At 59.5% G+C, this 56,093-nt stretch carries 55 protein-coding genes and 2 tRNA genes (2 of these 57 only partly in view); 25 read left to right on the forward strand and 32 right to left on the reverse strand.

The annotated features are described in order from the left end of the window. The 3 genes from lysA to argH all read right to left on the reverse strand — a co-directional run. A protein-coding gene (lysA, locus tag IEX53_RS09355) for a diaminopimelate decarboxylase (protein WP_188823733.1) crosses the window boundary here: on the reverse strand, positions 1-852 show its 5' portion. Its footprint begins 414 nt before the window's first position; 852 of the gene's 1,266 nt are visible here — the first part of the coding sequence; its start codon is at positions 850-852; its stop codon lies off the left edge, out of view. Positions 853-915: 63 nt separating this feature from the next. Then, complete coding sequence (lptM, locus tag IEX53_RS09360; RefSeq protein ID WP_188823735.1) at positions 916-1,101, reverse strand: LPS translocon maturation chaperone LptM; 186 nt, start codon at positions 1,099-1,101, stop codon at positions 916-918. Positions 1,102-1,178: 77 nt separating this feature from the next. Next, positions 1,179-2,579, reverse strand: coding sequence for an argininosuccinate lyase (gene argH, locus IEX53_RS09365; RefSeq protein WP_188823737.1), 1,401 nt, complete (start codon positions 2,577-2,579; stop codon positions 1,179-1,181). Between the two features lie 6 nt (positions 2,580-2,585). Here argH and tlpA point away from each other — a divergent pair, with 6 nt between their 5' ends. Further along, positions 2,586-3,299: a thiol:disulfide interchange protein TlpA gene (gene tlpA / locus IEX53_RS09370; RefSeq protein WP_373288615.1), complete on the forward strand. Its 714-nt coding sequence runs from the start codon at positions 2,586-2,588 to the stop codon at positions 3,297-3,299. 2 nt (positions 3,300-3,301) lie between these two features. Here the strand turns inward: tlpA and IEX53_RS09375 are convergent, their stop codons facing one another. Further along, on the reverse strand, positions 3,302-3,775 hold the full coding sequence (locus IEX53_RS09375; protein WP_188823741.1) for a YaiI/YqxD family protein: 474 nt from the start codon (positions 3,773-3,775) through the stop codon (positions 3,302-3,304). 682 nt (positions 3,776-4,457) lie between these two features. Between IEX53_RS09375 and IEX53_RS09380 the strand changes: the two genes are divergently transcribed. Further along, on the forward strand, positions 4,458-5,351 hold the full coding sequence (locus IEX53_RS09380; protein ID WP_188823742.1) for a DMT family transporter: 894 nt from the start codon (positions 4,458-4,460) through the stop codon (positions 5,349-5,351). Here the strand turns inward: IEX53_RS09380 and IEX53_RS09385 are convergent. Continuing rightward, complete coding sequence (locus tag IEX53_RS09385) at positions 5,324-6,172, reverse strand: YihY/virulence factor BrkB family protein (protein WP_188823744.1); 849 nt, start codon at positions 6,170-6,172, stop codon at positions 5,324-5,326. The genes IEX53_RS09380 and IEX53_RS09385 overlap by 28 nt on opposite strands. Positions 6,173-6,479: 307 nt before the next feature. Here IEX53_RS09385 and IEX53_RS09390 point away from each other — a divergent pair, with 307 nt between their 5' ends. The 5 genes from IEX53_RS09390 to IEX53_RS09410 all read left to right on the forward strand — a co-directional run bounded on the left by IEX53_RS09390 (position 6,480) and on the right by IEX53_RS09410 (position 10,172). Next, positions 6,480-6,677 (forward strand): twin transmembrane helix small protein, encoded by a 198-nt coding sequence (locus IEX53_RS09390; RefSeq protein ID WP_188823746.1) that lies wholly within the window; start codon positions 6,480-6,482, stop codon positions 6,675-6,677. A 12-nt stretch (positions 6,678-6,689) separates the two neighbouring features. Further along, positions 6,690-7,271: a cob(I)yrinic acid a,c-diamide adenosyltransferase gene (locus IEX53_RS09395; RefSeq protein ID WP_188823748.1), complete on the forward strand. Its 582-nt coding sequence runs from the start codon at positions 6,690-6,692 to the stop codon at positions 7,269-7,271. Positions 7,272-7,463: 192 nt separating this feature from the next. Continuing rightward, positions 7,464-8,213 (forward strand): electron transfer flavoprotein subunit beta/FixA family protein, encoded by a 750-nt coding sequence (locus tag IEX53_RS09400; RefSeq protein WP_188824005.1) that lies wholly within the window; start codon positions 7,464-7,466, stop codon positions 8,211-8,213. A 21-nt stretch (positions 8,214-8,234) separates the two neighbouring features. After that, entirely contained in the window at positions 8,235-9,164 is a 930-nt protein-coding gene (locus IEX53_RS09405; protein ID WP_188823750.1) for an electron transfer flavoprotein subunit alpha/FixB family protein, read from the forward strand. 126 nt (positions 9,165-9,290) lie between these two features. Further along, positions 9,291-10,172: a 3-hydroxybutyryl-CoA dehydrogenase gene (locus tag IEX53_RS09410; RefSeq protein ID WP_188823752.1), complete on the forward strand. Its 882-nt coding sequence runs from the start codon at positions 9,291-9,293 to the stop codon at positions 10,170-10,172. Positions 10,173-10,522: 350 nt separating this feature from the next. Here the strand turns inward: IEX53_RS09410 and cysK are convergent, their stop codons facing one another. Next, positions 10,523-11,506, reverse strand: a complete 984-nt coding sequence (cysK, locus tag IEX53_RS09415) for a cysteine synthase A (protein WP_188823754.1) — start codon at positions 11,504-11,506, stop codon at positions 10,523-10,525. A gap of 660 nt (positions 11,507-12,166) precedes the next feature. Here cysK and IEX53_RS09420 point away from each other — a divergent pair. Continuing rightward, positions 12,167-16,000 carry an autotransporter outer membrane beta-barrel domain-containing protein gene (locus IEX53_RS09420; protein ID WP_188823756.1) on the forward strand — a complete coding sequence of 1,278 codons (3,834 nt, stop codon included), beginning with the start codon at positions 12,167-12,169 and terminating at the stop codon, positions 15,998-16,000. Between the two features lie 418 nt (positions 16,001-16,418). After that, entirely contained in the window at positions 16,419-19,448 is a 3,030-nt protein-coding gene (locus IEX53_RS09425) for an autotransporter family protein (protein WP_188823758.1), read from the forward strand. A 17-nt stretch (positions 19,449-19,465) separates the two neighbouring features. Here IEX53_RS09425 and IEX53_RS09430 read toward each other — a convergent pair. Then, positions 19,466-19,541 (reverse strand) — tRNA-Ala (locus tag IEX53_RS09430). A gap of 184 nt (positions 19,542-19,725) precedes the next feature. On the opposite strand from IEX53_RS09430, the gene IEX53_RS09435 reads away from it, so the two are divergent. Further along, a complete protein-coding gene (locus IEX53_RS09435) occupies positions 19,726-20,016 on the forward strand; it encodes a YggT family protein (RefSeq protein ID WP_188823760.1) in 291 nt (96 codons plus the stop codon). Continuing rightward, entirely contained in the window at positions 19,986-20,336 is a 351-nt protein-coding gene (locus tag IEX53_RS09440; protein ID WP_188823762.1) for a DUF167 family protein, read from the forward strand. Before IEX53_RS09435 ends, IEX53_RS09440 begins: the two co-directional genes overlap by 31 nt. Positions 20,337-20,391: 55 nt before the next feature. Here IEX53_RS09440 and ppa read toward each other — a convergent pair whose 3' ends face one another. From ppa to mgtE, 4 genes are all read right to left on the reverse strand, one after another. Beyond that, positions 20,392-20,931, reverse strand: coding sequence for an inorganic diphosphatase (gene ppa, locus IEX53_RS09445; RefSeq protein ID WP_188823764.1), 540 nt, complete (start codon positions 20,929-20,931; stop codon positions 20,392-20,394). Between the two features lie 103 nt (positions 20,932-21,034). After that, positions 21,035-21,541 (reverse strand): GNAT family N-acetyltransferase, encoded by a 507-nt coding sequence (locus IEX53_RS09450; protein ID WP_188823766.1) that lies wholly within the window; start codon positions 21,539-21,541, stop codon positions 21,035-21,037. 147 nt (positions 21,542-21,688) lie between these two features. Then, on the reverse strand, positions 21,689-23,521 hold the full coding sequence (gene typA / locus IEX53_RS09455) for a translational GTPase TypA (protein WP_188823768.1): 1,833 nt from the start codon (positions 23,519-23,521) through the stop codon (positions 21,689-21,691). A 256-nt stretch (positions 23,522-23,777) separates the two neighbouring features. Continuing rightward, complete coding sequence (gene mgtE / locus IEX53_RS09460; RefSeq protein WP_188823770.1) at positions 23,778-25,178, reverse strand: magnesium transporter; 1,401 nt, start codon at positions 25,176-25,178, stop codon at positions 23,778-23,780. A 288-nt stretch (positions 25,179-25,466) separates the two neighbouring features. Between mgtE and IEX53_RS09465 the strand changes: the two genes are divergently transcribed. Beyond that, positions 25,467-27,533 (forward strand): M3 family metallopeptidase, encoded by a 2,067-nt coding sequence (locus IEX53_RS09465; protein WP_188823772.1) that lies wholly within the window; start codon positions 25,467-25,469, stop codon positions 27,531-27,533. A gap of 58 nt (positions 27,534-27,591) precedes the next feature. Beyond that, complete coding sequence (locus tag IEX53_RS09470) at positions 27,592-28,641, forward strand: bifunctional transcriptional activator/DNA repair enzyme AdaA (RefSeq protein ID WP_188823774.1); 1,050 nt, start codon at positions 27,592-27,594, stop codon at positions 28,639-28,641. 64 nt (positions 28,642-28,705) lie between these two features. Here IEX53_RS09470 and IEX53_RS09475 read toward each other — a convergent pair whose 3' ends face one another. Continuing rightward, complete coding sequence (locus IEX53_RS09475) at positions 28,706-30,595, reverse strand: MFS transporter (RefSeq protein WP_188823775.1); 1,890 nt, start codon at positions 30,593-30,595, stop codon at positions 28,706-28,708. Positions 30,596-31,035: 440 nt separating this feature from the next. Between IEX53_RS09475 and IEX53_RS09480 the strand changes: the two genes are divergently transcribed. Continuing rightward, positions 31,036-32,070 carry an aspartate-semialdehyde dehydrogenase gene (locus IEX53_RS09480; protein WP_188823782.1) on the forward strand — a complete coding sequence of 345 codons (1,035 nt, stop codon included), beginning with the start codon at positions 31,036-31,038 and terminating at the stop codon, positions 32,068-32,070. 81 nt (positions 32,071-32,151) lie between these two features. On the opposite strand, the gene IEX53_RS09485 is transcribed toward IEX53_RS09480, so the two are convergent. Both IEX53_RS09485 and leuD read right to left on the reverse strand, forming a co-directional pair. Next, positions 32,152-32,574 (reverse strand): metallopeptidase family protein, encoded by a 423-nt coding sequence (locus IEX53_RS09485; protein WP_188823784.1) that lies wholly within the window; start codon positions 32,572-32,574, stop codon positions 32,152-32,154. Between the two features lie 41 nt (positions 32,575-32,615). After that, positions 32,616-33,221, reverse strand: coding sequence for a 3-isopropylmalate dehydratase small subunit (gene leuD / locus IEX53_RS09490; RefSeq protein WP_188823786.1), 606 nt, complete (start codon positions 33,219-33,221; stop codon positions 32,616-32,618). A 101-nt stretch (positions 33,222-33,322) separates the two neighbouring features. On the opposite strand from leuD, the gene IEX53_RS09495 reads away from it, so the two are divergent. Beyond that, positions 33,323-33,529, forward strand: coding sequence for a DUF1737 domain-containing protein (locus tag IEX53_RS09495; protein ID WP_188823788.1), 207 nt, complete (start codon positions 33,323-33,325; stop codon positions 33,527-33,529). A 195-nt stretch (positions 33,530-33,724) separates the two neighbouring features. Here the strand turns inward: IEX53_RS09495 and leuB are convergent, their stop codons facing one another. From leuB to IEX53_RS09520, 5 genes are all read right to left on the reverse strand, one after another. After that, positions 33,725-34,837 carry a 3-isopropylmalate dehydrogenase gene (leuB, locus tag IEX53_RS09500; RefSeq protein WP_188823790.1) on the reverse strand — a complete coding sequence of 371 codons (1,113 nt, stop codon included), beginning with the start codon at positions 34,835-34,837 and terminating at the stop codon, positions 33,725-33,727. Between the two features lie 137 nt (positions 34,838-34,974). After that, positions 34,975-35,169: a Trm112 family protein gene (locus IEX53_RS09505; protein WP_188823792.1), complete on the reverse strand. Its 195-nt coding sequence runs from the start codon at positions 35,167-35,169 to the stop codon at positions 34,975-34,977. Between the two features lie 15 nt (positions 35,170-35,184). After that, positions 35,185-35,862 (reverse strand): LON peptidase substrate-binding domain-containing protein, encoded by a 678-nt coding sequence (locus IEX53_RS09510; RefSeq protein WP_188823794.1) that lies wholly within the window; start codon positions 35,860-35,862, stop codon positions 35,185-35,187. A 57-nt stretch (positions 35,863-35,919) separates the two neighbouring features. Beyond that, complete coding sequence (trxA, locus tag IEX53_RS09515; protein ID WP_188823796.1) at positions 35,920-36,867, reverse strand: thioredoxin; 948 nt, start codon at positions 36,865-36,867, stop codon at positions 35,920-35,922. Positions 36,868-36,950: 83 nt separating this feature from the next. Further along, positions 36,951-37,469 carry a prolyl-tRNA synthetase associated domain-containing protein gene (locus tag IEX53_RS09520; protein WP_188823798.1) on the reverse strand — a complete coding sequence of 173 codons (519 nt, stop codon included), beginning with the start codon at positions 37,467-37,469 and terminating at the stop codon, positions 36,951-36,953. Positions 37,470-37,707: 238 nt separating this feature from the next. Here IEX53_RS09520 and IEX53_RS09525 point away from each other — a divergent pair. Then, positions 37,708-37,782: transfer RNA gene (locus IEX53_RS09525), tRNA-Gly, on the forward strand. Positions 37,783-37,961: 179 nt separating this feature from the next. Here IEX53_RS09525 and IEX53_RS09530 read toward each other — a convergent pair. Continuing rightward, positions 37,962-38,198: a helix-turn-helix domain-containing protein gene (locus IEX53_RS09530; RefSeq protein WP_210311637.1), complete on the reverse strand. Its 237-nt coding sequence runs from the start codon at positions 38,196-38,198 to the stop codon at positions 37,962-37,964. 109 nt (positions 38,199-38,307) lie between these two features. Between IEX53_RS09530 and IEX53_RS09535 the strand changes: the two genes are divergently transcribed. The 3 genes from IEX53_RS09535 (at position 38,308) to IEX53_RS09545 (ending at position 40,196) form a co-directional block, all read left to right on the forward strand. Then, positions 38,308-39,036 (forward strand): hypothetical protein, encoded by a 729-nt coding sequence (locus IEX53_RS09535; protein WP_188823800.1) that lies wholly within the window; start codon positions 38,308-38,310, stop codon positions 39,034-39,036. 178 nt (positions 39,037-39,214) lie between these two features. Next, positions 39,215-39,661, forward strand: coding sequence for a hypothetical protein (locus tag IEX53_RS09540; RefSeq protein WP_188823803.1), 447 nt, complete (start codon positions 39,215-39,217; stop codon positions 39,659-39,661). A 373-nt stretch (positions 39,662-40,034) separates the two neighbouring features. Next, a complete protein-coding gene (locus IEX53_RS09545) occupies positions 40,035-40,196 on the forward strand; it encodes a hypothetical protein (protein WP_188823806.1) in 162 nt (53 codons plus the stop codon). Positions 40,197-40,251: 55 nt separating this feature from the next. On the opposite strand, the gene IEX53_RS09550 is transcribed toward IEX53_RS09545, so the two are convergent. From IEX53_RS09550 to IEX53_RS09565, 4 genes are all read right to left on the reverse strand, one after another. Then, entirely contained in the window at positions 40,252-41,490 is a 1,239-nt protein-coding gene (locus IEX53_RS09550; protein ID WP_188823816.1) for a tyrosine-type recombinase/integrase, read from the reverse strand. A 289-nt stretch (positions 41,491-41,779) separates the two neighbouring features. After that, a complete protein-coding gene (locus IEX53_RS09555) occupies positions 41,780-43,993 on the reverse strand; it encodes a bifunctional DNA primase/polymerase (protein ID WP_188823818.1) in 2,214 nt (737 codons plus the stop codon). Then, on the reverse strand, positions 43,990-44,226 hold the full coding sequence (locus IEX53_RS09560) for a helix-turn-helix domain-containing protein (protein WP_188823820.1): 237 nt from the start codon (positions 44,224-44,226) through the stop codon (positions 43,990-43,992). Before IEX53_RS09560 ends, IEX53_RS09555 begins: the two co-directional genes overlap by 4 nt. A gap of 87 nt (positions 44,227-44,313) precedes the next feature. Next, positions 44,314-45,093 carry a hypothetical protein gene (locus tag IEX53_RS09565; protein WP_188823822.1) on the reverse strand — a complete coding sequence of 260 codons (780 nt, stop codon included), beginning with the start codon at positions 45,091-45,093 and terminating at the stop codon, positions 44,314-44,316. A gap of 372 nt (positions 45,094-45,465) precedes the next feature. On the opposite strand from IEX53_RS09565, the gene IEX53_RS09570 reads away from it, so the two are divergent. The 4 genes from IEX53_RS09570 (at position 45,466) to IEX53_RS09585 (ending at position 48,332) form a co-directional block, all read left to right on the forward strand. Further along, the gene (locus IEX53_RS09570) at positions 45,466-46,428 is read left to right on the forward strand and encodes a TIR domain-containing protein (protein ID WP_188823824.1); all 963 of its coding nucleotides are present in this window, start codon (positions 45,466-45,468) and stop codon (positions 46,426-46,428) included. Between the two features lie 8 nt (positions 46,429-46,436). Then, positions 46,437-46,901 (forward strand): hypothetical protein, encoded by a 465-nt coding sequence (locus IEX53_RS09575; RefSeq protein ID WP_188823825.1) that lies wholly within the window; start codon positions 46,437-46,439, stop codon positions 46,899-46,901. A 390-nt stretch (positions 46,902-47,291) separates the two neighbouring features. Further along, entirely contained in the window at positions 47,292-47,882 is a 591-nt protein-coding gene (locus IEX53_RS09580; protein WP_188823828.1) for an NUDIX domain-containing protein, read from the forward strand. Between the two features lie 6 nt (positions 47,883-47,888). After that, entirely contained in the window at positions 47,889-48,332 is a 444-nt protein-coding gene (locus tag IEX53_RS09585; RefSeq protein WP_188823830.1) for an acetyltransferase, read from the forward strand. A 109-nt stretch (positions 48,333-48,441) separates the two neighbouring features. Here the strand turns inward: IEX53_RS09585 and IEX53_RS09590 are convergent, their stop codons facing one another. The 5 genes from IEX53_RS09590 to IEX53_RS09610 form a co-directional block, all read right to left on the reverse strand. Beyond that, positions 48,442-48,840, reverse strand: a complete 399-nt coding sequence (locus tag IEX53_RS09590) for a CopD family protein (RefSeq protein ID WP_188823832.1) — start codon at positions 48,838-48,840, stop codon at positions 48,442-48,444. After that, positions 48,840-49,136, reverse strand: coding sequence for a DUF3817 domain-containing protein (locus IEX53_RS09595; protein ID WP_188823834.1), 297 nt, complete (start codon positions 49,134-49,136; stop codon positions 48,840-48,842). The genes IEX53_RS09590 and IEX53_RS09595 overlap by 1 nt, the downstream gene beginning before the upstream one ends. Then, complete coding sequence (locus tag IEX53_RS09600) at positions 49,136-49,354, reverse strand: hypothetical protein (protein WP_188823835.1); 219 nt, start codon at positions 49,352-49,354, stop codon at positions 49,136-49,138. The genes IEX53_RS09595 and IEX53_RS09600 overlap by 1 nt, the downstream gene beginning before the upstream one ends. After that, positions 49,347-49,682, reverse strand: a complete 336-nt coding sequence (locus IEX53_RS09605) for an ArsR/SmtB family transcription factor (protein ID WP_188823837.1) — start codon at positions 49,680-49,682, stop codon at positions 49,347-49,349. Before IEX53_RS09605 ends, IEX53_RS09600 begins: the two co-directional genes overlap by 8 nt. Positions 49,683-49,802: 120 nt before the next feature. Next, positions 49,803-50,861, reverse strand: coding sequence for an NAD(P)-dependent alcohol dehydrogenase (locus IEX53_RS09610; protein WP_188823840.1), 1,059 nt, complete (start codon positions 50,859-50,861; stop codon positions 49,803-49,805). A 323-nt stretch (positions 50,862-51,184) separates the two neighbouring features. Here IEX53_RS09610 and IEX53_RS09615 point away from each other — a divergent pair, with 323 nt between their 5' ends. Together IEX53_RS09615 and IEX53_RS09620 are read left to right on the forward strand one after the other, a co-directional pair. Continuing rightward, a complete protein-coding gene (locus IEX53_RS09615; protein ID WP_188823842.1) occupies positions 51,185-52,000 on the forward strand; it encodes a CPBP family intramembrane glutamic endopeptidase in 816 nt (271 codons plus the stop codon). Positions 52,001-52,087: 87 nt separating this feature from the next. Beyond that, on the forward strand, positions 52,088-53,212 hold the full coding sequence (locus IEX53_RS09620) for an acyltransferase family protein (RefSeq protein ID WP_188823844.1): 1,125 nt from the start codon (positions 52,088-52,090) through the stop codon (positions 53,210-53,212). Positions 53,213-53,216: 4 nt separating this feature from the next. On the opposite strand, the gene bspF is transcribed toward IEX53_RS09620, so the two are convergent. The 3 genes from bspF to secA form a co-directional block, all read right to left on the reverse strand. After that, positions 53,217-54,503, reverse strand: a complete 1,287-nt coding sequence (bspF, locus tag IEX53_RS09625) for a type IV secretion system effector crotonyl transferase BspF (protein WP_188823846.1) — start codon at positions 54,501-54,503, stop codon at positions 53,217-53,219. Further along, positions 54,503-55,924: a lipopolysaccharide biosynthesis protein gene (locus IEX53_RS09630; RefSeq protein ID WP_188823848.1), complete on the reverse strand. Its 1,422-nt coding sequence runs from the start codon at positions 55,922-55,924 to the stop codon at positions 54,503-54,505. Before IEX53_RS09630 ends, bspF begins: the two co-directional genes overlap by 1 nt. Positions 55,925-56,086: 162 nt before the next feature. Continuing rightward, positions 56,087-56,093 carry the final stretch of a preprotein translocase subunit SecA gene (secA, locus tag IEX53_RS09635; protein ID WP_188823850.1) on the reverse strand. Its footprint extends 2,720 nt past the window's final position, so 7 of the gene's 2,727 nt are visible here — the last part of the coding sequence; its start codon lies off the right edge, out of view; the stop codon is at positions 56,087-56,089.

Raw genomic sequence — 56,093 nt, forward strand, 5'->3', positions numbered from 1 at the left:
GGCATTGCCGACGATCAGGCGTCCCGGCTCGAAGATGGTTTTCAGCCCCAGCGGGCGGATATGCTTGGCGACAATGGCGGCATAGGCGTCCGGCAGGGGAGGTGGATTGTTGTCGATGCGATAGGGAATCCCCAGACCGCCACCCAGATCGACATGCTCGATAGCGTGGCCGTCCGCCTTCAACTGGGCGACCAGATCGGCCAGCAGTGCGAAAGCATCGTCAAAGGGCTGCAATTCGCTGATCTGGCTACCGATATGCATGTCGATGCCGGTGACGCGGATGCCCGGCAGGCTCGCGGCGCGGGCATAAACCTCACGCGCCCGGGCGTAGGGAATGCCGAACTTGTTTTCCGCCTTGCCGGTGGAAATCTTGGCGTGGGTGCGCGCATCCACATCCGGATTGATGCGCAGCGAAACCGGCGCGGTCTTGCCCATAGCCACGGCGCGGGCGGAAAGCATTTCCAGTTCCGGCTCGGACTCGACGTTGAAGCAATGAATGCCGGCGGCGAGGGCAAAATCCATTTCGCTCGCTTTCTTGCCGACGCCGGAGAAGACGATCTTGTCCGCCGGGATGCCCGCGGCGAGCGCGCGGCGCAATTCACCTTCCGAAACCACATCCGCGCCCGAACCGAGCTTTGCCAGCGTTTTCAGCACGGCCTGGTTGGAATTGGCTTTCAGCGCATAACAAACCAGCGCATCCATATCGGCGAAAGCCTGGGTAAAGACGCGGAAATGGCGCGTCAGCGTGGCGGTGGAATAGCAATAGAACGGCGTGCCGACCGCGCGCGCGATTTCGGCAACGCTGACATTCTCGGCGTGGAGAACGCCGTCCTGGTATTCGAAGTGGTTCAAGGGAGAAACGCCTTGTCTAGCCGCATCCAATGCGACGCCGAGAGAGCCATTCGGCTGCAATACCTACTGAATGAGCTTATCGAGGATGAACGGCTTGTCCTCTTTCGGTTTCGGCTTCGTATGGCCGTTCTCATCGGTAACGACGGCTGTGGGCGGCGGCTCGAGAGGGCCGCGCCGGCCGCAGGCGGAAAGCACACTTGCCACGCCAATGGCGATGATGAGGGTCGAAATGGAGAAACGGCTGATCATGCGGTCGGTCCTGAACCCGTTGATTTATCTTTATGTAGCCGAAAAGCGGGCTTATTGCACCCCGCTTTTGGCCGTTCTCACGCCTTGACGATCCGCTTTTTCCAGTAGCGGATCTGGCGGCGGACCTCCTCGGGCGCGGTGCCGCCATAGGATTTGCGGCTGCGCACGGATTTGTCCACGGTGAGGAAGCCGAAAACCGCTTCGGTGATGCCGGGATGGATCGATTGAAGGTCTTCCAGCGAGAGCTTGGCGAGATCGCATTTTTTGCTTTCCGCCAGCGCCACGGCGCGGCCGGTGGCATGGTGCGCCTCGCGGAAGGGAATGCCCAGTTCGCGCACCAGCCAATCGGCAAGGTCGGTGGCGGTGGAATAGCCGGAGCCGGCGGCTTTCTTCATGGCGGCGCTGTTTACCGAGAGGTCGCGGACCATGCCGGTCATGGCGGCAAGCGCCAGTTCCAGCGTCTCGGCGGCGTCGAATACGGCTTCCTTATCTTCCTGCATATCCTTGGAATAGGACAGCGGCAGACCCTTCATAACGGTCAAGAGCCCGACAAGCGAGCCGGTGATGCGGCCCGTCTTGGCGCGGACGAGCTCCGCCGCATCCGGGTTCTTCTTCTGCGGCATGATCGACGAGCCGGTGGAGAAGGCATCGGAAAGGCGGATGAAATTGAATTGCGGCGTCGACCAGATCACGATCTCCTCGGCAAGGCGCGAAAGATGCGTGGCGCAGATGGCGGCGAGGGAGAGGAATTCCAGCGCGTAATCGCGGTCGGAAACGCTGTCGAGAGAGTTGCGCGTCGGCTCCCGGAAGCCGAGTTCCTTAGCCGTCATCTGGCGGTCGATGGGGAAGCCGGTGCCGGCGAGCGCCGCTGCGCCCAGGGGCGATTCGTCCACGCGTTCGATGGCGTCGCGTACGCGGGAGAGGTCGCGCCCGAACATTTCGACATAGGCCATCGCGTGATGGCCGAAGGTGACGGGCTGCGCCGTCTGAAGGTGGGTGAAGCCGGGCATCACGGTTGCGGCGTGTTCCTCGGCGCGCTCGAGGAAGGCTTCGATGAGCTTTTTCAGCGCCGTCGCGGTCTTGTTAAGCTCGTCCTTGACCCAAAGGCGGAAATCCAGCGCCACCTGGTCATTGCGCGAACGGGCGGTGTGGAGCCGCCCGGCGGCGGGGCCAATGAGTTCCGCCAGTCGCGCCTCGACATTCATGTGGATGTCTTCGAGCTTGCGGGAGAAGACGAACTTTCCGCTCTCGATTTCGGCCAGTATGGTCTTGAGGCCCTCGGTGATTTTGTCGCAATCTTCCGCCGTAATAATGCCGGTCTTGGCCAGCATGGCGGCATGGGCGAGCGAGCCGCGAATATCCTGTGCGTAAAGCTTTTGGTCAAAGCCGATGGAGGCGTTGATCTCTTCCATGATCGCGTCGGGACCGGATGCGAAACGCCCGCCCCACATTTCATTGCTGGACTTTTGTTCGGTCATGGTCGAATGCCTCGGAAATGGAAACACGGGAAGATCAGGAACATGGCGGCGCGCAACGGAAATAATGCCGGTAAACGCAAGATTGGAAGGCTTCTTCTGCTCTCAGGCTTAGCGGGGCTTATTGCCGGCGCCGTGGGGGTATACGTGATGGAGCGGCCCTCTGGCAATGTGGCAGCGGCGGTCGATGGCGGGCAATGCGCGCTGAAGGCGGAGGCGGCAAAGGTTCTGGACAGCGCGGCGACGGGCTCGGTGGCGGCGATGCGGGCCGCCGAAACGCCGCAGCCTGTTGGTAATCTGAGCTTCACGGACCCGGACGGGGCGAAGATGACCCTTGCCGATTTCAAGGGCAGGACATTGCTCGTTAATCTCTGGGCCACCTGGTGCGCGCCCTGCCGGGAGGAAATGCCAGCGCTCGACAAATTGCAGGCGGAGAAGGGCGGCGATGATTTTGAGGTCGTCGCCATCAACATCGATACGGGCGACGATGCCAAGCCCAAGAAATTTTTGACGGAAACCGGCGTGCATGCGCTGAAGCTTTACCGCGACCCGACGATGGGCATCTTCAACGAGCTGAAAAGGAAGAACCTCGCCTTCGGCCTGCCCGTGACGATGCTTGTCGATAAGGACGGCTGCCAGATCGCCGCCATGAACGGGCCGGCGGACTGGGCTGGGGAAGACGCATCGAGGCTCATCGATGCGGCGCGGGCGATGAAGCAGTAAGCTCAGGCGGTAAAGCCAGCGCGCTTCAGCCGGACGATGGCGAGATCGAGCGCCGAGAGGAAGGCCGAACGGTCGCGGGCCGCGAAGGGCGGCGGGCCGCCGGTGATCTGTCCGGCGGAGCGCAAACCTTCCATCAGATTGCGGGTGGCCAGCACGTTGCCGATGGAGGCTTCGGTAAAGGCGCGGCCATTGGGCGCGATTGCCGCCGCCCCCGCAATGATCGCCCGGCTTGCGAGCGGAATGTCGGCGGTGATGACGATGGCGCCCGGCCCGGCTCGCTCGGCAATCCAATCGTCGGCGACGTCGAGACCGCTTGGCACGATCACGCGCTCGATCAGCGGGTCGCGCGGAACCGCGATGAAGGAATTGGCGACGACATAAACCTTGACGCCATGGCGCTCCGCGACCCGGTAAATCTCCGCCTTCACGGGACAGGCATCGGCGTCGACATAGATGGTGATGGGTTGAGCGTTCATAGCACGACCAATGGCAGGGCTGAGGGACGCTGGCAACCCACGTCATCTCTGGGACAAGCCCCGCGAGCATTTCACCTTAGATGGAAACAGCCGGCTCGTTCTTTTGTCGTTGCGCCAACGCCACCGTAGAGGAATGGATCCCAGTGACAAGCACTGGGATGACGGGGCGGAGATGTTTCTTCACTACCGGATATGCTTGTGCCGAGCGGAGAGGCTCGAGGTTTGCTTACCAACAGCAAGGCAACCCGTCATCCCAGTGTCACTGGGATCCATTCCTCTACGTCTCCACGACAACAACGGTCCCAAACCGGAATTCAGGTGATTTCATTTGGCACCGTTGCTGTAGCTGCGCGGGAGAGGCCTGGATTTCCTGTGACAAGCACAGGAATGGACGGGGGGAGATTTTCTGCGCTATCGAGGACCGTTTTTGCCCAGGCGGAGGAGTCGAAGAATGGCCGCCAATAGCAAAGCAGCCGTCATTCCTGTGCTTGTCACAGTAATCCATCCCCTCAACAGCTGTGCTGTCTCAACGAGGCAGAATATGCGACCGTTTCCATCAAAAAGTGAAATGCTCCAGGGTGACGTTCGGAGAGTTTAGCTGAATGCTGCGATCAAAATAATGAATTGGCGCATGGCGTGGCGCCGGAATAAAGCCATTTGCGAATCATCGAAAGCCACGCCCATGCCCGTCAAATATTTTCCCGCGCTTTTCGTTGTCCTCTGGGCCACCGGCTTCATCGGTGCGGGCTATGCCATGCCCTATTCCGAACCGTTCGGCTTCATGACGGTGCGGTTCTTTCTGGCGGCGGCGATCCTGGGTGTATGGGCGTTCGCAAGCGGAAGTCCGTGGCCGAACCGGCGCGGCGCACTCCATGCGGCGATTGCGGGATGCCTCATCCATGGCACCTATCTCTCCGGTCTCTTCTGGGCGGTGCATCAGGGCCTGCCCGCCGGCATGTCGGCGCTGGTGGTCGGTCTGCAGCCGCTGATCACCACGCTCATCGCTGGCGTGACGCTAAAGGAGAAGATCGAGGCGCGGCATTGGGCCGGGCTCGCCATCGGCTTCGTCGGCGTCGTCATGGTGCTCAGCCCGAAATTCTCGTTCCATTCCGGCGGGATCAATGCCGTGACCGTCGGGGTAATGTTCCTCGCCGTGCTCGCCATCAGCATCGGCACCGTGTGGCAGAAGCGCTTCGTCGGGCAGGTGGATGTGAAGACCGGGACCACCGTGCAATATCTCGCCGCCGCCATCCTCACCGGCATTTGCTCGCTCGCCTTCGAGAGCCATCAGGTGATCTGGTCGCCCTGGCTCCTCTTCGCCATGGCGTGGCTCGTGATCGTGCTTTCCATCGGCGCGGTGCTGCTGTTGATGGTGCTGATCCGCGAAGGCGCGGTGTCGAAGGTCGCCTCGCTCTTCTACCTTGTGCCCGGAACCACGGCGTTGATGGCCTATTTCCTTTTCGGCGAGACGCTGAATCTCATCCAGCTTGCCGGCATGGCTATCACCACCTTCGGCGTGGCGCTGGCAACGGTCCGGGGCCTTAGCCTTCAGTCACTCCGTCTCGCGCCGCGATAGTGGAGGATGGCGGCGTTGATTTCAGCGCCGAGAATGAAGATCGCCGCGACGATGTAGAGAAAGACGATCGCCACCATGATCGAGGCGAGGCCCGCATAGGTCGAGACGTAATTGGCGAAGGTCTCCAGATATTTGGCGAAGACGATCGAGCCGACCAGCCAGGCGAGCAGGGTCACGCCGATGCCCGGCAGAATATCCAGAAACCCGCGTCTCCCCGCTGGCAGCCAGAGATGGACGACGAGAAGGCCTAGTATCAGAACGGCGATAGCGATGGCGTAGCGCCAGATGGTGAGGCTTCCCGTATAGGGCGCGATTGCCGGGAACCAATGTTCCGCGATGCGGACGCCGAGCGGGGCGAGAACGAGCAGGATGCTGATCGCCGTCAGAACCAATGTGGCGACGATGACGAAGCCGAGGCTCTGCAGGCGGCAGAAGATGACGGAGCGGGTATCGGTGACGCGATAGGCGCGGTTCAAGGCGATTCGCAGCGCCTCGATGCCATTGGAGGCAAAATAGGCCGCGGCGAGCACGCTGACCGTCAAAAGACCGCCGCGCCGCACGCTCAGCACGTTTCGCACCTCATCCGCGATGGGCCGGGCGATGGTCGAAGGCCATGTATCGAAAATCACATGAACCGCCGTGTCGGCAAACGCGTTAGCCCCCAGGAAGCTTGCAAGCGAGGTGGCGAAGATCAGGAAGGGGAACAGCGCCATCAACCCCGAAAGGGTGATGTGGCTGGCGAAGGCCCAACCGTCATCGGAATAGAAATGGCCGAACGCATCGCGTAAAACCTGCCAAAGGAACGTTCGGGTCAAATGCATCGGTAGATATTTCCTTTCGGATGGCGACTGTTGTGACGGTATAGTGCCTTCCTCATCCTGCCGTCATTCTCGGGCTTGTCCCGAGAATCTGCGACAAGGATAAGAAAAGCAATTACCGTCCTGACAGACCAAACCTCGATAGATTCTCGGGACAAGCCCGAGAATGACGGCAAGAGGAAAGCGGCAGGTGACAGATTGCAACGGGCGGTGCGATATAGGAAGCCTTTGAATTTACGTGCGGGCGGCTTTCCAAAACCGATTTGAGTTTCGGGCTGATATTGTGGGAATGCAGGGAAGGGACTGCGATATGGACGTTTTTTTCAAGATAGCCGCGATGGTGATGATTCTTGCCGTCGCCTGTGTGCTCTTCATCGGCTTGCGCAACATGGTGCGCGGCGGCGATGGTAATTTCTCCAACAAGATGATGCAATTGCGTGTGCTGTTGCAGTTCATCGCAGTGGCGCTGATCGTGGCTGCCGTCTACTTTGCCCGTCACGCTTCATGATCGGAGGATTGCATGGTCCGGCTCAACAAGATTTACACGCGCACCGGCGATGACGGCACGACCGGGCTCGGCAATGGCGAGCGGCGGCTGAAAAGCGATCTGCGCGTCGAGGCCTATGGCACGGTGGACGAGGCGAATGCCTGCATCGGGCTGGCGCGGCTGCATACGGGCGAAAGCCTCCCCGCGCTCGATGCCATGCTCGCCCGCATCCAGAACGATCTTTTCGACCTTGGCGCCGATCTTTCGACGCCGGATACCGGCGAGCCGCTCAAATATGAGCCACTGCGCATCGTCGAGGCGCAGGTAACACGGGTCGAGGCGGAAATCGACGAACTCAATGCGGCGCTCAGTCCTCTGCGCTCCTTCGTTCTGCCGGGAGGTACCCCCGCATCAGCCGCCCTGCATCTGGCGCGCACGGTGGCGCGGCGGTCAGAGCGGATCATGGTCGCGCTTTCCCAGACGCCGGGCGAGCGGGTGACCGAAGCGGCGCTGCACTATATCAATCGCGTCTCGGATTTCCTGTTCGTCGCCGCGCGTGCCGCCAATGCCAATGGCGCGCTGGATGTGCTTTGGGTGCCGGGCAAGAACAGGTGAATGATTTCGCGCATGATCTCATCCAGAAAGTCTGCAACTTTTCGGGGTCGTGCTCGATTGACGTAAACGTCAATCACAATTACGGTCTCGCCCCGGTTCTTCCATTTTTGTCGGCTTCATGCCGGTTTCCGGCAAGTGGGTGACGGTTCCCGGGCGGTATATCCGTCCATGTCCATTCGAAAGGGTCAGCGCATGAAAGTGCTCGTCGCTGTTAAGCGTGTCGTCGATTACAACGTCAAGATCAGGGTGAAGGGCGACGGTTCGGGTGTCGAGCTCGCCAATGTGAAGATGTCGATGAACCCGTTCGACGAGATCGCCGTCGAAGAGGCGATCCGCCTGAAGGAGGCCGGCAAGGTCGAGGAGATCGTCGCGGTGTCCATCGGGGCCGCCCAGTCGCAGGAGACGCTGCGCACGGCGCTCGCCATGGGCGCGGACCGCGCCATCCTCGTCAAGGTCGATGACGCCGTCGAGCCGCTGGCAGTGGCGAAGATCCTGAAGGGCGTGGTCGAGGCGGAACAGCCGCAGCTCGTTTTCCTCGGCAAACAGGCGATCGACGACGATTCCAACCAGACGGGCCAGATGCTTTCGGCGCTGCTTGGCTGGAGCCAGGGCACTTTCGCCTCGAAGGTCGAGCTTGCCGATGGCGCGGCCAAGGTGACCCGTGAAGTCGATGGCGGCCTGCAGACGGTCGAGATCAAGCTGCCGGCCATCGTCACCACCGATCTGCGTCTCAACCAGCCGCGCTATGCTTCGCTGCCCAATATCATGAAGGCGAAGAAGAAGCCGCTCGATGAAAAGACGGCGACCGATTACGGCGTCGATACCGCGCCGCGCCTCAAAGTGCTCAAGACCGAAGAGCCGGGTGGGCGCAAGGCGGGCGTGAAAGTGGCTTCCGTCGCCGAACTGGTCGACAAGCTCAAGAACGAAGCCGGCGTACTCTAATTCAGGGAAGGGGATTTTCACATGGCCATTCTTCTTGTTGCCGAACACGACAACGCAACCCTTTCCGACCAGACCGCCAAGGCGCTGACGGCGGCTTCGCAGATCGGCGGGGATATCGACATCCTCATCGCTGGCAAGGGCGCGAAGCCTGCTGCCGACGCGGCTGCGGCGCTCAAGGGCGTGCGCAAGGTGCTGCTCGCCGACAGCGTGGAACTCGAAAACCAGCTGGCGGAGCCGGCCGCGGCGCTCGTCGTCTCGCTCGCGGGCGATTACGACACGATCATCGCCCCAGCGACCACTTCGGGCAAGAACATCCTGCCACGCGTCGCGGCGCTGCTCGACGTGATGCAGGTTTCCGACGTCATCGAAGTGGTTTCGCCTGACACATTCAAGCGCCCGATCTATGCCGGGAACGCCATCCAGACGGTGCAGACGAGCGATGCCAAGAAGGTTATCACCGTGCGCACCGCCTCGTTCCAGGCGGCGGGTGCGGGCGGCGCGGCCCCGGTCGAGACGGTCAATGCCGCCGGCGATCCCGCCCTGTCGAAATTCGTCGAGGCGAAGCTCTCCGGCGGCGACCGTCCGGAACTGACCTCGGCCAAGATCATCATCTCGGGCGGTCGCGCGCTCGGCTCGTCGGAGAAGTTCAGGGAAGTCATCCTGCCCGTCGCCGACAAGCTCGGCGCGGCGGTCGGCGCTTCGCGCGCGGCGGTCGATGCGGGCTATGCGCCCAATGACTGGCAGGTGGGCCAGACGGGCAAGGTGGTCGCGCCCGATCTCTACATCGCCTGCGGCATTTCCGGCGCTATCCAGCATCTGGCGGGCATGAAGGACTCCAAGGTCATCGTCGCCATCAACAAGGATGAGGAAGCGCCGATCTTCCAGGTGGCCGATTACGGCATTGTCGGCGATCTCTTCGAAATCCTGCCGCAGCTCGAAAAGGCGCTTTGAGCTTTCGAAAGACCGCATGGCGAGCTTTTATAATTGATCGATTGAATTATGATGGCCGGGGTGGACGAACTCTACTCCGGCCATTTACTTTGCAATTTACCGCACAAGAAAACATCAGGGTGGAATATGGGCGCGACAATCAGGAAGATCGGGGTTATCGGAGCGGGGCAGATGGGCAGCGGCATCGCCCATGTCTGCGCCATCGCCGGCTATGATGTGTCGCTGCACGACGCTTCCCTGGAGCGGATGGAGAACGGCATCGCCACGATCAACGGCAACATGTCGCGGCAGGTGGCTTCCGGCAAGCTCGATGAAACGGCTCATCGCGAGGCAATGGCGCGTATCCGCATGGCAGACAGGATGGACAGCCTCGCCGATGCTGATCTGGTGATCGAGGCGGCGACGGAGGACGAGACCGTCAAGCGCAAGATCTATCAGCAGCTTTGCCCGATCCTCAATCCGCAGGCGCTCATCGCCACCAACACCTCCTCCATTTCCATAACCCGCCTCGCCTCGACCACGGACCGGCCGGAGCGTTTCATCGGCATCCACTTCATGAACCCGGTGCCTGTGATGAAGCTGGTGGAACTGGTGCGCGGCATCGCCACCGAGGATGCGACCTTCAACACCGCCCGCGCCTTTGTGGAAAGCCTCGACAAGACCGTGACGGTGGCGGAGGATTTCCCGGCCTTCATCGTCAACCGTATTCTCCTGCCGATGATCAACGAGGCGATCTATACGCTTTATGAGGGCGTCGGCACGGTCGATGCCATCGATACGGCCATGCGTATGGGCGCCAACCACCCGATGGGACCCTTGCAGCTTGCCGATTTCATCGGGCTCGATACCTGCCTGTCGATCATGCAGGTGCTTTATGAGGGGCTGGCGGATTCCAAATACCGGCCATGTCCGCTGCTGGTCAAATATGTCGAGGCTGGCTGGCTGGGACGCAAGTCGGGCCGCGGCTTCTACGACTATCGCGGCGAGCATCCGGTGCCGACGCGGTAAGGTGCCTGCGGTTATCAAGCGATATAGTTTGCTTACTTTCTGTTAACCTTGCGCATTCACTTGGTGTTCACCTTTAACCGTTAAATTTGTCTTTAATGGCAATCGCGGGAGCGCGTTCCTGCGAAAAATGCCAATTCAAATCAACAGGTTACAGGACAGGGCGATGAGCATCCTCATTCAATTGCGTCATAGCGCAACCGTTATTCGTGAATTCCTGGCGCCGTCCTACCGGCCCGAGCGCCACTATATGCGTGGTCCGGGACCGGCCTGTGCCGCGCGCACCCGCCACTGATTTCCCTCACGAATGAAAAAGGCCGGGCATTAACCCGGCCTTGTGTTTAAAGGGCCGATCAGCTCTCCAGCCCCTCGAACAGCGCCGTCGAGAGATAGCGCTCGGCGAAGGAGGGGATGATGATGACGATGTTCTTGCCCTTGTTTTCCGGCCGCTTGCCAATCTCCACCGCAGCCGTCAGCGCCGCGCCGGAGGAAATGCCGACCGGAATGCCCTCCAGGCGGGCGATGAGGCGGGCATTGGCGAAGGCATCGTCGTTCGAAACCTGAACCACCTCGTCATAAACCGTCGTATCCAGGATCTTCGGCGCAAAGCCAGCGCCGATGCCCTGGATCTTGTGCGGGCCGGGATTGCCGCCGGAGAGGACGGGTGAATCCTTCGGCTCCACCGCGACAACGCGGAAGGACGGCTTGCGCGCCTTGATGACCTGGCCGACGCCGGTGATGGTGCCGCCGGTGCCGATGCCGGAAACCAGAATATCCGCTTCGCCATTGGTATCGTTCCAGATTTCCTCCGCCGTGGTGCGGCGGTGGATTTCCGGGTTGGCCGGGTTCTCGAACTGCTGCGGGATGATGGCGTCTGGATTCTCGGCGACCAGTTCCTCAGCCTTGGCGATGGCGCCCTTCATGCCCTTGGCGCCTTCGGTAAGCACCAGCTCTGCGCCCAGCAGCTTCAGGAGCTTGCGCCGCTCGACCGACATGGTCTCCGGCATGGTCAGGATGAGGCGGTAGCCCTTGGCGGCGGCGGCAAAGGCGAGCGCGATGCCGGTATTGCCCGATGTTGGCTCTATCAGCGTCGTCTTGCCGGGAACGGCCTTGTCGGCTTCCTCCAGCGCCTCGATCATGGCAAGGCCGATGCGGTCCTTGACGCTCGCCAGAGGGTTGAAAAACTCGAGCTTGGCGAGCAGATTGGCCTCGACGTCATTTTCCTTCGCAAACTTGTCGATGCGGACGAGGGGCGTATTGCCGATCGTCTCGATGATGGAACCATACACGCGGCCACGGCCCGGCGCGTGCGTTTCCCCTGATGCGGGCTTGTTCATGAGATCATCTCCCTGAGTTCATTTTCCCGATAGTATGGCGAATGACAGGAAAAACCTAGTTTCCGTTGTTCGCAAGCGGGTGGTGTGTTGGAATAAAAATCCAAAAGCCGGGTCTCCAGGAGTAAGAAATCAGCGCCCTTGCTGGAGCGTTCCGAGAAAACAACCGATGTCCGCGCTTTGCCGATATGGGCCTAAAGCGGCATTCCTGGGGATGAACCCCGAATGCGAATGTGCTGATGGGAATGTTTTCCCGAAATTTGTGGCATTTTCGCCACATGAGCGAAGCCATCCCGCGTTCAAATAAAAGAACCTGTTAATGAATCCTAAATAATTTTCTCCGCTCGCTTGACACTGCAGACTCTGAGTCCGGATTGCGGCAGTGCAATATTTAGCAAGTGTTAATCTACTAAAGTATTCTACCACATACAACCCAGGGGAGCGGAAATGAGCTATTGCCGCCTTCCTCATCTACAAGCGTTCTTCCGTCTGCCGTCATTTTCGATCAAAAGCTGTATCGGCCACTTGCTCCCCTTCCTTCCGTCCCGGAGTCCGGCGTTTTGAGGGCATTTTCGCGGCATTGCCCGAATCATCGACCCTTGCTAGCGGCGCAGGTCAACTGGCCGGAACTCGGCTTGGTGGGAAAGCAATTTGTGAGGACGCATGATTAGACAGCGGAATGTTGGCCGCCTGCTGGCCGCTACATCGGGACTGACACTTGCATTGGCATTGATGCAGCCGGCTGCGGCAGGCGACGTAAGTTGGGCTGGTGGAGCCCCGACCGGGGCCAAAAGCTGGGACAATGCCAGCTACTGGGTCGGAGGCGTTCTTCCGACTGGCAACGACGACGTGATGCTCAATGAGGCAAACGGCAATAGCACCTACATCCGGAGCGGCATAAAAACCGTCAATAGCCTGAACATTGGTTCGACCGAATTTACAGCCGGCCAGTGGGATGGCACCCTTGAGGTTCAGGGCAACGGCGCCGGGCTGAATGTCAACGGTGACGTTTTGGTTGGCCACGGTGGCGACGGCAGGATTCTGGTCGATCAAAACGCGCAGATGACGGTCGGCGGCAATCTGTCCCTGGGGCAGGGCACCAGTGGCGACGGCAATTTCGCGCAACTGACCGTCTCGAACCAGGGCGTCGTCACAGTGGACGGTTCGACTGTCATAGGGTCGGACAAGAACGGCATACTCCTCATCAATACCGGCGGCACGTTGCAAAGCAACGGGTACGCGACTCTTGGCGAGCTTGCCGGATCGGAAGGCACCGCAACGGTAACCGGCGCAGGCTCGAACTGGACGGTCGGAGGCAATTTGGCTGTCGGCGAGTATGGCAAAGGTTCTCTCGCCATCAGCGATAAAGGTTCCGTGAATGCAGGTGGATGGGTTTCGGTCGGCTGGCATGCCGGAGGAACCGGTGAACTGGCCATCGAGAACGGCGGTACGTTGACATCCGTCGGTGGCTATATCGGTTCGGAAGGCGCAGGTAAGGCGACGGTGGACGGAGCCGGCTCGTCATGGACTGTCGACGGCAAGCTTTCCGTCGGCGTGGCAGGTACCGGCACGCTTACGGTCGAGAACAGCGGCCTGGTCCAGGCCGGGAGCGTCGTGGTTGGAGACGGCGCCGGTAGCGGCACGGTCACTCTCTGGACGAATGGCGTGCTGGCAACCGGATCGGTGCAGAAGGGCGCAGGCGCGGGTATCTTCAATCTCAACGGCGGCATCTTGCGCGCCACCGGGGATAGCACGAATTTCATCAGCGGCTTCACCGGCAATGAATTCTACATCGGCGGCGACAACGGGACGATCGATACCCAAGCCTACGACGTAACGGCGTCCTCGCAGATCGTCGGCGCGGGCGCACTTATCAAGACAGGTTCCGGCACGCTGACGCTCACCGGCACAAATAGCTATGCCGGCGAGACACGGATCAATGCGGGCACGGTCAGCGTCTCGCGGGATGAAAATCTCGGCGGCGGCGGTATTGTCCTGAACGGCGGTACGCTCCAGAACACGGCGGCCTTCACGTCGGCGCGCGATGTTCGTGTGGACGCCAACAATGGCCGCTTCCAAACCGATGCCGGCCTCACGCTTACGGGAACGATCTCCGGCGTCGGCGGGATTTACAAGACCGGCGCGGGCAAGCTGACGCTCACCGGCACAAACTCCTATGGAAGCACTCCGGGCAGAGGCACGGATATCCAGGAAGGCACCGTTTCGGTATCGCGAGACGAGAATCTCGGTGCGGCAACGGGCGTCGTCGTGCTCAATGGCGGCACGCTGGAGAACACTGCGGCCTTCTCCTCGGCGCGCGGGGTTATCATCACCGGCAGGAACGGCACGCTCGACACCGATGCCAACCTGACGCTGACCGGCGTTGTTTCGGGCGCGGGCACGCTCACCAAGACCGGCAACGGCACGCTGACGCTCACCGGGGAAAACACCTATGCGGGCGGCACGAATATCAAAGTCGGCACCGTTTCGGTCTCGTCCGATGCCAACCTCGGCGATGCAAAGGGTGGCGTCATCCTCGACAATGGCTGGCTGCAGAATACCGCTGCCTTCTCATCGGCGCGCAATATCCAGATCAGCGCCGACAATGGCGGTATCAGGACCGACGCCGACCTGACGCTTACGGGTGTGGTTTCCGGCGAGGGGTATCTCGTCAAGGACGGCATCGCCACGCTGACGCTTACCGGCGCCAACGCCTATGCCGGCGGGACGAAGGTTCGTGGCGGCACGTTGCAGCTTGGCGATGGCGGCACGTCCGGCAGTGTTGCGGGCGATGTGGTCCTCGAGAATAGCTCGACCAAGCTCGCTTTCAACCGCTCGGATGTTGTGACCTTCGGCAACGTCATCTCCGGCAGCGGCGGCGTCGATCAGGTCGGCTCCGGCACGACGGTCATTACCGGCGCCAACACCTATACCGGCGCGACCAATGTCAAGGCCGGCACGCTGGCGGCCGGCGCCGACAATGTGTTTAGCACCGGCTCGGCCTTCACGGTTGATGCCAACGGCACGCTTGATCTGGCCGGCTATGACCAGACGCTGGCGAGCCTTGCCAATGCCGGCGCCGTGCGCTTCGGCGAGACGGCTGGTACGACGCTGACCATCAATGACGATTATGTGGGCAATGGCGGCACGATCTATCTCAATACCGCGCTGACCGACGACGCTTCCGCGACCGACCGCCTGCTCATCAATGGCAGCACATCGGGCACGGGCACGCTTGCCGTTACCAATCGCGGCGGTCTTGGCGGCCTGACCAAGGAAGGCATCAAGATCGTTGATGTCGGCGGCGCTTCGGAGGGGCAGTTCGGGCTGCAGGGCGACTTTGCCTACCAGGGCAAGCAGGCGGTTGTCGGCGGCGCATATGCCTACCAGCTCTATCAGGGCAGCATCACCGACCCCACTGATGGCGACTGGTATCTGCGCACGGCATCGACCGCAGACGGCAAGCCGCTCTATAATCCTGGCGTTCCGGTCTACGAGTCGCTTGGCGGTGTCGCGCAGGAGCTCAACGGCGTGGGTACGCTTCGCCAGCGCGTCGGCAACCGTTACTGGGGCGGTGCCGCCAATCCGGTGATCGCGCAGGGCGATGGCCCGGGCAAGGCTGAAGACGCACCAGAAGCCGCCGCGGCAACCGAAACGGCCACCACTGTCTGGGGCCGCATCGAGGGTTCGCATGGCCGCTTCGAGCCGGAAACGACCAGTGGGTCTTCGACGTACGACGTCGATACCTACAAAATGCAGGCTGGCGTCGACGGCAAGCTCTATGAGACCGAGGCCGGCAGCCTGATCGGCGGCGTGACCGTGCATTACGGCAATGCCAAGGCTGATATCGAATCGGCATCAGGCAATGGCAGCGTCGATATTGACGGCTACGGCGTTGGCGGCACGCTGACGTGGTATGGCGACAATGGCCTCTATGTCGACGGCGTGGCACAGGCGACCTGGTACAAGAGCGATTTGGGTTCCGACACGCTCGGCACTGCGCTTGTCGAGGACAATGACGGCTTCGGTTATGCGCTCAGCGTCGAGACGGGCAAGCGTATCGCGATCGATCAGAACTGGACGATCACGCCGCAGGCGCAATTGTCCTGGTCGTCTGTCGACTTCGACAGCTTCACCGACCAGTTCGGCGTGGGCGTGTCGCAGGATGCCGACGAGAGCCTGAAGGGCCGTCTCGGCATTGCCGCCGAATATGGCAATGGCTGGATGGGCGCGGATGGCAAAAAGGTGCAGACCAGCGTCTACGCCATCGCCAACCTCTATCATGAGTTCATGGATGGCTCAGTGGTTGACGTGGCCGGCGTGAGCTTCGCCAGCCAGAACGACCGTACCTGGGGCGGCATCGGCACCGGCGGCACCTATAGCTGGGCCGATGGCAAGTATGCGCTCTATGGCGAGGTCTCCGTCGACACGAGCCTCGAGAACTTCGCCGACAGCTACAAGCTCAACGGCAATCTCGGCCTGAAGGTCAAGTGGTAAGCCAAGCGCTGACAGCTGACATAAGCGAGTGAAATGAGAGGCCCCGCTGTGGTGACACAGCGGGGCCTCTTGCTGTTGAAATATTGCATATGCGGCTTGGAAATAGCGCATTGGCCGCTTAAAGCGGCTCCTCCTGAACCGTCATTCCGAGGCTTGTCCCGCCGACAGGAAATTTCGCTTCTCCAGATTCGAACATCATGGATTTTCCGGGCAAGCTCGAGAGCATGGCCATAGACGAAGAGGGATATTCTTCTACTACTTCGAAATAGCTAGAAATTTATCCAAGAGAAACGGTTTTCCCAAAAAACTATATTCTAATTTTAACTACATATAAATAAAACTGTCATAAATCATATGATGATTACTTGAAAATTCACCTGATCGCTGGTCGCGGCCTGCGATGGCCGGAGAATGTGTCATGGCGGCGCATGGAAGGGTGGGCGGACGGGAAGAGAACTCACGGGGAGACACGGTTGGCAGGGCGGTGGCCCCGCGCGGAGTGCTGGCTGGTGTCCTGATCGCGGGTGGAGTGGTGCTGGGTGGGGGCGTCACGGAGGCGATGGCGCAGGTGGGAGGCTGCGCGGGCCAGATGCAGACTGCGAAATGCAGCGCCACCAATGCCACCGTCACGATTACGCCTGACGGGGCGACCATTACTGTCGTGGGTGACGAGGCCGTTTTCGCCGATAACGGCCACATCACCGGCACGAACATTGGTATCACGGCCACCGTATCCGGGCCCGGGCCCCAGGTTGGCGCGGTGTATATGCAACATAAAAGCTCAATCACGCTTACCGGCGGCTCCATTACCGTACATGGCGATAGTTTCTATGGCGTAATGTCAGGCGGCGATATTGACGGTAAAATCACACTTACGGATCTGACTGTCAGTACAGATGGCAGTAACTCTATAGGACTGTTTGCAAGCGGAAGCGCGTATAGCATAGGCGCGACCGGTGTAGATGTTACAACATCGGGCGACGGCGCCCATGGCGCGCAAGTTTCCAGCGAAGGCACGCTGGATTTCACCCACGCTTCCACCAAGGGCTCCATCAATACGACCGGCAGCGGCGCCCATGGCGCTTATGTATATAACAACGGCATCTTCACGCTGGCCGGGAGTTCCATCACGACCGGCGATCCGGCTGATGCATCCAAAGGCACAGGGTCTCATGGAATCTATGCCACGAGTTCCGGCGCAATCACGTTAAAGGCCGATGCGCAGAGTAATCGGTCTGCCGTCAACGCCTGGGGCACCGGAGCTTATGGAGTCGCAACCGAGGACGCCGCGGGTGTCTCGATAGCTGATACCGATGTCACATCGGCGCGATTGGCGGCGCTCTATATGGCAACTGATCTCGTTTCCACAACGCCCCAGGTCGCGACCATCAATAATTCGGTGCTTCAAGGCGTCACCGGGATTCTGACCTACTCCTCACCGGTATGGGTTTATCTGAGCGCACCACCGCCGCCGATCACCATCAATCTCAGCAATGGCTCGCAAATCAACGCCGATGGCGGCAATGGCAATGCGCTGCATGTGACGCGCGGCACCGGCAGTTCTACATTTTACACCAGTGGCGGCCTCGTGACCCTCAATGCCGACGCCACTGCAATCAAGGGCGACCTGATCGATACGGCGTCTAATGTGGCCCAGACCAACATTGCCCTCACCGGCACCAGTGTTCTAACCGGTGGCACCACCGCCATTTACAATTTCTCGCTAACCGACAGCACCTGGAATGTCACCCGAAGTTCAGACTATCGGGGCATGTTCACCAATAGCGGCGTCGTCAAATTTCTTGAGCGCACGGGCGATCCGCAGATGGACAGCTCTTACAAGACGATCACCGGCGGAGCCTACACGACCGGCGGGCAGATACTGTTCAACAGTTTCCTCGGCGCCGGTTCGCATTCCGATCTGCTCGCGGTCAAGGCCGTGCATCAAGGCAGCGCCGCCACCCATGTTTATGTGAAGGATTCGGATCCGCAGAATTCCGGCGGGATGACGACCGGGGACGGCATCAAGCTTGTCGATGTCACCGGGCAAAGTCCAGTCACAGCTTTCGCCCTCGGCCAGCGTGTGGCTGCGGGCAGCTATGAGTATCAATTGGTTCAAGGCGGCGATCCGGCCAATGGCGGCAATCCCAATGACGGAAACTGGTATCTGCGGGTAGGCGGTCGTAACATTTGCCCACATGGCATGAAGGATTGTACTCTGCCGCCCCCTCCGCCGCCACCGCCACCGCCTATCTGCCCTGAGGGTATCAAGGATTGCATTCTTCCGCCACCGCCACCGCCACCCCCTCCGCCGGTATGCCCGGACGGCACCAAGGACTGCATTCTGCCCCCACCGCCACCGCCACCGCCGCCGTGCCCCAACGGCACGTGGGACTGTATCCTGCCACCTCCGCCGCCACCTCCCCCGCCGCCATGCCCGGATGGCACCAGGAATTGCATCCTGCCGCCGCCTCCGCCCTATCGCGGCGAGGTGCCGCTCTATTGGGGCATACCCGGCCTGGCGCAGGAGATGGGACTTGCCCTGCTCGGCAATCTGCACGACCGCGTCGGCGACCGCGCCGATGAGCATGGCGAGCCAGCCACCGCGTGGCTGCGTGGCTTCGGGCGGACCGGGGCCATGAAGTCGGACGATTTCCTGATCGATGGACCCGGCTTCGATTACACCATCGCGGGCTTGCAGGCCGGGATCGATCTTTATCGCCGGGAAGGCGATGACGGCTCTTCCGGGCAGGCGGGCGTCACTATCGGGATGAGCGAAGGCAATGCCGATGTCGAGCACATCGTTGGCGGTCCGTCCGGCTCGCTCCGCACAGATGCCTATGAACTCGGTGGCTATTGGACGCATTTCGGGACCAAGGGCTGGTATCTCGACATGGTCGTGCAGGGGGCCTGGTATCAGGATGTCGCGGCCAGCTCGCAATGGGGTGAGAATGTTCGCACTGACGGGTGGGGCGCCGTGGCCTCTGTCGAAGGCGGCTACCCGTTCCGGTTCGACAATGGCTGGTCGATAGAACCACAGGCGCAACTGATCTATCAGCATATCGCGCTCAACGACGCGCGCGATCGCTATGCCCTTATCCACTTTGGCGAGACGAACCAATGGCATGGCCGCATCGGCGCCCGGGTGGTGAAGACCCATGTCATGGGCAAGGAGGACAAGCCGCGCACGGTCACCACCTGGGGACGGGTCAATCTCCTACATGATTTCGGTAGTAGGTCCGACATGACGATCTCGAACCTTTACGGCCGCAATCCAGTGCATCTCGTCATCGACCGGGCGCAAAGCTGGGCTCAACTCGAGCTTGGCATCACCGGCCAGCTCACCGACCGCACATTCGCATACGCCTCCGGCGACTACAAGGCAGCGCTCGATGGGCCAGCCAGCTACAGTTATGGCGGTCGTCTCGGCTTGAAATATACGTGGTGATCAGCGGATGGAAACATTGGTGGAGCTGAGGGGGATCGAACCCCTGACCTCGTCATTGCGAACGACGCGCTCTCCCAGCTGAGCTACAGCCCCGTCCACCGATGCGAGCGGCATTTAGAGGCGACAAAGGGGGGATGTCAAGGGAAAGTGAGCTTGGGAAAACATGTCCGGGAAGGAAAACGCAGAAGGGCGACATCATTCGGTAAGCCTGCCATCCGATTGATCTTGTTCTCGCATTCCGCAAAAGGTACAAGTCGGGGACTTGAAGGAGATATCCATGCTTGCGCTGCTTCGCACCATCGACCTCGCGCTCGACATCTTTACCTGGATCATCATCGCCTCGGCGGTGTTTTCCTGGCTCTATGCCTTCAATGTCATCAATTCCAGCAACCGCTTCGTGGCCTCGGTCGGAGATTTCCTCTACCGGGTGACCGAGCCGGCGCTGCGCCCGATACGCCGCATCCTGCCCGATCTGGGCGGGATCGATATTTCCCCGATCATCCTGCTTCTCATCATCTTCTTTATCCGCCAGCTGCTGTGGACGACCATCGCGCCCATGTTGCTGTGAGCGACGGCTTCTTTCGCCCGGAGAAGGACGGCGTTACGCTTTTCGTGCGGCTGACGCCGAAATCCTCAAAGGATGCGGTGGAGGGCGTGGGCGAGCAATCGGACGGGCGGCGCTATCTCAACGCCCGTGTGCGCGCCGTGCCGGAAGATGGAAAAGCCAACAAGGCGCTGGTAAAGCTCCTGGCGAAGACGCTTGATGTCGCCGGCGCCGGCGTGGCGGTCGTCGCGGGCGCGACATCCCGGCTGAAGCAGATAAAGATAGAGGGCGATCCAGCGGTGCTGGCTGAAAAGCTTCAAGCTTTGGCTCTCGATAAAGCCTGAAAAGCAAAAAGCCCGTCGCTGGGGACGGGCTTTGTCAATTTCGGCTGATTTCCGATCAGGCCGCCTTCACCTTCTTGGCGCGCTCAATCGCCTCGGTGATGAACTGGCGGGCATAGTCTTCATCGCCCCAGTCGCCGATCTTCACCCATTTGCCGGGCTCCAGATCCTTATAGTGCTCGAAGAAATGGGCGATCTGCTGGAGGGTGATTTCCGGCAGGTCGGTGTAGTTGTGCACCTTCTCATAGCGGCGCGTCAGGTGCGGCGAGGGGACGGCGATGATCTTCTCGTCCTTGCCGGAATTGTCTTCCATGATCAGCACGCCGATGGGGCGCACATTGATGACGCAGCCCGGCACCAGTTGGCGCGTATTGCAGACCAGAACGTCGATGGGATCGCCATCCTCGGAAAGCGTGTGCGGCACGAAGCCGTAATTTCCGGGATAGGTCATCGGCGTGTAGAGGAAACGGTCGACGATGAGCGCGCCCGCTTCCTTGTCCATCTCGTACTTGATCGGCTGACCGCCGACCGGCACTTCGACTATGACGTTGATATCTTCGGGGGGATTGGAGCCGATTGAGATAGCATCGATATTCATGGAGGCACCCTTTCGTTTCGCGCCCTGATAACGGGTTTCATAACGCGGCGCAACAAAAACGAAACGGTCGGGAAGCAAGGAAAGGCAGGAGGAGAATACGCCGTTAATTCCAGACGAAGGCGACCTTTTTCAGCGTCTTGCCTTCGAAGCATTCGATGCCTTCGGCGATATCGCGGCCTCCCGCACCGCGATAGAAGGAGAGGGCGAGCGTGTTGTCCTCCAGCGCCCAGACGACGGTGCCGTTGAGCCCGAGATCGGCAAGGCAGCGCCGCGCGGTGCGCAGCAGGCGTCCGCCAAGGCCTATGCCCTGATATTCCGGCTTGATGTAAAGCTCGTAGATCTCGCCCTTCTGTGCGAGCTGGCGGGCCCGGTTGGCGCCGAGGGTGGCATAGCCGACGATATGCCCGCCCGCTTCGGCCACCAGTATCTGCGTGGAAAGCCGGATGGCGCGCGCCCACCATTCCGCGCGGCGGCGCTCCAGCATGGCGTTGAGCGCCCGCGCCGGAATGATCCCGGCATAAGCGCCTCGCCAGGCTTCATGGTGCACATCCGCGATCGCAGTCGCATCATCGAGGACGGCACGTCTTATATCGATGGTCAGCGTCGTCATGAGGCCAAGCATGCCGCAGGAGGCGATTGGCGGCAAGTGGCGAGGAGAGGGCAATCCCCAGATGTGATGAAACCCGGATTAAGATGAAAGGATGAATTGCCGGAAATAAAAACGGCGCCCGAGGGCGCCGTTGGATGGTTTCTGGCCTTATGCCGCGCCGGGGTTGCGGCTCTTCTCGAAGCGCTTGCGCTCGTTCGGGTCGAGATACATCTTGCGCAGGCGGATGGATTTCGGCGTCACTTCCATCAGCTCGTCGTCCTGAATCCAGGAAAGCGCGCGGTCGAGGGTCATGCGGATCGGCGGGGTCAGCTTCACGGCCTCGTCCTTGCCGGCGGCGCGGATGTTGGTGAGCTGCTTGCCCTTCAAAACATTCACTTCCAGATCGTTGTCACGCGAGTGAACGCCGATGATCATGCCCTGATAGACCTTGTCGCCCGGCTCGATGATCATGGGGCCACGGTCTTCCAGGTTGAACATGGCGTAGGCAACCGCTTCGCCAGCGCCATTGGAGAGCAGCACGCCGTTGATGCGCCCGCCGATCTGGCCCTTATAGGGCTGATAATCGTGGAACAGGCGGTTCATGATCGCCGTGCCGCGCGTATCGGTCAAAAGTTCCGACTGGTAGCCGATAAGGCCGCGCGTCGGAGCATAGAAGCGCAGGCGGACGCGATTGCCGCCGGAGGGGCGCAGTTCCACCATCTCGCCTTTGCGCTCGGACATCTTCTGCACGACGACGCCGGAATGTTCCTCGTCGACGTCGATCACGACCTCCTCGATCGGCTCCATCAGCGTGCCGTTCTCGTCCTTGTGCATGACGACGCGCGGACGCGAGACGGCGAGCTCGAAGCCTTCGCGGCGCATGGTCTCGATGAGAACAGCGAGCTGCAATTCGCCGCGGCCGGAGACGTAGAAGGAATCCTTGCCCTCGGCTTCCTCGATCTTGAGCGCGACATTGCCCTCGGCCTCCTTGAGCAGGCGGTCGCGGATGACGCGGCTCGTCACCTTGTCGCCTTCGGTGCCGGCAAGCGGGCTGTCATTGACGATGAAGGACATGGTGACCGTCGGCGGGTCGATGGGCTGGGCGTGCAGCGCTTCGGTGACGGAGGGATCGCAGAACGTATCGGCGACCGTACCCTTGGAAAGTCCGGCGATCGCGACGATATCGCCCGCGTGCGCTTCCTCGATAGGGGTGCGTTCGATGCCGCGGAAAGCCAGAATCTTGGAGATTCGGCCCTGCTCGATGAGCTTGCCGTCCTGGCCCAGCACCTTGACTGGCTGGTTCGGCTTGATCGAGCCGGAATGGATGCGGCCCGTGATGATGCGCCCTAGGAAGGGATTGGCTTCCAGGATGGTGCCGATCATGCGGAACGCGCCGTCTTCGTCGCCGACATCAGGCTCCGGAACATGTTTCAGGACGAGGTCCAGCAGCGGCGCGAGGCCCTGGTCCTTCGGCCCTTCCGGATTGAAATTCATCCAGCCGTCGCGGCCCGAGCCGTAGAGGATCGGGAAATCGAGCTGCTCGTCGGTGGCGTCGAGATTGGCGAAGAGGTCGAACACCTCGTTGATGACTTCCTCGTGCCGGCCATCCGGGCGGTCGATCTTGTTGATGGCGACGATTGGCTTGAGGCCGACCTTCAACGCCTTGCCGACCACGAATTTGGTCTGAGGCATCGGGCCTTCGGAGGCATCGACGAGCACGATGGCGCCATCCACCATCGAGAGGATACGCTCGACCTCGCCGCCGAAATCGGCGTGGCCCGGGGTATCGACGATGTTGATGCGCACGCCCTTCCACTCGACCGAAGTGGCCTTGGCGAGAATGGTGATGCCGCGTTCCTTTTCCAGATCGTTCGAATCCATGACGCGCTCGGCAACGCGCTGGTTCTCGCGGAACGAGCCGGACTGTTTCAGAAGCTCATCGACGAGGGTGGTCTTCCCATGGTCGACGTGAGCGATGATCGCGATGTTGCGCAACTGCATGTGGGGTCACTTCTAATGATTGAAAGTTGAGACGCCCGCTTCGAGCGATCGCCGTTTGCGGCGGTGCATACAGGTTTTTCCGCGTTTGCGAAAGGGGGGACGCGCCTTTCCCTCCCCCTTGCGGGGAGGGTGGCCCGAAGGGTCGGGTGGGGGTGGTGACGGTTTCGCTTCAACGTGCAATCGCAGCGCGCTGCCTTTACCACCCCCATCCGCCCGCTATGCGGGCACCTTCCCCGCAAGGGGGAAGGAGGGTGCACTACAATAGCGTGCCGGAGAGGATAACCATCGCTACTGAAAAATAGATGACAAGCCCTGTGACATCCACCAGCGTGGCGACAAAAGGCGCCGATGCGCTCGCCGGGTCGAAGCCGAGCTTCTGGAGAATGAAGGGCAGCATCGAGCCCGCAAGGGAGCCGAAGGTGACGATGGCGACCAGGGCGGTGGCGACGGCGGCGGCGATCAGCATCCAGTGCGGTCCATAATCGTAGAAGCCGAGCTCTTGCCAGGCGGCGATGCGGATGAGGCAGATGACGCCCAGGAGCGCGCCGAGCGCGACGCCGGTGGGCAGTTCCCGCAGCGCCACCTTCCACCAGTCGCGCAATTTCACATCCTGCAGCGCCAGGGCGCGGATCAGGAGCGAAGTCGCCTGAGAGCCGGAATTGCCGCCCGAGCTCATCACCAGCGGGATGAACAGTGACAGCACCACGGCCTTCGCGATCTCGCCCTCGAAATGCTGCATGGCGCTTGCCGTCAGCATTTCGCTGAGGAACAGGACCGAGAGCCAGCCGCCGCGCTTCTTGATCATCTCGCGGAAGCCGATTTCCATATAGGGCTTGTCGATGGCTTCGAGGCCGCCGAACTTATAGGCGTCCTCGGTCGCCTCGTGGGTCATGGCGTCGAGCACGTCATCGACGGTGACGATGCCGATGACGCGGTTGCCCTCGTCCACGACTGGCACGGCGAGAAGATCATGCTTGCGAAACAGCCGCGCCACGTCCTCGCGGTCGGTGAGCGGCGATATGGCGACCGGATTGCCGTCGCGGCTGATGGAGGCGATGGAGGCGTCCGGTTCGCTGGTGATGAGGCGGCGCAGGGTGACGACATGCTCCAGCACTTTCGTGCGGGGATCGACCACATAGATGGCATAGATGGTTTCCCGCGAGCGCTCCACCTCGCGGACATATTGCAGCGTCCGCGAAACGGTCCAACTGGCGGGAACGGCGATGAACTCAGTGGTCATCAGGCTGCCGGCGGTATCGGGCGGGAAGCCCAGCAGCGTTTTCAGCGCGGCCCGGGTTTCCGGGGCCAGCACGGTGAAAAGTCGGGTGCGGAGGGGCTCGTCCAGTTCCTGGAAAATATCTGTGGCGCGGTCCGCTGACATGGCGTCGAGCAGGCTGCCCGCCTGGTTGAGCGGCAAATTCTCGAAAATCTCATCGGTCCGGCGCAATTCGGGCCGGTCGAGCAGATCCACGGCCTGCTCTGGCCGCATATGCTCGATGGCGGCGATGGCGTCGTCGATATCGAGGTCATTCAGGACTTCGATCGCGTCGCCCGGGTTCATCCGGGCCAGATGCTGGGCGATCGCCACCGCCGGGAGAGCGGCAATATCAGGGATTTCCGGGGTGTTGACGTCCGGGGAGAAGCTCTTGGGGGTCATCGGTTCGCCTTTCCGTCGATCCGCCGTCATGGGCAGGATCGTGACAAACCGGTTTGCAAGCGGTCAGATCACGGCTGCCGATGACGGCTGGGACAATCGACTGTAACTGTCGCTTGGCATTGTGAGTTGAACTCCGTTACGAAACCGCCACTGCGGGAGAATGCAGCAACGCTGGCCATGATTTGCTGCCGCAGCCCGCAGAAGTCAAGGGCCGCTTCCCTTGTGCCTTTGCTTTCAGCGGCTTAGATAAAAGCACCCGCCTTACTCTACCCATTGGAGTCCCAGCCCATGTCCAGCACGAAAGCCGCCGTCAATCCTGCCCTCACCGACTGGAAGGGGCCGCTCGGGCTTGCCGATTTCACCGCCTTTTCCGACGAGGATTTCGCCCCGGCCTTCGAGGCGGCATTGGCGCAGGACACGGCCGAGATCGAGGCGATCGCTTCAAACGGTGAGACGCCCGATATCGAGAATACGCTGAAGACGCTGCAACTGGCCGGCAAGGCATTGCAGCACGTCTCCGCCATTTTCTGGCTGCGGGCAGGCGCGCATACCAATGAAACAATCCAGAAGCTGGAGCGGGAGATCGCGCCGAAGCTATCGCGGCACTATTCGAAAATCATGATGGACGCTCGGCTGTTCGCTCGCATCGATGCGCTTTACGAGGCGCGCGATACGCTGGGTCTCGACGCCGAAACGCTGCGGGTGCTGGAAAAAAGCTGGAAGCGCTTCGTTCGCAGCGGCGCGAAACTGGACGAGAAGGGCAAGGCGCGGCTTGCCGATATCAACGAGAAGTTGGCGGCGCTGGGCGCTCAGTTCGGCCAGAACGTGCTGAAGGACGAGGCCGATTGGGCGCTCATCATCACCGATGAGGCGGATCTGGCGGGCTTGCCGGATTTCGTGCGTCAGGCTATGCGCGGCGCGGCGGAGGAGCGTGGGCATCCGGATGCCTGGGCGGTGACGCTGGCGCGGGCGGTGATCGAGCCATTCCTCTCCTTCTCGCAAAACCGCGCCCTGCGTGAAAAGGCGTTCCAAGCATGGGCAAAGCGCGGTGAGAATGGCGGCGCATCGGACAATTGCGCCATCGTGGCCGAAACGGTCGCCTTGCGCGCTGAAAAGGCGAAACTGCTCGGATATGAGAGCTTCGCCGCCTATAAGCTCGACGACACTATGGCCAAGACGCCGGAAGCGGTGATGGGGCTGCTCGAGCCCGTCTGGGACAAGGCGCGGGCGCGGGCGGCGGAAGAAGAGGCCGAGCTGCAAAGGTTGATCGCCGCGGAGGGCGGCAATCACAAGGTCGCGCCGTGGGACTGGCGCTATTATGCGGAGAAGCGCCGGGCGGAATTGTTCGCTTTCGACGAGGTGGAGCTGAAGCCCTATCTGCAGTTGGAAAAGATCATCGAGGCGTGTTTTGCCGTCGCGACCCGGTTGTTCGGCCTGCAGTTCGAGGAGAAGAAGGGCGTTCCCACCTGGCACCCGGATGTGCGGGTATGGGAAGTGAAGAACCCGGATGGCAGCCGTCGCGGTCTGTTTCTGGGCGATTATTTCGCCCGTCAATCGAAGCGGTCGGGCGCGTGGATGAGTGCGCTGCAATCGCAGCACAAGCTGAGTGATAGTCAAGATGGGGGCGGCGCGGAGCCGATCATCTACAACGTGATGAATTTCGCCAAGCCGCCCAAGGGCGAGCCGGCGCTGCTCTCGGTCGACGGCGCGCGTACCCTGTTCCACGAATTCGGCCACGCGCTGCATGGGCTGCTTTCCGATGTGACATGGCCGTCGGTTGCCGGCACCGCCGTGTCGCGCGATTTCGTCGAGCTGCCATCGCAGCTTTACGAGCATTGGCTGACCGTGCCGGAAGTGCTGGAAAAATATGCGCTGCATTATGCTACCAACGAGCCGATGCCGAAGGCGCTGCTCGACAAGATGCTGGCGGCGAAGACGTTCAATGCCGGGTTCGACACGGTGGAGTTCACCGCTTCGGCGCTGGTGGACATGGCGTTCCACGCCAGCGGCGAGCCGGTTGCCGACCCGCTCGCCTTCGAGGCGGAGACGCTGAAGAAGCTCAATATGCCCGACGCCATCATCATGCGTCACCGCACGCCGCATTTCACCCATGTGTTCTCGGGCGATGGCTATTCGGCCGGGTATTATTCCTACATGTGGTCGGAAGTGCTCGACGCCGACGCCTTCAGCGCCTTCGAGGAAACGGGCGATGCGTTCAACCCGGAACTCGCAGCGCGGCTGAAGCAATATATCTATTCCGCAGGCGGCTCGCGCGATCCGGAAGAGCTTTACAAGGCCTTCCGCGGGAAGATGCCGACGCCGGATGCGATGATTGCGAAAAGAGGGTTGGGGTGAGTTAATAACTGCCCGATTTCCGGCTGTAATTTCCGGCTCAGCCGCTAAGAATAGCGGCATGCTGTTCACGTTCCCTGATCCAGATACACTTTACGACGCGCTTCTCGCCCGTGGTGGCTCCTATGAGGGCCGGGCTTATGTCGGCGTTACCTCCACCGGCATTTTCTGCCGACTGACCTGCCCGGCGCGGAAGCCGAAGCGCGAGAATTGCCGCTTCTTCGCGACGGTGGCCGAATGCATGGCCGCGGGGTTCCGCGCTTGCAAGAGATGCCATCCGCTCCAGCCCGCCGCTGAAGCCGACCCTGCCGTGAAGAAACTGCTCGACGCGCTCGAAGCCGATCCGGTCAGGCGCTGGAGCGAGGACGCCGTTGCGCGCATGGGGCTCGATCCCTCGACCGTCCGCCGCAGCTTCCGCCGCCATTTCGGCATGACCTTTCTGGAAATGGCGCGGCAGGAGCGGCTGCGCCACGGCTTTCAGGCGCTGGCCGATGGCGCGCGGGTTATCGACGCGCAGATCGATGCGGGCTTCGAATCGCCCGAAGCCTTCCGCAACGCCTTCGCCCGCATTCTCGGCCTGCCGCCCGCGCAGCTTCGCAAGGGCAGCCTGCTGCGCGCCGACTGGATCAGGACGCCGCTCGGCACCATGATCGCTGTCTGCGATGCGAATAGCCTGCACCTGCTGGAGTTCGCCGACCGCAAGGCGCTGCCGGCGGAACTGAAAAAACTCCACGCCGCCTGCCGGGGCGATATCGGCATCGGCCGTTTTGCGACCCATGATCTGGTTGAGAACCAGTTGAACGAGTTCTTCACCGGTCGCTCCGCCGCGTTTGATCTGCCGCTCACCATGCATGGCACCGCGTTCACGCAAGGCGTATGGCGGGAATTGCAACGGATCGGCGCAGGGGAAACACGCAGCTACAGCGAAATCGCCCAAACCATCGGCAAGCCGCTGGCAGTGCGCGCGGTGGCAAGGGCCAATGGCTCGAACCAGATCGCCATCATCATTCCCTGCCATCGCGTCATCGGCGCGGACGGCTCGCTGACAGGTTATGGCGGTGGCCTCTGGCGCAAGCAGAAGCTGATCGAGATCGAAGCGCAGTATAGATAAACAGGGATTCAAAAGGAAAACGCCGCCCCTTTGGAGCGGCGTCTTTGTATGGGAGAGGCGGCGATCAATCCACCTTGTGCAAATCCACATTCTTGGTGTCACGCACGAAGATGATGCCGACGATGAAGCTCATCGCGGCGATGATGATCGGGTACCAGAGGCCGTAATAGATATCGCCCTGGGCGGCACTGAGGGCGAATACCGTCGCCGGAAGCAGGCCGCCGAACCAGCCATTGCCGATATGGTAGGGCAGCGACATGCCGGTGTAGCGGATGCGAGTCGGGAACATCTCCACGAGAATGGCGGCGATGGGTCCGTAGACCATGGTGACGTAGATCACGAGGATCGTCAGGATGGCGATGGTCAGCGGCCAGTTGATGGCGTCAGGGTCGGCGACCATCTTGAACGCGCCGCCATTCGGGATGGTGTAGACCGCCTGGTCCGCATTGCCGGCCGCTTCGGCTTCCGCCGGAGTGAGTAGTTTGCTCTTGACCAGGTCCGCCGCCGGCACCATCGCCTTTTCACCGGCGCGGACGGCATTGACGTCAAGGTTCAGTTCCGGATTGGCGGCCGCGAAGGCGTCGAGCTTGGAATCCGGCACCTTGGCTGCATCGCGCACCAGCGGGAAGCCGGCTTTCTGCAGGGCCAGATTCATGTCGTGGCCGAACTTGGCCGCCGCGCCCGCCGTCCCTGCGCCGGACGTCGCCGCGTCATAGGACGTGACGGTCGCATCGCCGATCTTGACGGTTGCGGGCGAACCTGCCGGCCCCGGCACGATTTCGTAAGGCACAGAGGATTTCGACAGGAACGCCGTGGCGATGTCGCACGAATTGGTGAACTTCGAAGTGCCGGTCGGATTGAACTGGAAGGTGCAATCCCCCGGAGCCGCCGTCACCGACGCCTTGATCGTCTGCTCGGCCTGGGCCAGTGCCGGATTCGCGGCGTAAGTCAGCGCCTTGAACAGCGGGAAATAGGTCAGCGCTGCCAGCAGCAGGCCCGCCATGATGATCGGCTTGCGGCCGATCTTGTCCGACAGCCAGCCGAAGAAGACGAAGAAGCCGGTGCCGAGGAGAAGCGAGATCGCGACCATGATATTGGCCGACTCGTTCTCCACCTTCAGCACGTTCTGCAGGAAGAACAGGGCGTAGAACTGGCCGCAATACCACACCACGGCCTGGCCGGCGGTGAGGCCGAAAAGCGCGATCAGCGCGATCTTGGCGTTCTTCCACTGGCCGAAGGCTTCCGACAGCGGCGCCTTGGAGCCCTTGCCCTCCTCCTTCATGCGCTTGAAGGCGGGCGATTCGTTCATCTGCAGGCGGATCCAGACGGATATGCCGAGCAGCAGCACCGAGACGAGGAACGGAATGCGCCAGCCCCAATCGGCAAAGGCTTCCTTGCTCATGCTGTTCTGGATGATGAGGATGACAATCAGCGACAGGAACAGGCCGAGCGTTGCCGTGGTCTGGATCCAGGATGTGAAGAAGCCGCGCCGGTTGTTGGGCGCGTGTTCCGCCACGTAAGTTGCCGCGCCGCCATATTCGCCGCCGAGCGCCAGGCCCTGCAGCATGCGCAGGACGATCAGGATGATCGGCGCGAGAATGCCCAGCGTCGCCGAGCCGGGCAGAAGGCCGACCAGGAAGGTCGATGCGCCCATGATGACGATGGTGACGAGGAAGGTGTACTTACGCCCGACGAGATCGCCGAGCCGCCCGAACACCAGCGCGCCGAAGGGACGCACGAGAAAGCCCGCCGCGAAGGCAAGCAGCACGAAGATGTTGCGCGTCGTTTCAGGATATTGGCTGAAGAAGGCCGCGCCGATGAAGCTGGCGAGCGTGCCGTAGAGATAGAAATCGTACCATTCGAAAACGGTGCCGAGCGACGAGGCGAAAATAACTTTCTTCTCCTCGCGCGTCATTTTCTGCGCGCCGACATCGGCGCTTGCGGTCATAGTCATGATGTGTCCTCCCAGACAGCATGAACAGCGAAAACACGCGAGGCATCTGGATCCTCCAGCCGAACGCTTCGCGATATACGTGCGCATCATGCCTGCAAACGCGCTGTTGGGGCAGTATTCTTTAGTCTAAGAAAGCGTTTAGATTTGCAGGCTCCGGCAATTGACTCTTAATTAAAACGGGATAGAACCATTGCCGGACAAGGAGAACCCCCTCGTGCTTCGGCTCTCAGCAGCGCCAGCTAAGTCTCATCGTTCCGGCTTTTTCGCCGGATGCGGGCGCTTGTTCTCCCTCTCCACCATGGCCAAAACGATGAAAACGACCACGAAAACGGTCTGATTTCCCTTGGCCTGCTCACCCTCTCCCGGGTCCGGCCCGGGGAGGAAAACCCGAATGGCCGCCGGGTTTCTTCAAGAGAAGCGGAGAGGGACAGGAGAAAACAATGGGTTTCAAGATTGCTGTTGTCGGCGCCACGGGCAATGTGGGCCGCGAAATGCTCAATATCCTCGAAGAACGCGGCTTTCCCGCCGATGAGGTGGTGGCGCTCGCCTCGCGCCGCAGCCAGGGCACGGAAGTGTCTTATGGCGACCGGACGCTGAAGGTTCAGGCGCTCGACAATTACGATTTCTCCGACACGGATATCTGCCTGATGTCGGCGGGGGGCACGGTTTCCAAGGAATGGTCGCCGAAGATCGGCGCGCAGGGCTGCGTCGTCATCGACAATTCCTCGGCCTGGCGCTACGATTCCGACGTGCCGTTGATCGTGCCGGAAGTGAACCCCGACGCCATCGACGGCTTCCGCAAGCGCAACATCATCGCCAATCCCAATTGCTCGACGGCGCAGCTCGTCGTGGCGTTGAAGCCGCTGCACGATGCGGCCACCATCAAGCGCGTCGTCGTCGCGACTTACCAGTCGGTTTCCGGCGCGGGCAAGGAAGGCATGGACGAGCTTTTCGAGCAGTCGCGCGCTGTCTTCGTCGCCGATCCCATCACCACGAAGAAGTTCACCAAGCGCATCGCCTTCAACGTCATCCCGCATATCGATGTCTTCATGGAAGACGGCTACACCAAGGAAGAATGGAAGATGGTGGCCGAAACCAAGAAGATCCTTGATCCCAAGATCAAGCTGACCGCCACCGCCGTGCGCGTCCCCGTCTTCATCGGCCATTCCGAGGCGGTCAACATTGAGTTCGAAAAGCCGATCACGGCGGACGAGGCCCGCGACATCCTGCGCGAGGCGCCCGGTTGCCAAGTCATCGACAAGCTGGAGAATGGCGGTTACGTCACCCCCTATGAGGCCGCCGGCGAAGACGCCACCTATATCTCCCGCATCCGCGAGGACATCACGGTGGAAAACGGCCTCGCCATGTGGGTGGTCTCGGACAATCTGCGCAAGGGCGCAGCCCTCAACGCCATCCAGATCGCGGAACTGCTGGTCACGCGCGGCCTGGTGAAGCCGAAGGCGCTGGCGGTCTGAGTAAAAATATTCATTCTATAAAAGCGCCGGCGGGACAGAGGGGGCGCTGTCCCGCCGCGTTTCATTTACTTAGAAACCCGCCTACTCCGCGCTCGCCTCGATCTGCTCCATATCGTCGTCCGACAGCCCGAAATGATGGCCGATTTCGTGAATCAGCACGTGGGAAACGATATCGCCCAGCGTTTCCTCATTCTCCGCCCAGTAGTCGAGAATGGCGCGGCGGTAGAGGGTGATCCGGTTCGGCCCCTCGCCGGTCGCCACCGAAAAGCGCTCGCCGATGCCGCGCCCTTCGAAAAGGCCCAGAAGGTCGAAAGGCGTCTCCAGCCCCATATCGTCAACGATCTGGTCATCAGGGAAATCGGCGACCTGGATGATGATATCGCCGCATAGCTCACGGAAGGGCGCCGGCAGATGCGCATAAGCTTCGATCGCCAGCGACTCCATTTCATCGAGCGAAGGCGAAAACCGTGTAGCCCAATCGCCGGTCAGGTCGGTTCGGGCCATGCTCTTTCCTTTACCACTCAGCGCCTGCGGATGGCCTAGACTCAGGCCCAAGGACGGACTTCGGCGTTTTTCGCCTCGAAGCTGGCAATGCTCGGAGCCTTCTCCATGGTGAGGCCGATATCGTCGAGCCCGTTGAGCAGGCAATGCCGCTTGAAGTCGTCGAGGTCGAACTTGATCGCACCGCCATCCGGCCCGTGAATTTCCTTGGCTTCCAGATCGACCGTCAGCGTCGCATTGGCGCCGCGCGAGGCGTCGTCCATCAGCTTGTCCAGATCTTCCTGGGAGACCGTGATCGGCAGGATGCCGTTCTTGAAGCAGTTATTGTAGAAAATGTCGGCGAACGAGGTCGAGATCACACAGCGGATGCCGAAATCGAGCAGCGCCCAGGGCGCATGTTCGCGCGAGGAGCCGCAGCCGAAATTGTCGCCCGCGACAAGAATCTGCGCGTTGCGATAGGCCGGCTTGTTGAGCACGAAATCGGGATTTTCCGACCCGTCCTCGCGATAGCGCATCTCGGCGAATAGCCCGGTACCGAGCCCCGTGCGCTTGATCGTCTTCAGATAATCCTTCGGAATGATCATATCCGTGTCGACATTGATGATCGGCAGCGGAGCGGCAACGCCGGTGAGCTTGGTAAACTTGTCCATAGGGTTTCCACCTTTCCTTCCCAACCGCAACGCTTTACACCAGCTTGGCGCGGAGTGAAAGCCGGAAAGAACACCCGCGCCTGACCCAAGGGATATGAGACATGAAACTCTACCGCTTCATCACCGGGCCCGACGACGCCCAGTTCTGCCACCGCGTCACCGCCGCCTTGAACAAGGGCTGGCAGCTCCACGGCTCCCCCACCTACGCCTTCAACGCCGCCACAGGCGTCATGCATTGCGGCCAGCCGGTGGTGAAGGAAGTGGAGGGCGTGGAATATACGCCTGACATCAAGCTGGGTGAATATTGACAAACAGAAGGTTTTTCCAGGGGCGGTAGCCAGCTTTTCCTCGCCGCTGCGTCCGCACCTGGGGCATGATTCCAGTGGCAAGAATTAGGGCTACCGCAATTTTCCCCTTCACCCTCCTGGTGCATCTCTTCAGTCTGTCGAAGGGTGCTTGGAACCACGAGGGCGAGGGGCGCGCTTCCTCAAATCGAAAGCGCCTTAAACCGAAAGCGCCTTGAACTTCGCCAGGATCGCGTCGCCCATTTCCGTGGTGCCGATCTTCTTCGTGCCTTCGGTCCAGATGTCAGCCGTGCGCAGGCCGTCGTCAAGAACGCCTGACATGGCCGCTTCGAGACGGTCGGCCTCAGCGATCAGGTTGAAGGAATAGCGCAGGCACATGGCGAGCGAGGCGATCATGGCGATGGGGTTGGCGACGCCTTTGCCGGCGATATCAGGCGCGGAGCCGTGCACCGGCTCGTAAAGCGCCTTGCGGGAGCCTGTTTTGGCGTCGGGCGCGCCGAGCGATGCCGAGGGCAACATGCCGAGCGAGCCGGTCAGCATCGCCGCGACGTCCGACAGCATGTCGCCAAAGAGATTGTCCGTGACGATGACATCGAACTGCTTCGGCCAGCGCACGAGCTGCATGCCGCCGGCATCGGCCAGCATGTGCTCAAGCTGCACGTCGGAATATTTCGCCTTGTGCGTCGCGGTCACCACTTCGTTCCAGAGCACGCCGGACTTCATGACGTTGCGCTTTTCCATCGAGGTGACCTTATTGCCGCGCGTCCGGGCCAGCTCGAAGGCAACCCCGGCGATGCGCTCGATCTCGAAGGTGTCGTAAACCTGCGTGTCGATGCCGCGCTTCTGGCCGTTGCCGAGATCGATGATTTCCTTCGGCTCGCCGAAATAGACGCCGCCGGTGAGCTCGCGGACGATGAGGATGTCGAGGCCTTCGACGACTTCGGGCTTCAGCGAAGATGAGCTCGCCAGCGCAGGGTAGCAGATCGCGGGGCGCAGATTGGCGAACAGCTCCATATCCTTGCGCAGGCGCAGTAGGCCGGCTTCGGGGCGCACATCATAGGGCACGCCGTCCCATTTCGGCCCGCCGACCGCGCCGAACAGCACGGCATCGGCGGCTAGCGCCTTCTGCATGTCCTCTTCCGAAATCGCCCTGCCATGGGCATCAAAGGCCGCGCCGCCGACCAGCCCCTCGTCGAGTTCGAAGCCCAAGCCAAAATCCTCATTGAGAGAGGCAATGATCTTGCGGACTTCGGCCATCGCTTCCGGGCCGATCCCGTCGCCGGGGAGGAGGAGGAGTTTTCTGGATGCCATGATGCCACGCCTTCGCTGGAAATGATGGCTTGTGTCTTAGACAAGCGGCGAGGGCATTTCAACTATGGTGCGGGGGAGGGAATTAGGGGAATAAGAGAGTAAGGGAAATATGTTTTCCTTCCCTACTCCCTTATCCCCTACTCACTTATCGTTCGGGCTTCCGAAGGCAGCATGATGGGAATGCCGTCGCGCACGGGGTAGGCGAGGCCGGCCTTCTCGGAAATCAGCTCCTCATGCTCCGCATCATAGACAAGCCTGCTCTTGGTCAGCGGGCAGACGAGGAGTTCCAGTAGCTTCGGGTCGATGGCGGGTGGCTTTCTCTCTTCGCTCATGGCAGCGCCTTTCGATTATTGCAGGCTGGAGCCGAAATCGTCCCGTTCCTTGGCGAGCGCGATTTCGGTGATGGCGATCAGGGTTTCGGCGCGCGCCTTGAGGTCTGGAGCTTCAAGGAGAGCCTGTTTCTCGGCGGGGCCGAAGGGCGACATCATCGAAAGCGCGTTCACCAGCGTCTCATTGCCTGCCCGCGAGATGCTGTCCCAATCCGCAGTGAGATTATTGGCTTCGAGATAATCGCGGAACGCCTTGAGCAGCGCCTGGCGGTCGATTTCCATCGTGCCGGCGGCTTCGTCCAGATCGGCGAGGAAAGGCGCGACGCGGCACTGACGGAAGGGCAGGCGGCTGGCGATTTCCTCCAGGACGCGGAAGCGGCAGATGCCCTGGAGCGTGATCAGGATGCGCCCGTCGCCGGTTTCGGCATAGGTGGTGACGCGGCCCATGCAGCCGACCTCGCAGAGATCGGGAACCGTGCGCGCGGTGGCGCTCGCATCGCCATCGAGGCAGGGCTGGATCATGCCGATGATGCGCCTGCCCGCCATGGCGGCATCCAGCATTTCGATATAGCGCGGCTCGAAGATGTTGAGCGGCAGCTGCCCGTTCGGCAAAAGCAGCGCAGCCTTCAGGGGGAAAACCGGAATGACATCCGGAACGTCCTTTATGGTGCGGTAATGCGCGTTGCCCGCCTGCATCGAAAAACTCTCTTCCTGCCCGTTTGCGGCAGTTGTTGATTCGTCCTCTTTCGCTCCTTAGGAGAAAAGCAGCGAGGACAGTTTGCGCCGCGCTGCGAGCGTTGCCGCGTCAGCCGGTCCCCATGCCTCGAACAGCTGCAGCAATTCCTTGCGCGCGCCGTCGTCGTTCCAGCTGCGGTCGGCCCGCATGATCGCCAGAAGCTCGTCAGCGGCTTCCATGCGTCGGCCTTGCGCATTGTGGATCATGGCGAGATCGAAACGCGCCTGATAGTCCTTTGGATCCCTGGCAATTCTCGCTTCTAGCTCTTTCGGGTCGCCAAGCTTCGCGGCCTGTTTCGCCAGCGCCAGCCGGGCCTCCACGGCGCGGATGGCCGCGTCGTTCTTCTTGTCGTCAGGCACATCGTCGAGCACCTTGCGCGCCCGTTCCCTGTCGCCCATCTCGAGCAGGCAGTTCGCGAGGCCCGCAATTGCCGTGATATTGCCGGGCGCTTCCTGCAGGATCGCCGAATAGAGTTGAGCGGCCTCGTCATAATCCGCATGGGTGACCAATTCGGCAGCAGCGGCCAGCGCTTCATCGATCGCCGCGTCCTTGCCGCCGGGACCGCCGACCTTGTCGATGAATTCCTTCACCTTCGATTCGGGCAGCGCGCCCATGAAGCCGTCGACCGGCTGGCCGTCCACAAAGGCGATGACGGCGGGGATCGACTGGATGCCGAGCTGACCGGCGATGGCCGGATGATCGTCGATATTCATCTTGACCAGCTTGACGCTGCCGCCCGCTTCCTTGACGGCCTTTTCCAGAACCGGTGTCAGCTGCTTGCAGGGTCCGCACCAGGGTGCCCAGAAATCGACCAGCACCGGTTGCTTGCGCGATTCGGCGATGACATCGGCGGAGAATGCGGCAGTGGTGGTTTCCTTGATGAGCGCGCCGGCATTCGCAGCGCCATTTGCGGGCTTCGGTTGCATGGAGATGTCCGCGCCTGTCTGGCTGCTATCGGTGCTCATGATCCGTCCTTGTTACGCTGCATTTCTCGGTTTATGGTCAGTTTGTGTCTTGGAACGGGTGTTTCAAGACCTGTCCGGCAGCTTTATTCCGCGGTCGCGTCCGGCGATGTCGCCACGGGCAAAATCTCCGGCTCGTGATCAGTGGCACGCAGGAAGCGCACGAGATCGTCCCGTCCGATGGATGTGGTCGCCTCATTGGTGAGCGGATGCGCATTGATGACGTCATGCCGCATGAGGTTCTCGTCGAGAATGATCTTCACGCGGTTCCCGGTGTCGTTGATCGTGCCGAGCGCACTGACCGAGCCGGGCAGGAGGCCCAGATATTCCATCAGTTTTTCCGGCTTGCCGAAGGAGACGCGGCTGGCCGCGCCGATCAGCGTATGCACCGATTTCAGGTCCACCACCGCATCTTCCTCCACGGTGAGAAGGAAGAAATTGTCCTTCTTGTCCTTGAGGAAAAGGTTCTTGGTATGCCCGCCGGGGATCTCGCCGCGAAGCGATTGCGAATCGGCGACTGTGAAGAGCGGCGGATGGATCACCGTTTTCACGCTGATTCCCAATTCGTCGAGGAAGGCAAAAAGCTCGTCAGGGGTTTTCGGCATGGCAAATCGTTCGGGTCTCGTACAAATTTCCGGATAGAAATGGTCTACCGCACCTTAAGCCGAACGGAAACATTTTCCGGCTTTCCATCTCACTGTGCGCCTCGCCTGGTTTTCCACCGACCAGAAGCCCGGAATTCCACAGGCCAAAAACAATTGAAAAATTTCCATCGATTTCCTGTTGCATTCCTCATTCGGTTGGGCCATATAGCCCTCGTCTTCAGCGACGCGCTGGCAGCGAGCGGGTGTAGCTCAGGGGTAGAGCACAACCTTGCCAAGGTTGGGGTCGAGGGTTCGAATCCCTTCGCCCGCTCCAGTTTTCTAGTTTCCAAAAGTCCCGTTTACGGGGCTTTTTGCTTATTCAGGCCTCGGTTTCCTAGCATTCGGAATGGCGCTTTAAGGACACGGGTTACCGCGCGGTTACACGTTATCCGATGCCATGGTTTCTGAAATCGCCCTGATGTGGGATTACAATATTGTTCTCAGGAATTGGGCTTAGTCCGCCCCTTCGGCCTTCTGCATAAGTGCATAGGGATCAACCGGTATCGCCCGGCAAGCCTCGATAAATTCGGCTGCATCAAGGCGGCGCTCTCCCAACTCGATCTTGGAAATGAATGTTTGGCGTTGACCCAGCCGCTTACCCAACTCCACTTGGGTCACGCCAGCGTCCTTTCGAGCCTGCACAAGAAGCTCGATCATCCTATGATAAAGGTCTGAACGGATGGAGGTCACGATAAAGCGCCGATATTGAGATCAGCGCTCTGTAGAAACCCGATTTTCGAGTACCCCAAATCAGGGTATCTTTATATGCTGCCTCCTATTGGGTGATTCGGGGGCAGTTGTGAAACATCAATACGTTGGGGACATAAACGATTATCGCAAGTACGCGCTGCTTCGGGCATTGTCGGCTGGCGGCGTTAACTCCATCGGCGTTTGCTGGATGTTGACCCCAGCAGACGGACGAGCGGACGGAAACAAGCTCAACTATCTAAAACAGCCGGAGACGTTTCGGCATCTCGATCCAAAACTCTTCGACATTCTCGCGCATGTGGCTGGTGAGCCGAATCGTCGCCGTTTGCAGGTAATTGAAAACAGTGGCGCGATTCAGCAGGCTACATATTTCAATGAGCTTTTGCCGGATGATATTTCCGGGCGACAGGCTTTCATGGACCGTTGCTCAGATGCATTTCGTGTTGCCGATCTCGTCTTCTTCGATCCTGACAATGGGCTGGAAGTGTCGCTGCCGAAAGGCCGGAAGAATTCGTGCAAATATCTTTATCTGGACGAGGCGGCTGCGTTTTACGGTGCGGGCAAGTCGCTCCTAATATACCAGCATTTTCCACGTATCGAACGGAAGGCATTTATCGCACAGCGTTCGGAGCAACTACGTGCTTTCGCACCCGATTGTTCACTCTGGACGTTCACCACAGCCCATGTGGTGTTCTTTTTGGTTCTGAATCCGAAAAGTCCTGAACGTTTGCGAACCGCCGCCGAGGCTGCGGCGCATCGTTCGGAACACCGCTTCATCAAAGCCGAATATCTGAAAGCCGAAGCGCTGTCGGTCGGATAATTGACGGTGATTTTTCGGCGTGGTTTTTGAAATATTTTGTCTCAAAGGCTTGGGAGATAGTCTAATGCCACTACTTAGAATGTTGCGACCAGCGCTTGTCTTATCAACGCTGACACTTACAGCCTGCGCCCCGGTGGAAACCAAAACGTCACTCGTAACGCCCGTGACTGGAGGCGTTATGTCGGCAGGTCCGGGCGATACCGTGCTGAACTTTCGATCGCAGCGGGCTTTGCCAAACGCATTCGGGAAAGCAGACCTCTTTGGTCGAACGACGAATGCTGGGGGCACGACCGTACGATTTGTTGGCAGCCGAGGCGGTCAGGCCGTGTTTGAGCGGATGGACGTTGAGATAACGAGCAATGCGACCACAATGTCGGAAACGCCGCTTATCCTTCCACACACGACACGAACCAATATCGACGGATCAATCGGACGGATGCCCGTTTCGGGCACGGCGACCTCAACATCCTATCAGTTTGTTCCGGCGCGGGGATCGTCGTCTTATGCCACTGCTTCTCACCCCATCCAGTTCAACCTCGGCAAAGGCCAGAGCGTAAAAATTGCCGGAAAGACATTGCGTGTAATCCGTGTGGGCGCTGCATCGGTCGAATACCGCATCCAATAGATTCGTACATACCCGCGTATGCCTTTGCGACTATTCGCGAGGGCAACGCGGGTCCCGTTGCTACTGTCGATAATATTGGTGGTGGGGGGAGGCGCGAACAATCCCGTCCGGAAGCGACCGTACATAGGGGCGCTGCTACAGTGCGCCACAGGCATGTACGCCCCGCCACGGGAAGGCATACGCCGTGGCCGCAGCCAGTAGGCCAGCTACACATATAGCGGGCAGGGGATAGCGGCAGTCCGTAGCCCATGCCTGCGCCTAGCAGTTCGATGCGGTAAAGCTACAATAATCTCCTAACATTTTGATTTTACTTAAATAATTGCGCGCTGGCTTTCACCGTGTTTTCCTTTTTGGAAAGACACAGGAAAGCACAATGCACATCTTGGTAAGAGACAAGCGGAACGGCGTGGAAGAATGGTTTCCCTTGGAACAGGCTGCTGTACTGATGGGGATCGCTGCCGACGAAATCGACTGCAGGCTCGAAGAATTGGGCGAATGCGAGTGCGCCGACTACATCGCTCTTCAGCCGGAATAAGCAGCCATAAATGGGGCAAACGAGCGGGCGTCGGTTTGCTGACGCCCGCTTTGTCTTATCCTGCGTAAGCGCGATCCAGCGCGTCGATAGCCACATCGGCATTGCGAACGGCTTGTGTGTAATGGCCGAGCGTCACTGTCGGATTCGCATGACCGGCGATCTGGGCTACCAGCCCAATTTCGATCCCCTGTGCTTGCAGCGTCGAGATGAAAGAATGCCTCGCGCTGTGCGGGGTAACGTAGGGCAGCCCGATCCTTTTGAAAGCAGGTTGCCAATAACGCTTACGGAAGTTTTGATAAAGGAGTGGTCCGCCGCCGCCAATCCGTGGCTGCGGCCATTCTTGTAGCCGCCCCGGTCCCGGAAAAACGCGGTGCAATTCCTTGCCTTTGCGCGGGCAACGGAGACGCCATGCGAGAAGCATTTCACGTAATACGCTGCTCATGGGAATATCGCGGGTTCCGGCCTCCGTCTTGGTCATTTCGGTCAGTGAACCGTCGCGTTCTTGGATACGACGTATGCGGATGATATTTTTATCGAAGTCCACTTCTGACCAGAGTAGCCCCAGTTGTTCGGATGGGCGCGTACCGGCGAGAAAGGCGAAGGCGTAATAGACGCCGTGTTCCGGGTCATCCTTTGCGGCATTGATCAGCTTTGTAATGTGCGCCGAGGTCAGGATGGCCTTTTTGGCCTTATGCCGGGATCGTGCCAACCCAGTCGGCATTGAAGGGGCACGAATGCCAAAGTCCTCCTCCGCCATCGCCAGAATGGACTTAAGATGGGACTTTGCCCTATTGGCGGTATAGGCACCGCATTGGTCCACGATTGCTCGATGCCAAATGCGGATCGTCGCGGTCGTAAGGTCCGTCAGCTTAATATCGCCGAGCAGCTTGATGAACCGGGCATTCTTTGGTGCAATGCCGCTTTCGGTATAGTCCGCTCGCTCCTGTTTGGTGCCGACCAATAGAGGGCCACGGAGCGCGCCGTTTGCCACCACCTTGTACCCCTTCAATGTGGAGGATTTGACCTTATCCTCTTTGTCCGCCAACCAATGATCAATGGCTTGCCCGACTGTTGGAGCAGTCCGAGCATCGACATAATTGCCGTCAGCAAATTTCAGAAGAAGTTCGAGCTTGTAGGCTTCGGCGTCCTTTTTACGTTCCTTGGCGCGGCGAATTCGTTTGCCAGTCTTGGGGTCGCGGAAATTTACGTACCATTGTGGGTACGAGGCAATGGTGCCATCCTGCAATTTACGACGGCGTGTTGTGCTCGTGATGGATATCTTGAAGTCGTTCATTTCATTGCTCGCGTCAGAGAAAAAATGGCGAGAAAAACACGGCAAAGTAACCGGCACAATTAATCGTCAATTGTTCCAGAAGAACTTCGTAGCGGTTCAAATTGTAACCACGCGCGTAACCTCAGCCGTTCTGAAGGGACGAGACCGCGTACAAACGCGGCCTTGAATATCTTGGATTCCGCCCTCACTGAGGTTGAAATCGTTCAATGTGACGCCGTGGTGCTGGTGACGGCAGCACAGAGGTTCAGCCTCATATCCTAGGGGGGAGTACCCCTTATGGGGTTCGGTTTCAGAATCGACGCGGTTTTTCTGCACCTTCTAGGGCTTCGGAGGTGATGCGAACTTTTCGGCCTCTCCGATCTTTTTCGAGGAACTCCACGCTTATTCCCGCCTTTGCCATCGCTGGTCGAAGCCGCGTGAGATGAGATGACAGGTGGGCAGGCGTTTTGGGAAGGTTCGGATCGTTTGCCGCATCTATCTCCGCAAAAAGATCACCAATATATCCCTCAAATGGCTGATTGGATGTGAGCTGGCGAAGTTTAATAACGAGGCTGTCGTTGTTTATACGGTCAACGAATACATCGTCCTGTGCATCAACAATGGCTTGTACCAATGTACCGGGTGAAAGCTTTAAAGCTGGTTCAGCAGCCATTAGCCATTGGGCGGCATCAGCCATCCGAAGATTTCTGGGTGGCTCTGTATTTGCCAAATTGTTCAGCGCAGATGATACGGCGTCATAGAGAACCCCCAGAACTTCGGGCATAATATCCTTCAGTTCAGCAAGCAGTTCGCCTTCGGTTTTCCTGCTGGTATGGCCCATCGGTTGAAGCCGGATAGGAATACCACGCTCCAACAAGTCGGGTCTGTTCGCATACCCAGAGATACCGTTGATGACAAAAGGTCGGGCGAACGACATTACATGAAGTTCACCGTCGGTATAAAGCTTACGCACAGCAATCCCACCGCCAGTTGCCAAGACACACAGGGCGTCCGACATGTCCGCCTTCATTCCAGAGGCATTGTCAAAATTGAGAAGCCAAAATTCTTTGGCGTGAATCATCAAATCACGATCGTTATCTGGAAGGCGCAATCGCGAAGCTCTGTTCGGATCAATCATCATTTTTACAATGTGAGCGAACAAGCTTTTACCCGAACCCTGCTCTCCCTCGATCAGAAGGATGAAATATGGTCCCGTTGGGCGTAAGGCATTGAGCAAGAAGCCGAGCAGTAGATAAAATCCTTGCTCGTCGAGGCCCAGCAATCTCTGTAATCGGTAGATATCACCCCCGCGTGTCGCTGCGGGGACCACTGAAAATCCACTACCTCGTATAAACTTGAAAGTACTGGTATGGGTAAAATGCCAACCCTCACCCGTGATGGAGACGATTCCCTCGTCCGACACACCTCTATCAATCTCGATGCGAATGTGATCACCCGCAACACGGCTATACACTGTCTTTAATGGACCGTCATAAATGGCAAGCGTCTCAAGCGTTGCTATGGCTTCATACAATGGCCCCGTTCCGACAGGCTTCTCCAGTTGTTTAAATGCCTCTCCCCGCAGCCACGACCCAAACCGACTTGACTTTACTGGAAGGGTTTCTGCAACGGCATCGTTGGAAAATGTCGCAAAAGCTGTTCCGTCCCTGTCATGAAACAGTTCCACTTTGCGTCGTGCGAGTGATACCAGACGTGACGCGATAGTTTCATTTTGGTTCTGCTGGGCTGACGTTTCGAATCCATTTTTACGAGCCGATGCTAGCCATTCAGGCAACTCTTTAAGTGAATTCCCTTCATAGTTAGCAGGCAGTAATCCCGCAAAAATCGACTGAACTTCGTCATCGGTAGCACCTGATCGTACGAGGATGGCTGCAAGTGAAACCCCTGCATCGTGTGTCGCCGTACCGGAGATCAAGGTCACTGCGTGTTCCGAGCCAATAGCCGCTTTCAGGATATTGATGTCTCGTTCCGTGAGGCGCGGCAAGGTTTCCAAATCGACATCAAGTATAGAAACGCCCGCAATCGTATATGGTTGATCAGTCTCTGGATGTATTGATGGTGGCATGACCGTCATCTTGCCTGCAGCAAGAAAGTCGATATTTCCAAGCCCGCCACCGCCTTTAAGAACGGTCGATTTCAGATCGTGCGGTGCAAGCGCAAATATCGTCTTACCTTTCTTCCCGCTTTTACCCGAAAGAACTGCACGACAAATTTCAGGGTTCAAACCAAGATAGTGCAATGCCAGATTAATGTGGCGATCATCGTCAAGGTCTAATGCTACAAGAACCCAATCAGGGTTCACCCTATGCCCCAAAAGCAAGCCAATACCGTGGTCGGCATACTTGGCCAGCCACTCTTTACGCTTTAAATCGTTGGGAAGCGCAGATAGATTCCCCTGCCATCCCTCCATAGGGGGGCGCTTTGTTCGGAACTTAATTGGAACAACAGAGAAGCCCCTTTCCCAGAACTTATTGGCCTCATTGGCGAAAATGTTCTTTCTCATCGTGCGCTCCCCGTTTTGGAAGCATCAATGGCTGCAACAACTTCTGACAGGCGCACCAAAATACGGCTGTTGAATGGGGTATATGCTGGGATCGCGCCATTTTTAATGGCGCGTCTTAAAGCCCACGTATGCACACCGAGGGCTGCGGCAGCGGTGGCAACGGTGAGGAACTTTTCGGCAGGAATTCCATTGATCCCCTTACCGATGTTTGGGGATGAAGTTTGATTTGTCATATCAACGCACCTGATTTTTGAGTTTCAGTGTGCCGACGGCCATCGACGCGCAACGTATCGCGCAATTCAGTTTCCGTGACTTCCCCCTTACCTTAGGGGTACCGGTAAATTGAGATCAAGCGGCGGAATATCGCCGGGGTCTTGTAAAATTAGCCGCCTCATTTCAGCTAATGGAAAATCACGCTCACGATAAACCATGCGCAGCCCGGCATAATTTTGGTCGGCCTCTTTCCTGAAATCCAAGAAGTGTTCGAACCACTCCAAATCCCAGTCCACGGGTACCGTGCGGTTGATGATGCCTTTGATAAGTTGTTCGACTGCAAATTCTGCTTTTCCACGTCCTCCTCTCCCCTCGTAGAAGCGCAGCAAGTAATGAGCCAGCCAACGCTTATGGTCTCCGCTCCGCTTACGGACCTTATCCCCGCCAGCTTTAGCCGATCTTTTGCGGCCTACATCTGAGGTCTGGAAGTACAAAAATTCGACGGTTCCCGCCGCACTGCAAAATGACCCCCACATTTTCATGAATGCGGGTGTCAAAATTCGATTCTCAAAATAATGGGTTAAATCTGGGATAAGGCGCTTTGCTCGCTGGATACGATCATTTATTTCGTCTTGATCGAGCGCATCAACGTAAGGGAGTAAGTTCCAAGCTCGAACAACTTGGCCAACATCCTCATCTTCCCATCTGGGCGATTTGTCTCGCCATTGTCCGTTGCTTAGCTTTTCCCCAATCGCCTCTTCTTCAGTTTCAAGCCGCATGGTTTCAACGAAATCACGCAGATGGTGGAAGCGGTCTGTCAACTCGCCCCATAACGCTACATTGTCTTGTTGTTTTTTCGGAAGCGCATCGTTTTCATCAATCTGCATATTGGATTCTCGTGCGATTAATGTTTTGAAGGGACCATATTATCAATGCCAGTCCCTCCCCTCGCGCCGCGTGGGGCTGCTCCCCGGTCGTCGTCACAGGCGTCACAGCGCCACATGCTAGCTGGATTGGCCGACTTAGTCACGCGGCCCCATGCCCGCGTGGCCACCGCCGCCACACAAAAGAAGGCAAGTCGCAACGGTCGGGAACGGAAGCATATGACGGTAGTCAAGCCCGCTTGGTGCAGTCACCTCCAAAGCAGATATCTAAGGGCTTGAAGCTGTATATTCATTTTCGAATCTGACATTACGATATCGGGGAATGCCCTTAACAGATAAAACTAAAACCCACATTGCTTCGGGCAAGGAGGATAAATGCCGAGCGTCTTCTTTTCATATTCGCATGCGGACGAAGGGCTTAGAGATCAGCTCGAAAAACAGCTATCGATGCTCAAGCGACAAGGCGTAATCGAAACTTGGCACGACCGGCGCATCGGAGCCGGACAGGAAATAGGCCTGGCGATTGACGACCATATTAATACCGACGACATTATCCTCCTTCTCATCAGTGCTGATTTCATCGACTCGGACTACTGCTACGACATCGAAATGCAGCGTGCGATGGAGCGTCATGAAAAGGGGGAGGCCATTGTGGTCCCGGTTATCCTCCGAGCCAGCGATTGGCATCATGCTCCGTTCGGGAAACTAAAGGCGGTGCCTTTGGATGGAAAACCGATCACGCAGTGGCCGGACATCGATGAAGCTTTTCTGCAGGTAGCGAAAGCAGTCCGAGAAGCGGCTGAACGCATGGGCGGCACGGTTACAGCTTCGTTAAGGCCGGTCAGCGCGGCCTCTATTTCAGTGGTTTCTCAGGTCGTCGGCGCGCGGTCGAGTAATCTACGGATGACTAAGGCATTTACCCAGAGAGACAAAGATCAGTTCAAACACGACACGTTTGAATATATCGCCCGCTTCTTCGATAATTCGCTCAGGGAACTCGGCGCGCGCAATCCCGGTTTCGAGGGTGTCTTTCGGCAGGTGGATGCCAACAGGTTCTTCGCTACGATATATCGTGACGGAAAGGATGTGGCACGGGGCACCGTCTACATGGGAGGAGAAGGGTTGGGAAGGGGGATCAACTACGTTCACGGGGAGACGACTTCGAGTAACTCTATGAACGAGTCCCTAAACGTCGAGGCTGATGATCAGGCGCTCTATCTGACAAGTTTAGGCATGGCTTCGTATGGGCAGGACCGTTTTCGGAAGCTATCACAGGAAGGAGCCGCTGAACTGCTTTGGGGCGTTCTGATTCGGCCATTACAGGGTTCCAACTATTAGGAGAACGCATGCTATCACCAAATGAGTTTACTGTTGGCACATTTGCGAGCGCCACGCCCTTAAGTCTAATTCTGCCCCGTGTAAAATACGAGGAAACCGTATTGGTCGGCCATATCGATAGCGTGGCGATGGCGGTATTTCTATCAGGATCATATGCCTTCGATTTCTTCGAAAGCGCGAATGAAAACTGGGGTGGTCTTATTATCCCGAATGTTCGGATTGAGGTGGATGAAACCGACCTTTTTAATCCGGATCAAACCGGGGCTTCCTTGGGAACTGTCATCCGAAAAGATACACGGTTAATTATACGGGCGAGGCGCGAGCGTTTTTCCGGCCCATCAACCGAGATTACACTTCACGATGGCCTCGCGTCAGCTGAAGAGCTTCGGGCGGGTTTCAATAAATGGCAGGTGGTCATCGGCGAAGGGCTATCCAAACGTGTGCTTTGGCGAACACCGGAAAACCTAACATAGCAGTCAAAAGCTTCGGCGGCGTTCGTGTGTTCTTTGGAGCCTCATCCAGCAAATGCGTCGCTACGCGCAGTCCCGTTGGCGCGTGAGAATTTTACGGGTCACCTCGCGGTTGCGCATCTTGGATTCATCGCCAGAATACATTAGTTCCCTACCGTGTCGTGCAGAACGAAACCTGCCTATTTTACAAGAACAGGGGAACCGGGACTCTGGCGCATTGACTGGTTCTGTGATGAATTCTTCTGAACCACATTGACGACGCAATTTCTCGCTTGCCAAGGTTGGGGTCGAGGGTTCGAATCCCTTCGCCCGCTCCAGTTTCTCTCAAATTTCAATGTGATAATCAGCACCCTCCGGGTGCCGTTCTTACGCGCCATCCGGTCGGGGCCTTGCATGTCACTCCAGAACCGCATTCGCATTCGCGACGTCACGACGCTGTCGGACGATTGGTATGTGCTTAAGAAGACGACCTTCGATTGGCTGCGCTCCGATGGCAGTTGGCAGACGATGAGTCGCGAGACCTATGATCGCGGCAATGGCGCGACGCTGCTTCCCTACGATCCTGCGCGCGGAACAGTGTTGCTGACACGGCAATTCCGCTTTCCCGCTTATGTCAACGGCCATGACGACCTGCTGATCGAGGCGGCGGCGGGCTTGCTCGATGAGGCTTCTCCCGAGGAGCGCATCCGCAAGGAGGTCGAGGAGGAACTCGGCCTCGTCCTTGGCGAGACACGGAAGATCTTCAGCTGTTTCATGAGCCCCGGCTCGGTCACCGAGCGCCTGCATTTCTTCGTTGCCGAATATGACCCCACCATGCGCAAAGGCGATGGCGGCGGCATTGCCGGCGAGGGCGAGGATATCGAGGTGCTCGAACTGAAGATCGATGAGGCGCTGGCGATGATCGAATCAGGCGCGATCCAGGACGCCAAGACCATCATGCTGCTGCAATATGCGGCGCTGAACCTGATGCCGCTGCGGAGATAGCGGGCGATGTTCAGGCTGCGCACGTCCCGAGCGGAGGATGTCGCGCGGCTTATCGAAATCTGGCGCAAGGCCGTCGATGCCACGCATCATTTCCTGAGCCAGGCGGACCGTATCGCCATCGAGCAGGAAGTGTCGGCGTTCCTCCCGCAGGTGGAGTTGACGCTTGCCGTTGATGCCACGGACCGCCCCATCGGCTTCATGTTTCTTCATGAGGGTCATATGGAGGCGCTTTTTATCGAGCCTGACCATCATGGAAAGGGAGTCGGCAAGGCGCTTGTCCGCTGCGCGCTTCAACTGCATTCCCGGCTGACAACCGATGTCAACGAGCAAAACGAACAGGCGATGGCGTTTTATGAGCGCATCGGGTTCGAGCGTATCGGGCGATCCGCGCTCGACGGCCAGGGGCGGCTCTATCCGCTCATACATTTACGTTTCCGCTCGGCGGCCTGAACTGGCCGGCCTGGCGCGCTGGATCGGGTTTCCTAAAGCGCGGTGCGTTTGATCGCACCCGTGCAACGCGCTTTAAGCATGTCTTTGCCCAAAACCGGAGAGACATGCTTTAGAAAGGCTTGATGACGACGAGCAGCACGATTGCGCACAGAATGGCGAGCATAAGCGGAAGCATAATTCGCGCGTCCATTCCAGGAATTGCGTCGTCGGTGGTGGCTGCGCGGCGAAGCCGGGCGGAGAGGACGGCATGGATTGCGGAAAGCGCCAGCACGAAGGCGAGCTTCGACATCATCCATCGGCTTGCGAACCACCCGGCCCATGCCGCCATGGCCAGTCCCAGCGCCCAGGATGCGAACATGGCCGGGGTGGCGATGCGCCGGTCCCACTCCCGGATCGGCGCGGCCATGCTGCTGTCGCGTGCGAGCAGAAGCGTCGCCATGATCATGCCGCCGAACCAGACGGTGATGGCGACGATATGGGCCGCCTTCAGGAGTTCGTAAGCCAGCATCAGGCCGCCCTTTCGGCGAGTTTACCTCTTAGCCAGCGCTCATTGACGATCCCGCCGAAAGGCAGGCAGGCGCCGATGAACAGGCGCACGGCGTCGCGGCCTACGATCAGCCCCTCCGACAAGGAGCGGATGGTTGCCCATGAAAAGGCGAGAAACATCAGCCCATGGATCGGCCCCATGACGCGGGTTGCTTCAGGCATGCCGGCCAGATGCTTGAGGGGGACGGCGACGAAGAGAAGAATCAGCAGCGTCACCGCTTCAGCCAATGCAAGAGTGCGAAGCATTCGTCCCGGCATTATTCGACCTCCCGTAGAAGCTTCTCTACCGATCCAACGCGCTTGGTGAGATTCTCGATTTGCTGGCGCAGGGCGTCGAGCGCTCCGTCCGCGGTGGTTTGACGGCGCGTTTCCAGCCGGGCCCGATAGGCTGCTGCCGCATATTTCATGGCAAAGACGGCGGCGATCAGCACGAAGGCCATGATGGAAAGGGTGAAAAAGTAGGGGGCGTTAGTCACTGCTGGCTCCATCGGTTGAAATGTCGCCGGGCCTGGGGTGCGGTCCGGCGAGAACGATGCTTTGGGGATCGAGCGGAATCGCGAATGGGGCGATCTGGTAAAAATTAGCCGCCTTGCCGCTTTGCGCGGTTTCGAAGGCGCTGATGACGAGCCCGGCCGTTTCGAGCTTGCGCAGATGCATTTTCATCAGCGGGCGGCTGATACCTGCTTCTCGGGCAAGCTGCGTGACGAAGGCGCGGCGTCCATCGGCGAGGTAAGCGACAATCCATAGCCGCGCCGGGTGCGCCAGGGCCTGGATCTGCGCGAGCAGCCGTTCGGATTCGGTCAATGGTCACTTCCTGATTGCGTCAGGAAATTGTTACGCGAAAGTTTTTAATTACGCAATGGAGCTGAATTCTAAAAATCTGAAAGCCGCGCCGTTTTGGTGGCGCGGCTTGTCTTCATTGCCTCATGCTGTCTCAAGCGCCGGCAGCGAGGCCATGTCGATGACGAAACGGTAGCGCACATCCGCCTTTTCCATGCGCTTGAACGCATCGTTGATTTCGTCCATGCGGATCATCTCGATATCGGGCAGAATGTTCTTCCGGGCGCAGAAATCGAGCATTTCCTGCGTCTCGCGGATGCCGCCTATCATGGAACCGGCAACGCGCCGCCTGCCCATGACGAACGGAACGGTGTTCGTCCCGGCCATCGGGCCCACCTGTCCGACGATGGCAAGGGTGCCGTCGACGTCCAGCAGCGGCATATAGGGCGTGATGTCATGATCCACCGGCACCGTGTCGATGATGAGGTCGAAGCTCGATGCAGCCTTTTCCATGGCGGCGGGATCGGTGGAGAGGAGCAGACGGTCGGCGCCGAGAGCCCTCGCATCGGCTTCCTTGTCCTTCGTGCGGCTGATCACCGTCACTTCGGCGCCCATGGCAGCGGCAAGCTTGACCGCCATGTGGCCGAGGCCGCCGAGCCCGATCACGCCGACCCGGCTGCCGGGGCCGACATTCCAGGTGCGCAGCGGCGACCAGGTGGTGATGCCGGCGCAGAGCAGAGGCGCGGCGCGGGAAATATCCAGCCCTTCCGGCACACGCAGCGCGAATTCCTCGCGAACGGTCAGGTGCTTGGAATAGCCGCCATAGGTCTGCTCGCCGGTGATGCGGTCGATGCCGCCATAGGTGCCGGTCATGCCTTCGCGGCAATATTGCTCCTCGCCCTTGCGGCACTGGTCGCATTGCTGGCAGCTATCGACCATGCAGCCGACGGCGACATGGTCGCCCACCTTGTAGCGCGTCACCTGCGAGCCGGTTTCGATGACGCGTCCGATGATCTCATGGCCGGGAATAGCGGGAAAAACCGTCCAGCCCCAATCGTTCCGCGACCAATGAAGGTCCGAATGGCAGACGCCGCAATAGAGAATCTCCATTACAATGTCGTTGGGGCGCGGCGCGCGCCGCTCGAAAACCATGCTGGCCAGCGGCTCATCGACCGCCGTGCAGGCAAATCCAATTGTTTTCATGTCATGTTCCTTAAGGCTGCCAGAGCGCCGGCTGGTGGACAGGCATTGGTCCCGGGGAAACGATCCGAAAGGCCTGCCGATTGTCGGGGATGGCGATTTGAAAAGGCATTCGAACCGAGCCATGCGACTGACTGGGCGGTGCGGATGGCTTGGGTGGCTGGACTTTAACAGGGCCTTCCTGTCAGGATTACCCGCTTCAATCCGCATGGGGCTATATTGATAATTCATGAATGTGATGGATTGCCGAGGCGAAACTGCCCGACGCAATCAATTGTAAAGTAGCTTTGCTTCATGATGCTTCGCGGTATTTCTGGAGCAAGAGCATGGCTTTGAAAATAAGAATTCTCATTCATGCTGCCTTGTTCTCGCTAGCGTATAGTTACGTCTATCCGTTTCTCAAGCATTTTCTCCCGGAGTGGCGTTTTCCGGCGTTCGATTATCTCAATGAACTGACGGGCTTTCCGCCGCTGGAGAGCCGGATCCTTCATTTTCTTTTTGCGGTGGTGCTCTATGCGCTTTTCGCCGTCCTATGGGAGCGGGAGAACTGGAAGGACGCATTCTTTCTGCGGGATTCGCCGAAGGGCTTATTGAAGGGCGCGGCATTTGCCCTACTGCTCGCCCTCGGTGCGCTGGCGCTGTATCAACTGGCGGGGCTGCTCGACATCGAGGGTATCATACCGGATCATCAAAAAACGGCTGCGCTCATTCTGGCGTGGTTCGTTGCGCAAGCTTTCAACGCTGTGCAGGAGGAGCTTGTCTTCCGCGGCTATCTGCTGCGGCACTTGGCGGGACATTTCAACAAGCATGCGAGCGTCGCGCTTGTCTCGCTTATATTCGGCATGGGGCACATCGCCCAATATGATTGGACGGGCTTCATATTCGCCACCGTCGGTGGGGCCATATTTGGATATGTCTATCTTTTTTACAGGAATATCTATGTTCCCATCGGGATGCATGGCGTCTGGGACATCTGCTCCCATACCTTGGTGAACACCAAGATCCTGCTCGCCCAGCCGGGTCCATTAATGGAGCGCCTCGGCGACAGCGCCGGCAACAATGCGCTCTTCCTAACTGTGGTAGGGGTGCATGTTCTCTTCCTGGCCGCGTTCTTCATCTGGAAGCGATTGTGGCGGTTGTAGGACAACATCGCGGCCAGCCGTTTCATCTCGACTTTTTCAGAAAAACCGCTAGCACGTAGCAGTGAAAAAAGCGCGTGATGAGAGAATATGCAAAGAATCCCCGATTTCGACGGCTTGCGTTTTGTCTTGTGCCTGGGGATGGCATTTTTTCATTATTCTTTCCGCGTTCCGGTCGAAAACGAATATTTGCAGCACCTCATTCTCCGTTTTTCCTATTTTACGGATGTGTTTTTCATCCTGTCCGGCCTATTCTTGGCGCGTGGGCGGGATCCGGTCTGGTCCGGGCGGAGCTATGCGGCTTTCGTGGCGAAACGGCTGGCGCGGATTTATCCGCTGCATGCCGCCATCTTCTCCTGCTTCGGCCTCCTGTCGATCCTGACAGCCACGGGGTTCATGCATCCCCATGCCCAACCCGACATGGACTGGCGCAACGCGCTGGCGCAGCTGTTTCTCGTGCACAGCTGGGGCGTGGCGGGGAAGAGCTTTTCCTACAATTATGTCAGCTGGTCGCTGAGCGCCCTGCTTGCGATGTATCTCTGCTTTCCTGGTTTCGACGTGCTTTGCCGGCGCTATGGCGGGCGGGCGATCTTTTTCGTCGTAGCGGCCCTGATCGGGTGCGAGCTCCTGGCGCGAGCCTGGGACGCTCCTTCCATAACGCGCGCCCAATATGCCGATATCGGGATATTGCGCGTCCTGCCCTCTTTCCTGTTCGGCATGTGGCTTGCCCGCCAGCGGCCCGGCGATTTGCCCAAACCGCTGATCCGCTTCGCCCTGGCCGCCTGCGTTCTGGTGTTCCTGTTCCACGAGCCGGCTTATCTTGGAGGTGAAGGCGCCACGCTGGAAGGGCTGGCGCGGCTCATATTCCTCTATATTTCCACCTTCGTCCTCTATGCGGCGAGCATGCAGGGCATTCCTACGCCGTTGCGCTGGCGAGGGTTCGTGGGGCCGTCCCGCTACAGCTTCGGCATCTTCATCCTGCATCCGCTGGTGGGGTTAGTCTTTTTCAACATGCTTCCTGAGACATGGGGGAAGAGCGTTGCCGGCGCGCTGCTGCTGATTTCCGCCGGTGTGCTGCTCAGCGTCCTTGCGGCGGTCGTGGCCTGGCGGCTGTTCGAAAATCCGGTTCACCGCTGGCTGGTGGGCAGGATCGATGCCTGGGCCGCGCGGCGATCGGATGCTAAACCTGAACTCACATCATCCGCGTCGTCCTGAAGGCCTAATGCCTCCCTGTCAGCGAGCGCAGGCGGTTGCGGACCTGCCGGGCGAAGTCGCGGGTGCGGCGGTAGAGGTGAATCTGCGAGGCGGCCTGCTGGGTGGCGCGGGTTGCGCCGGGATTGAGGCCGATGACCAGCGTTTCGATCGTCTCCCGCTCGCTGAACAGGCGCGACATGACCGGATGGTCGGGGACCGCGCAGGAATCGGTGCGGGCGATGTTGGGATCTTCGAGATGGTTCTTCACCACTTCGATCATCAGCAATGTGCCGGGGGAGTAGGCACTTAAGGATTCGTCATAGGCGGTTTTCCACGTCCAGGCCTCGCCCGATTCGACGAAGACGATGAGGATGGCGATGACGCGGCCGTCGAGTTCGAGCGTATGGATGCGGGTCAAGTCGCGCTCCGCCAGCCGGTTGACCGCCTCACGGGCAAAGGCGGCGCGGTAGCGGTCGACGGCCATGGCGCTGCCGCGCCTGCCTTTCCAGCCGCTGGCTTCCAAAGCGAGAAAATCCTCGCAACGGCGACGGACTTCCTCGGGGCTGCGGGCGACGCTGTAGGTCAGGGTGCCTTGCCCGGCGAGCTTGCGCCACAGCCGCGCATAATCCCGGCGATGGTGCGAGCCGATGGCGTGGCGCAGGTAAGCGTCGCCCTCCATCTGGCTTTCCAGGAACGGGCGCTCGGCGCGCTCGATGGAGACAAGCGGCAAATTGCGACCGAGCGCGATGGTGCGAATCAACTGCGCGACCGGGCCATTGGCGCGCATATCGGGCAGGACGAGCACCTCGGGCATCTTCAGATGCTTGCGCGACAGGATGTCGAACAGATCTTCGAGTACGCCGACCGGATCGTCGCGGTCGATGAGGGGCGTACCCTGCGGGCCGAAAGGCGTCGCCCAGGCGCGGATGATCGGCGCGGAAACGGCAAGGCCGGGGCGCTCGATCGTATAGGGCATGAGGAACCGCAGCCGGCTGCGCGTCTCGTTCTCGTCGCGCATCACCATGAAGCGCACCTGACGGTCGTCCAGGCGCGGCATGGCGGGCGCGAGGAAGCGCGGATTGACGAAGATGTTTGGCTCGATGGAGCGGAAGGTCAGATGATCCAGTTCTTCAAGGAGCTCGAAGCCCGCCGCCGCGCCATAGATCGCGAGCTTCCGGGGAATGTCGCGATGCCCGAGGCTCTCTTCCAGCTTCTTGGCGACATCCTCCATCGCATCGGTTTCGGCGATCTCCGAGACGACGCGCGTAGCGGATCCTCCCGCGGCTTCTTCGAGAAGGGGAATGGCGACCATCAGTATTGCTCCTCCGGACGGGAGAATTTCGCTTGCGGGGCGAGGATGAACATGGGGATGCCGAGGCGGCGATAGACCATCAGCGACAGCGAAGAGGCCTCGAAAACCATGGCGACTGCGGTGGCGATGGCCGCGCCCAGGAGGCCGAAGCGCGGGATGAGCAGGATATTCAAGGCCACATTGATGCAGAGCGCGACGGCATAAAGCGCGGCGCAGATATTCTGGTTGCCCGACATGTTGAGGAGGCTTTCCGTCGGGCCGACGCTGGCGCGGGCGATGACGCCTATTATCAGGATGAAGAGCAGCGGATAGCCTTGCGTGAAGGAGGGGCCGAAGAGCGAGAGCAGCGGCTGGCCCAGCAATAGCAGGACGAGGCCGAGCGCCAGCGTCGGCCAGAAGGTCCAGCGCGTCGAGGCGCCAACGAAGCTGGCGAAGCGCTCACGGTCGCCGCTGTGCAAAAGCTGCGCATAACGCTGTGCGACGCCGGCCTTGACGGCGAAATAGACGAAATGGGCGAGCGCCAGGATCTTCACCGTGGCGAAGTAGATGGCCACATGGTCCGGGTCCATGAAATGGCCGACCATCAGCACATCGACATTGATTAGCAGGAAGAAGAAGCCTTCGACGAGGAAGATCGGCACGGAGACCGCGAACCATTCGCGCAAATGGAGATTGCGTGGTCCCGCGGGGATGATGCGGGCGAGGCTGCCCCGGATGCGGAACAATTGGCTCAGGGTCGTCACATAGGTGGCGAGGATCGCGGCCATGAGACCGGTCACGGCCGTTGGTTCGAAGCCAACCAGCACGGCCGCGATCATGAATAGGAGCGCGAGAAGGGGGCGGGCGATGTAGGTCGGCGTCAGCGCCGTCACCACCCATGAGCGCGAGCGCGCTGTGCCGTCGAGCATGTCGCCGAGCGCGATCATGGGGACGCAGACGAGCCCGAGATAGAAAGGCAGGATGTAATAGTTTTCGATGTGCCCGGCGAAGAGATGGACGCCGATACCGGCCAGAATGGCGACAAAAGTGGAGGCAAGGATGCCGAACAGCCATCCGGTGCGCAGGAGCCCACGAATTTCATTCAATTCATTGCGCTCGAAATATTCGGGCACATAGCGGATGATGGTCGTGTGGAAGCCGAGGCAGGAGAGATTGCCCACGATGATGGCGCTGATCCACACCAGCACATAGATGCCGTACTCGAACCCGCCCATCCAGCGCGCCAGGACGATCTGCGAGACGAGCGCGATGGCGGCGCTGATGATGCGGATGGCGAAGGCGGCGAGCGAGGAGCGCTGCGCTCCGGCCTGCGGATTGGAGGCGGTCAGCAGCGTATCGATGCGCTCCGTCAGCGGACGAAGGCGCAACGAAAATCTTTCCGGCAGAAGCCGGTCCGCTGCTGTGGCCGCTGAAAAACGCAAAACCGATTCTCCACCTGTCAACCCAGGGCGCTAAAATAGGGCAGAATTTTAAAAAAAGCGTTCGCCCGCCTTCATTACCGCCCCGCGCAATAATGAAAAAGCCGCGCAACCCATGCGCGGCTTTTGTGTCAGTGCAATGGCGTTTTATACAACGGCTCGTGATCAGGCA

Origin of the sequence: Paramesorhizobium endophyticum (genome assembly GCF_014640615.1) — a bacterium.
Taxonomy (GTDB): Bacteria; Pseudomonadota; Alphaproteobacteria; order Rhizobiales; family Rhizobiaceae; genus Paramesorhizobium; species Paramesorhizobium endophyticum.

What these genes read in the sequence shown, in the direction of transcription:
- lptM (WP_188823735.1), bottom strand. Translation starts at nt 1,101, where the DNA reads ATGATCAGCCGTTTCTCCATTTCGACCCTCATCATCGCCATTGGCGTG.
- argH (WP_188823737.1), bottom strand. Translation starts at nt 2,579, where the DNA reads ATGACCGAACAAAAGTCCAGCAATGAAATGTGGGGCGGGCGTTTCGCA.
- tlpA (WP_373288615.1), top strand. Translation starts at nt 2,586, where the DNA reads ATGCCTCGGAAATGGAAACACGGGAAGATCAGGAACATGGCGGCGCGC.
- IEX53_RS09375 (WP_188823741.1), bottom strand. Translation starts at nt 3,775, where the DNA reads ATGAACGCTCAACCCATCACCATCTATGTCGACGCCGATGCCTGTCCC.
- IEX53_RS09380 (WP_188823742.1), top strand. Translation starts at nt 4,458, where the DNA reads ATGCCCGTCAAATATTTTCCCGCGCTTTTCGTTGTCCTCTGGGCCACC.
- IEX53_RS09385 (WP_188823744.1), bottom strand. Translation starts at nt 6,172, where the DNA reads ATGCATTTGACCCGAACGTTCCTTTGGCAGGTTTTACGCGATGCGTTC.
- IEX53_RS09390 (WP_188823746.1), top strand. Translation starts at nt 6,480, where the DNA reads ATGGACGTTTTTTTCAAGATAGCCGCGATGGTGATGATTCTTGCCGTC.
- IEX53_RS09395 (WP_188823748.1), top strand. Translation starts at nt 6,690, where the DNA reads ATGGTCCGGCTCAACAAGATTTACACGCGCACCGGCGATGACGGCACG.
- IEX53_RS09400 (WP_188824005.1), top strand. Translation starts at nt 7,464, where the DNA reads ATGAAAGTGCTCGTCGCTGTTAAGCGTGTCGTCGATTACAACGTCAAG.
- IEX53_RS09405 (WP_188823750.1), top strand. Translation starts at nt 8,235, where the DNA reads ATGGCCATTCTTCTTGTTGCCGAACACGACAACGCAACCCTTTCCGAC.
- IEX53_RS09410 (WP_188823752.1), top strand. Translation starts at nt 9,291, where the DNA reads ATGGGCGCGACAATCAGGAAGATCGGGGTTATCGGAGCGGGGCAGATG.
- cysK (WP_188823754.1), bottom strand. Translation starts at nt 11,506, where the DNA reads ATGAACAAGCCCGCATCAGGGGAAACGCACGCGCCGGGCCGTGGCCGC.
- IEX53_RS09420 (WP_188823756.1), top strand. Translation starts at nt 12,167, where the DNA reads ATGATTAGACAGCGGAATGTTGGCCGCCTGCTGGCCGCTACATCGGGA.
- IEX53_RS09425 (WP_188823758.1), top strand. Translation starts at nt 16,419, where the DNA reads ATGGCGGCGCATGGAAGGGTGGGCGGACGGGAAGAGAACTCACGGGGA.
- IEX53_RS09435 (WP_188823760.1), top strand. Translation starts at nt 19,726, where the DNA reads ATGCTTGCGCTGCTTCGCACCATCGACCTCGCGCTCGACATCTTTACC.
- ppa (WP_188823764.1), bottom strand. Translation starts at nt 20,931, where the DNA reads ATGAATATCGATGCTATCTCAATCGGCTCCAATCCCCCCGAAGATATC.
- IEX53_RS09450 (WP_188823766.1), bottom strand. Translation starts at nt 21,541, where the DNA reads ATGACGACGCTGACCATCGATATAAGACGTGCCGTCCTCGATGATGCG.
- typA (WP_188823768.1), bottom strand. Translation starts at nt 23,521, where the DNA reads ATGCAGTTGCGCAACATCGCGATCATCGCTCACGTCGACCATGGGAAG.
- mgtE (WP_188823770.1), bottom strand. Translation starts at nt 25,178, where the DNA reads ATGACCCCCAAGAGCTTCTCCCCGGACGTCAACACCCCGGAAATCCCT.
- IEX53_RS09465 (WP_188823772.1), top strand. Translation starts at nt 25,467, where the DNA reads ATGTCCAGCACGAAAGCCGCCGTCAATCCTGCCCTCACCGACTGGAAG.
- IEX53_RS09470 (WP_188823774.1), top strand. Translation starts at nt 27,592, where the DNA reads ATGCTGTTCACGTTCCCTGATCCAGATACACTTTACGACGCGCTTCTC.
- IEX53_RS09475 (WP_188823775.1), bottom strand. Translation starts at nt 30,595, where the DNA reads ATGACTATGACCGCAAGCGCCGATGTCGGCGCGCAGAAAATGACGCGC.
- IEX53_RS09480 (WP_188823782.1), top strand. Translation starts at nt 31,036, where the DNA reads ATGGGTTTCAAGATTGCTGTTGTCGGCGCCACGGGCAATGTGGGCCGC.
- IEX53_RS09485 (WP_188823784.1), bottom strand. Translation starts at nt 32,574, where the DNA reads ATGGCCCGAACCGACCTGACCGGCGATTGGGCTACACGGTTTTCGCCT.
- leuD (WP_188823786.1), bottom strand. Translation starts at nt 33,221, where the DNA reads ATGGACAAGTTTACCAAGCTCACCGGCGTTGCCGCTCCGCTGCCGATC.
- IEX53_RS09495 (WP_188823788.1), top strand. Translation starts at nt 33,323, where the DNA reads ATGAAACTCTACCGCTTCATCACCGGGCCCGACGACGCCCAGTTCTGC.
- leuB (WP_188823790.1), bottom strand. Translation starts at nt 34,837, where the DNA reads ATGGCATCCAGAAAACTCCTCCTCCTCCCCGGCGACGGGATCGGCCCG.
- IEX53_RS09505 (WP_188823792.1), bottom strand. Translation starts at nt 35,169, where the DNA reads ATGAGCGAAGAGAGAAAGCCACCCGCCATCGACCCGAAGCTACTGGAA.
- IEX53_RS09510 (WP_188823794.1), bottom strand. Translation starts at nt 35,862, where the DNA reads ATGCAGGCGGGCAACGCGCATTACCGCACCATAAAGGACGTTCCGGAT.
- trxA (WP_188823796.1), bottom strand. Translation starts at nt 36,867, where the DNA reads ATGAGCACCGATAGCAGCCAGACAGGCGCGGACATCTCCATGCAACCG.
- IEX53_RS09520 (WP_188823798.1), bottom strand. Translation starts at nt 37,469, where the DNA reads ATGCCGAAAACCCCTGACGAGCTTTTTGCCTTCCTCGACGAATTGGGA.
- IEX53_RS09540 (WP_188823803.1), top strand. Translation starts at nt 39,215, where the DNA reads ATGTCGGCAGGTCCGGGCGATACCGTGCTGAACTTTCGATCGCAGCGG.
- IEX53_RS09545 (WP_188823806.1), top strand. Translation starts at nt 40,035, where the DNA reads ATGCACATCTTGGTAAGAGACAAGCGGAACGGCGTGGAAGAATGGTTT.
- IEX53_RS09550 (WP_188823816.1), bottom strand. Translation starts at nt 41,490, where the DNA reads ATGAACGACTTCAAGATATCCATCACGAGCACAACACGCCGTCGTAAA.
- IEX53_RS09555 (WP_188823818.1), bottom strand. Translation starts at nt 43,993, where the DNA reads ATGAGAAAGAACATTTTCGCCAATGAGGCCAATAAGTTCTGGGAAAGG.
- IEX53_RS09560 (WP_188823820.1), bottom strand. Translation starts at nt 44,226, where the DNA reads ATGACAAATCAAACTTCATCCCCAAACATCGGTAAGGGGATCAATGGA.
- IEX53_RS09565 (WP_188823822.1), bottom strand. Translation starts at nt 45,093, where the DNA reads ATGCAGATTGATGAAAACGATGCGCTTCCGAAAAAACAACAAGACAAT.
- IEX53_RS09570 (WP_188823824.1), top strand. Translation starts at nt 45,466, where the DNA reads ATGCCGAGCGTCTTCTTTTCATATTCGCATGCGGACGAAGGGCTTAGA.
- IEX53_RS09575 (WP_188823825.1), top strand. Translation starts at nt 46,437, where the DNA reads ATGCTATCACCAAATGAGTTTACTGTTGGCACATTTGCGAGCGCCACG.
- IEX53_RS09580 (WP_188823828.1), top strand. Translation starts at nt 47,292, where the DNA reads ATGTCACTCCAGAACCGCATTCGCATTCGCGACGTCACGACGCTGTCG.
- IEX53_RS09585 (WP_188823830.1), top strand. Translation starts at nt 47,889, where the DNA reads ATGTTCAGGCTGCGCACGTCCCGAGCGGAGGATGTCGCGCGGCTTATC.
- IEX53_RS09590 (WP_188823832.1), bottom strand. Translation starts at nt 48,840, where the DNA reads ATGCTGGCTTACGAACTCCTGAAGGCGGCCCATATCGTCGCCATCACC.
- IEX53_RS09595 (WP_188823834.1), bottom strand. Translation starts at nt 49,136, where the DNA reads ATGCCGGGACGAATGCTTCGCACTCTTGCATTGGCTGAAGCGGTGACG.
- IEX53_RS09610 (WP_188823840.1), bottom strand. Translation starts at nt 50,861, where the DNA reads ATGAAAACAATTGGATTTGCCTGCACGGCGGTCGATGAGCCGCTGGCC.
- IEX53_RS09615 (WP_188823842.1), top strand. Translation starts at nt 51,185, where the DNA reads ATGGCTTTGAAAATAAGAATTCTCATTCATGCTGCCTTGTTCTCGCTA.
- IEX53_RS09620 (WP_188823844.1), top strand. Translation starts at nt 52,088, where the DNA reads ATGCAAAGAATCCCCGATTTCGACGGCTTGCGTTTTGTCTTGTGCCTG.
- bspF (WP_188823846.1), bottom strand. Translation starts at nt 54,503, where the DNA reads ATGGTCGCCATTCCCCTTCTCGAAGAAGCCGCGGGAGGATCCGCTACG.